The organism is Microbacterium sp. 69-7 (genome assembly GCF_001897985.1).
GTDB lineage: Bacteria > Actinomycetota > Actinomycetes > Actinomycetales > Microbacteriaceae > Microbacterium > Microbacterium laevaniformans.
Genome location: NZ_MKRU01000085.1, coordinates 78,070 through 119,034, shown reverse-complemented (window position 1 = coordinate 119,034; position 40,965 = coordinate 78,070). Strand labels below are relative to the sequence as shown.

37 protein-coding genes, 1 tRNA gene and 1 pseudogene are annotated in these 40,965 nt (G+C 70.2%); 14 read left to right on the top strand and 25 right to left on the bottom strand.

What is annotated here, in order from left to right; genetic code table 11:
• The first annotated feature begins 198 nt into the window (after positions 1–198).
• Entirely contained in the window at positions 199–909 is a 711-nt protein-coding gene (locus tag BGN98_RS09150) for a thioredoxin-like domain-containing protein (protein ID WP_288120985.1), read from the top strand.
• Positions 906–1,583, top strand: a complete 678-nt coding sequence (locus BGN98_RS09145; RefSeq protein ID WP_288120984.1) for a DUF305 domain-containing protein — start codon at positions 906–908, stop codon at positions 1,581–1,583. Before BGN98_RS09150 ends, BGN98_RS09145 begins: the two co-directional genes overlap by 4 nt.
• An 18-nt stretch (positions 1,584–1,601) precedes the next feature.
• On the opposite strand, the gene BGN98_RS09140 is transcribed toward BGN98_RS09145, so the two are convergent.
• From BGN98_RS09140 to BGN98_RS09115, 6 genes are all read right to left on the bottom strand, one after another.
• A complete protein-coding gene (locus tag BGN98_RS09140; protein WP_231860838.1) occupies positions 1,602–1,805 on the bottom strand; it encodes a hypothetical protein in 204 nt (67 codons plus the stop codon).
• Positions 1,806–1,856: 51 nt separating this feature from the next.
• Entirely contained in the window at positions 1,857–2,357 is a 501-nt protein-coding gene (locus tag BGN98_RS09135) for an amidohydrolase family protein (RefSeq protein ID WP_061682627.1), read from the bottom strand.
• A gap of 52 nt (positions 2,358–2,409) precedes the next feature.
• Entirely contained in the window at positions 2,410–5,277 is a 2,868-nt protein-coding gene (locus BGN98_RS09130; RefSeq protein WP_061682618.1) for an HAD-IC family P-type ATPase, read from the bottom strand.
• A gap of 75 nt (positions 5,278–5,352) precedes the next feature.
• On the bottom strand, positions 5,353–6,330 hold the full coding sequence (locus tag BGN98_RS09125; protein ID WP_036290167.1) for a carbohydrate ABC transporter permease: 978 nt from the start codon (positions 6,328–6,330) through the stop codon (positions 5,353–5,355).
• Positions 6,327–7,673, bottom strand: a complete 1,347-nt coding sequence (locus BGN98_RS09120; protein WP_061682616.1) for a carbohydrate ABC transporter permease — start codon at positions 7,671–7,673, stop codon at positions 6,327–6,329. The genes BGN98_RS09125 and BGN98_RS09120 overlap by 4 nt, the downstream gene beginning before the upstream one ends.
• A 117-nt stretch (positions 7,674–7,790) precedes the next feature.
• Positions 7,791–9,125, bottom strand: a complete 1,335-nt coding sequence (locus tag BGN98_RS09115) for an ABC transporter substrate-binding protein (RefSeq protein WP_061682614.1) — start codon at positions 9,123–9,125, stop codon at positions 7,791–7,793.
• Between the two features lie 227 nt (positions 9,126–9,352).
• Between BGN98_RS09115 and BGN98_RS09110 the strand changes: the two genes are divergently transcribed.
• Positions 9,353–10,372 carry a LacI family DNA-binding transcriptional regulator gene (locus BGN98_RS09110; RefSeq protein WP_061682612.1) on the top strand — a complete coding sequence of 340 codons (1,020 nt, stop codon included), beginning with the start codon at positions 9,353–9,355 and terminating at the stop codon, positions 10,370–10,372.
• Between the two features lie 69 nt (positions 10,373–10,441).
• Here the strand turns inward: BGN98_RS09110 and rplL are convergent, their stop codons facing one another.
• Both rplL and rplJ read right to left on the bottom strand, forming a co-directional pair.
• Positions 10,442–10,825 (bottom strand): 50S ribosomal protein L7/L12, encoded by a 384-nt coding sequence (gene rplL / locus BGN98_RS09105; RefSeq protein WP_005051460.1) that lies wholly within the window; start codon positions 10,823–10,825, stop codon positions 10,442–10,444.
• Between the two features lie 49 nt (positions 10,826–10,874).
• Positions 10,875–11,363 (bottom strand): 50S ribosomal protein L10, encoded by a 489-nt coding sequence (gene rplJ, locus BGN98_RS09100; RefSeq protein ID WP_005051470.1) that lies wholly within the window; start codon positions 11,361–11,363, stop codon positions 10,875–10,877.
• A gap of 318 nt (positions 11,364–11,681) precedes the next feature.
• Here rplJ and BGN98_RS09095 point away from each other — a divergent pair, with 318 nt between their 5' ends.
• From BGN98_RS09095 to BGN98_RS09080, 4 genes are all read left to right on the top strand, one after another.
• Positions 11,682–12,374: a YqaJ viral recombinase family protein gene (locus BGN98_RS09095; protein ID WP_288120979.1), complete on the top strand. Its 693-nt coding sequence runs from the start codon at positions 11,682–11,684 to the stop codon at positions 12,372–12,374.
• Positions 12,375–12,519: 145 nt separating this feature from the next.
• Positions 12,520–14,226 (top strand): MDR family MFS transporter, encoded by a 1,707-nt coding sequence (locus BGN98_RS09090; protein WP_288120977.1) that lies wholly within the window; start codon positions 12,520–12,522, stop codon positions 14,224–14,226.
• Positions 14,219–14,683 carry a MarR family winged helix-turn-helix transcriptional regulator gene (locus BGN98_RS09085; RefSeq protein WP_036290176.1) on the top strand — a complete coding sequence of 155 codons (465 nt, stop codon included), beginning with the start codon at positions 14,219–14,221 and terminating at the stop codon, positions 14,681–14,683. Before BGN98_RS09090 ends, BGN98_RS09085 begins: the two co-directional genes overlap by 8 nt.
• Positions 14,684–14,851: 168 nt before the next feature.
• Positions 14,852–15,904, top strand: a complete 1,053-nt coding sequence (locus BGN98_RS09080; protein ID WP_288120974.1) for an NADP-dependent oxidoreductase — start codon at positions 14,852–14,854, stop codon at positions 15,902–15,904.
• Here the strand turns inward: BGN98_RS09080 and BGN98_RS09075 are convergent.
• Positions 15,891–16,811 carry a LysR family transcriptional regulator ArgP gene (locus BGN98_RS09075; RefSeq protein ID WP_036290177.1) on the bottom strand — a complete coding sequence of 307 codons (921 nt, stop codon included), beginning with the start codon at positions 16,809–16,811 and terminating at the stop codon, positions 15,891–15,893. The two genes, BGN98_RS09080 and BGN98_RS09075, sit on opposite strands and share 14 nt — an antisense overlap.
• Positions 16,812–16,838: 27 nt before the next feature.
• Between BGN98_RS09075 and BGN98_RS09070 the strand changes: the two genes are divergently transcribed.
• On the top strand, positions 16,839–17,495 hold the full coding sequence (locus tag BGN98_RS09070; RefSeq protein WP_288120972.1) for a LysE/ArgO family amino acid transporter: 657 nt from the start codon (positions 16,839–16,841) through the stop codon (positions 17,493–17,495).
• A gap of 56 nt (positions 17,496–17,551) precedes the next feature.
• Complete coding sequence (locus BGN98_RS09065; protein WP_288120970.1) at positions 17,552–17,827, top strand: acylphosphatase; 276 nt, start codon at positions 17,552–17,554, stop codon at positions 17,825–17,827.
• A gap of 62 nt (positions 17,828–17,889) precedes the next feature.
• Here BGN98_RS09065 and rplA read toward each other — a convergent pair whose 3' ends face one another.
• The 6 genes from rplA to BGN98_RS09035 form a co-directional block, all read right to left on the bottom strand.
• Positions 17,890–18,579, bottom strand: a complete 690-nt coding sequence (gene rplA, locus BGN98_RS09060; RefSeq protein WP_288120968.1) for a 50S ribosomal protein L1 — start codon at positions 18,577–18,579, stop codon at positions 17,890–17,892.
• A 13-nt stretch (positions 18,580–18,592) separates the two neighbouring features.
• Positions 18,593–19,024, bottom strand: coding sequence for a 50S ribosomal protein L11 (rplK, locus tag BGN98_RS09055; protein WP_005050009.1), 432 nt, complete (start codon positions 19,022–19,024; stop codon positions 18,593–18,595).
• Between the two features lie 144 nt (positions 19,025–19,168).
• The gene (nusG, locus tag BGN98_RS09050; protein ID WP_288120955.1) at positions 19,169–20,167 is read right to left on the bottom strand and encodes a transcription termination/antitermination protein NusG; all 999 of its coding nucleotides are present in this window, start codon (positions 20,165–20,167) and stop codon (positions 19,169–19,171) included.
• A 53-nt stretch (positions 20,168–20,220) separates the two neighbouring features.
• Complete coding sequence (secE, locus tag BGN98_RS09045; RefSeq protein ID WP_167626531.1) at positions 20,221–20,484, bottom strand: preprotein translocase subunit SecE; 264 nt, start codon at positions 20,482–20,484, stop codon at positions 20,221–20,223.
• Positions 20,485–20,580: 96 nt separating this feature from the next.
• A tRNA-Trp gene (locus BGN98_RS09040) sits at positions 20,581–20,653 on the bottom strand.
• 130 nt (positions 20,654–20,783) lie between these two features.
• Positions 20,784–21,218, bottom strand: a complete 435-nt coding sequence (locus BGN98_RS09035; RefSeq protein WP_288120954.1) for a pyridoxamine 5'-phosphate oxidase family protein — start codon at positions 21,216–21,218, stop codon at positions 20,784–20,786.
• Between the two features lie 97 nt (positions 21,219–21,315).
• Between BGN98_RS09035 and BGN98_RS09030 the strand changes: the two genes are divergently transcribed.
• Positions 21,316–23,148 carry an HSP90 family protein gene (locus BGN98_RS09030; RefSeq protein WP_288120953.1) on the top strand — a complete coding sequence of 611 codons (1,833 nt, stop codon included), beginning with the start codon at positions 21,316–21,318 and terminating at the stop codon, positions 23,146–23,148.
• Entirely contained in the window at positions 23,145–25,946 is a 2,802-nt protein-coding gene (locus BGN98_RS09025; RefSeq protein ID WP_288120952.1) for a tetratricopeptide repeat protein, read from the top strand. Before BGN98_RS09030 ends, BGN98_RS09025 begins: the two co-directional genes overlap by 4 nt.
• 22 nt (positions 25,947–25,968) lie before the next feature.
• On the opposite strand, the gene BGN98_RS09020 is transcribed toward BGN98_RS09025, so the two are convergent.
• From BGN98_RS09020 to gabT, 6 genes and pseudogenes are all read right to left on the bottom strand, one after another.
• Positions 25,969–27,333: an NAD-dependent succinate-semialdehyde dehydrogenase gene (locus BGN98_RS09020; protein ID WP_288120950.1), complete on the bottom strand. Its 1,365-nt coding sequence runs from the start codon at positions 27,331–27,333 to the stop codon at positions 25,969–25,971.
• A gap of 52 nt (positions 27,334–27,385) precedes the next feature.
• On the bottom strand, positions 27,386–28,840 hold the full coding sequence (locus tag BGN98_RS09015; protein WP_288120948.1) for an NAD-dependent succinate-semialdehyde dehydrogenase: 1,455 nt from the start codon (positions 28,838–28,840) through the stop codon (positions 27,386–27,388).
• The gene (locus tag BGN98_RS09010) at positions 28,837–30,390 is read right to left on the bottom strand and encodes an APC family permease (RefSeq protein WP_061682596.1); all 1,554 of its coding nucleotides are present in this window, start codon (positions 30,388–30,390) and stop codon (positions 28,837–28,839) included. Before BGN98_RS09010 ends, BGN98_RS09015 begins: the two co-directional genes overlap by 4 nt.
• Positions 30,387–31,271: a universal stress protein gene (locus tag BGN98_RS09005; protein ID WP_005049986.1), complete on the bottom strand. Its 885-nt coding sequence runs from the start codon at positions 31,269–31,271 to the stop codon at positions 30,387–30,389. Before BGN98_RS09005 ends, BGN98_RS09010 begins: the two co-directional genes overlap by 4 nt.
• Positions 31,268–32,632, bottom strand: a pseudogene (locus tag BGN98_RS09000) (flavin monoamine oxidase family protein); the annotation flags it as partial. The pseudogene BGN98_RS09000 and the gene BGN98_RS09005, both read right to left, overlap by 4 nt.
• Before the next feature lie 31 nt (positions 32,633–32,663).
• A complete protein-coding gene (gene gabT, locus BGN98_RS08995) occupies positions 32,664–34,013 on the bottom strand; it encodes a 4-aminobutyrate--2-oxoglutarate transaminase (RefSeq protein WP_197461913.1) in 1,350 nt (449 codons plus the stop codon).
• Positions 34,014–34,167: 154 nt separating this feature from the next.
• On the opposite strand from gabT, the gene BGN98_RS08990 reads away from it, so the two are divergent.
• From BGN98_RS08990 to BGN98_RS08980, 3 genes are all read left to right on the top strand, one after another.
• Positions 34,168–35,703: a helix-turn-helix domain-containing protein gene (locus BGN98_RS08990; RefSeq protein WP_288120947.1), complete on the top strand. Its 1,536-nt coding sequence runs from the start codon at positions 34,168–34,170 to the stop codon at positions 35,701–35,703.
• Between the two features lie 64 nt (positions 35,704–35,767).
• The gene (locus tag BGN98_RS08985) at positions 35,768–36,442 is read left to right on the top strand and encodes a response regulator transcription factor (protein WP_036287313.1); all 675 of its coding nucleotides are present in this window, start codon (positions 35,768–35,770) and stop codon (positions 36,440–36,442) included.
• Entirely contained in the window at positions 36,439–37,425 is a 987-nt protein-coding gene (locus BGN98_RS08980; RefSeq protein ID WP_061682589.1) for a sensor histidine kinase, read from the top strand. The genes BGN98_RS08985 and BGN98_RS08980 overlap by 4 nt, the downstream gene beginning before the upstream one ends.
• A gap of 30 nt (positions 37,426–37,455) precedes the next feature.
• On the opposite strand, the gene BGN98_RS08975 is transcribed toward BGN98_RS08980, so the two are convergent.
• From BGN98_RS08975 to BGN98_RS08960, 4 genes are all read right to left on the bottom strand, one after another.
• Entirely contained in the window at positions 37,456–38,253 is a 798-nt protein-coding gene (locus BGN98_RS08975; RefSeq protein WP_061682587.1) for an FAD:protein FMN transferase, read from the bottom strand.
• Positions 38,250–38,786, bottom strand: coding sequence for an FMN-binding protein (locus tag BGN98_RS08970; protein ID WP_016464367.1), 537 nt, complete (start codon positions 38,784–38,786; stop codon positions 38,250–38,252). The genes BGN98_RS08975 and BGN98_RS08970 overlap by 4 nt, the downstream gene beginning before the upstream one ends.
• Before the next feature lie 19 nt (positions 38,787–38,805).
• Entirely contained in the window at positions 38,806–40,221 is a 1,416-nt protein-coding gene (locus BGN98_RS08965; protein WP_061682586.1) for a ferredoxin reductase family protein, read from the bottom strand.
• Between the two features lie 94 nt (positions 40,222–40,315).
• On the bottom strand, positions 40,316–40,965 hold a 650-nt coding region (locus BGN98_RS08960; RefSeq protein ID WP_288120940.1), incomplete at its 5' end, for a LacI family DNA-binding transcriptional regulator.

Genomic DNA, 40,965 nt, shown 5'->3' with positions numbered 1-40,965 from the left:
GGTCCAGACGAGTGTAAGCGGAGGGAGCGGTCGCCGAGAGCGGATCGGCGCGCGACCACAACGACAGGGAGGGCTCGAAACGATTCGAGCAGACTTCGATCCTAACCTTTTCCCCAGCCTCAGAGTCATGCAGCCGCATACGATCGACATGCTGCCCCTGCGGGAGCGGCCCCCGACCGCGAATCGAACCGAGGACCCATGACCCCCACTCCATCCGACAAGAAGCGCACGAGCGGCAACCCCGCCACGCGCGCGAACCTCGAGCTGACCGTCAAGCAGCAACGCGAGCTCCAGAAGCAGGAGAAGCTCGCCGAGTACCAGCGTCAGCTCGCGCGCCGGCGGCGCAGCCGTCTCACGTGGTGGATCGTCGGGGCCACGGCTGCCGTCGCCATCGTCGCGGTCGTCGCGGCATCCATCGCCTTCGCGCCGAAGCCGGTCACCTACCAGGCCGGTGGCACCGGTGCCGCCATCGACGGTGTCGAGACGTTCACGAACACGACGCAGCACGTCGCCGGCACCGTGGACTACCCGCAGAATCCCCCCGCGGGCGGCCCGCACAACCAGTACTGGCTGAACTGCGGCATCTACGACCAGCCCCAGCAGAACGAGTACGCCGTGCACTCGCTCGAGCACGGTGCCGTGTGGGTCACGTACGACAAGACGCGGGTCAGCGACGCCGATCTCGATGCGTTGACGGCGCAGCTGCCGTCGTCGTACGTGATCCTCTCGCCGTACGAGGGCCTTCCCACGCCGATCGTGCTCAGCGCGTGGAACGCGCAGCTGAAGCTCGACAGTGCGGCCGACCCCCGCATCCCGTCGTTCTTCGAGGAGTACTGGCGCAACCAGAACGTCCCCGAGCCGACCTCATCCTGCAGTGGTGCGGTCGACGGGCCGGGCAAGCAGTCGTGACCGCGCCCGAGCCGGCGAACGGGCGCGCCCTCCCCCCGTGGTGGGCGGTGCTCCTGGTCGCGCTCGCCGTCGCCGCGCTCGCGTTCGCGATCGGCCGCTTCTCCACCTTCGCCGCGGCCGGGGCTGCGGCGGCACCCACCTCCGACTCCCCCGAGGCCGGGTTCGCCCGCGACATGCAGCTGCACCACGGGCAGGCGGTCGAGATGGCGATGGACATCTACCGCACGACGCAGAACGACGGTGTGCGGGTCCTGGCCTACGACATCGCGACGACGCAGTCGGCACAGAAGGGCGAGTTCTACGACTGGCTCGTCAAGTGGGGCCTGCCGCAGAGCGGCGGTCCACTCATGGCGTGGATGGATGCCGCGGGCACCTCCCACCCGCACGGCGGCGGCGCGGCGCGTCCGACCGACGCGGAGCTGATGACGCAGATGGGAATGGCGAGCGCCGAGGAGCTCGCGGCGATGCGGGCGCAATCCGGCACCACCGCCGACTGCACGTTCCTCGGCCTCATGATCCGCCACCACCAGGGTGCGCTGCCGATGGCGCAGGCGTTGCTGCGGCTCGGACACGAGCCGCGTGCGCTCGCGGTGGCTCAGGGCGTCATCGCGACGCAGTCCGCCGAGATCGACCTGATGACCTCGCTGCGCGCCGGACTCGGCTGCACGGGCTGACGCGCGGAGGCCGTCCGTTCACGCGCAGGCGGGGCACGCCGCTGCCCGGCCGCGCTCTGCGCCCGTATGCGTGTGGGCGGCGATGACCTCGCCGGCGCACACCGTCCATGCGGTGCGCGCGAACCCGATCTCTTCGGGCGCGCCGACGAAGGGATCGCGATCGGCCACCGCGAGATCGGCGGCGGCACCGACACGGATCCGTCCGGCCGCGCCGTCGCCGATCAGCTCGTGCGAGCCACTCGTGTATGCGGCGAGCGCCGCGCTCGGCGGCGTTCAGCGCAGCGACCACGCTGCGGACGAGCTCATCGGGGAAATAGCGCAGGCCCGCGGAGCCGTCGGGATAGCCGTCCTGAAGTCGGGGATGCTGCCGAACGACGTCAGAGCGGCCTCCTGCCAGCCGGTGACGCCAAGGGAGATCAGGTGGTCGGCGGCGGCACGGATGCCGGGTGCCATCGCGGCGGCACTCGGCTCGGGCGCCACGCGTCCGACGAGGTCGACGGCGCCCTCGCGCAGCGTCCCCTGCGGTTCGCCGTCCGCACGGCGGACGATGCGCCCGTCCGGCGGGTCGGGGGTCGTGCGATCGATGCCGGCGACGGCCAGCGCGCGCGAGTTCGCCCAACCGCCGTGTCGGTCGCTGTCCAGCAGGAGCACCGGTCGGTCGGGCACGACGGCGCAGGCCGCCTCCGACCCGGCATCGTCGAGGCTGCAGTCCAGCGCCTCGAGCGCGACGAGCCCCAGGTGCACGTGGGCGTCGGCGAACGACGGCGCGATCACGCCGCCCGCCGCTCCCCGTCGATCACCGGTCCGCCGGTGACGATGAGCGCCGTCATGATCCGGCTCGCAGGACGGGGCGGAAGAAGCGATTCGCCGGTGGTGCCCACACTGCCACGAGCACCGCCGCGTAGACGACGATCTGGCCGATGGACCAGACGTCCCAGTCGTGGTCGACGGCGAGACTCCACAGCTGCAGGCCGACGATTGCGACCGCGAGCACGCTGATGAACAGACGCGACAGTCCGCTGCCGCGTCCGAGCCCGGCGGCCGCGGCCACCGACAGCAGCCCGAAGAGGATGATGCCGGCACCGATCAGCGAGACGCTCATCACCAGTGATCCGGGAACGTCGTAGCGGGTGAGCAGGAACAGGATCCCGAACATGGCGTTCGCCAGGCCGCCGACGTAGACGAGCGCCACGGCGATGGTCACCGGCACCGGTCGCGACACCTCCCGGGTGTGCGGGGTGGCGTGCGGCGCGGCATCCTGCAGCGCTCGGGCGACGTAGCGGCGCTGCACGGCCCGCACGATCTCGATCAGCACGATGGCGCCGATGCAGCCGGCCGTCACGACCAGCGCCGTCGTCTGGCCGGGATCGACCAGCAGGAAGAACTGGCGCGACAGGGCCACCGAGAAGATCACGACGAGGGCGATGAACATCGCGCCCACGACGGCTCCCTTGAACCGGTTGAGCGGGCGGCTGAGCACCGCGAGGATCCAGATGCCCACGACGGCGAGGATGATCGTCGCCCCCGTGCGCACCTCGTCGACCGGCGTCCCGGCGCCGCGCACGATGAGGGTGTACAGGGTGAGGGTGAGCGCGACGACCACGCCCGTCGGAATGGCGAAGCTCAGCGAACGGCGCAGGAACCCCGGGATGTAGCGCTGCGCGTTGGGCATGAGCGCGAGGAAGAAGGCGGGGATGCCGATGGTGAGCCCGTCGGTGATCGACAGCTGGCGGGGCAGGAACGGGAACTCCAGCACGAGCACGCCGAACAGGATCGCCAGCAGCGTCGCGTACGTCGTCTTGGTCAAGAACAGCATCGAGACGCGCTCGATGTTGGCGATGACCTGCCGCCCCTCGGCGACGACGTCGGGCAGGTGCGAGAACCGCCCGTCGAGCAGCACGAGCCGCGCGACCGCCTTCGTCGCCGCCGCGCCCGAGTTCATCGCGATGCCGATGTCGGCGGTCTTGATCGCCAGCGCGTCGTTCACGCCGTCGCCCGTCATCGCGACCGTGTGCCCGCGGGACTGAAGGGCCAGGACCATGCGCTTCTTCTGATCCGGCGTGACGCGGCCGAAGACGGTGTGCTCCTCGAGCACCGCGGCGAGCGCCTCGTCGTCGTCGGGGAGCGCGCGGGCGTCGTAGCCCTCCGCGGCGTCCATACCCACTTCCCGCGCGATCGCCGCCACCGTGCGCGGGTTGTCGCCGGAGATGATGCGGATGCCGACGCCCTGCGCGCGGAAGTACTCGAGCGTCTGCGCGGCGTCGGTGCGCACCTTCTCACGAAACGTCAGCACGGCGACGGCCACGAGCTCGTCGGGCAGGCTCTCCGCCTCGACATCGGCCGTCGTCAGCTGCCGCGGCGAGAAGGCGAGCACGAGGGTGCGGCGGCCGGTCGAGGCGCGCTCGATCACGGCCGCTCCGAGCGGGTCGGCGGCGTCGGTCGCGGCGGCGCCGAACACCATCTCGGGCGCGCCGAGCACCCACGTGCCCGCCGGATCGCCGTCGTCGTCGAACGCCACGGCGCTCCACTTGCGCGCGGACGAGAACCCGATGCTCTCCCGAGCGACACGCGGGCGCTGCGCCGCCTCGGCGGCGAACGGCTCCCGGAGCGTGCGTGCCGTCGCGTTCGCGTCCGGAGCGCTGCCGTACCAGCCGAGCGTCCGCCGCCAGCCGGCGACCTCGTCGAGCAGGTGGGCGTCGTCGTAGGCGATCTCGCCCTCGGTCAGGGTGCCGGTCTTGTCGAGGCAGATCACGTCGACCCGGGCGAGACCCTCCACGGCGGGCAGCTCGTTGACGAGCACCTGTCGCGCCGCCAGGCGCGCGGCTCCCACCGCGAAGGTGATCGAGGTCATCAGCACCAGCCCGAGCGGGATCATCGCCGTCAGCGATGCGATCGTATTGACGACGGCCTGCACCCAGCTGCCGCTCTCCCACGCGGCGCGCCATCCGCCGGCGACCTGCATCTGAGCGTTCAGCACCAGCAGACCGATCGGGCCGATCGCCCAGCCGACCCAGCTCAGCACGCGGTTGATCGAGTCGCGCAGCTCGGAGCCCACGAGAGAGAAGCGCTTCGCCTCGTCGGCGAACGCGTTCGCGTAGGCGTCGGCGCCCACGCGGACGACCTGCGCATCACCCTCCCCGCCGACGACGATCGACCCCGACAGCGCCTCGTCGCCGGGGTGCTTGTCGACGGCATCCGACTCGCCCGTCAGCATGGACTCATCGATCTGCAGGCCCCGCGAGCGCACGATGCGCGCGTCGGCCGGCACCTGGTCGCCGGCGCGCAGCACGAGGATGTCGGCGAGCACGACGGCCGACTGCGCGACGTCCTGCTCCACGGCGTCGCGTCGCACACGCGCCTGCGCGGCGTTCAGCAGCGCGAGCTTGTCGAGGGCGGCTTTGGCCCGGAACTCCTGCACCGAGCCGATGACCGCGTTGGCGACGGCGGCGAAGCCGAAGAGGGCGTCCTGCCAGCGTCCGAGGGCGAACAGGATGCCGAAGCACGCGAAGACGATGCCGTTGAACAGCGTGAAGACGTTCGCGCGGATGATGCTCAGCGCACTGCGACTGGTCTCGGCGCGGTAGGCGTTGGACCGACCGTCGGCCGTCCGGACGTCGACCTCCGCGGCGCGCAGTCCGACTGCGGGATCGACCTCCTCGATCGCTGCGGGCGCCGTGGCACCGGGGCTGCTCATGGCTTCACACTAAAGGAGCGGCGCGGCTCGCGTCCCCACGAATTCCGCGCCGCTCCCGAAGGACCCAGCCGAAAATCAGCCCTTCGTCGCCCCCGCCAGAAGCCCCCGCACGAAGAAGCGCTGCAGGGCGAAGAACACGACCAGCGGCACGATGATCGAGATGAACGTGCCCGCGGCCTGCAGGAACCACTGATCGCCCCACGTCCCGGACAGCGAGTTGAGCGACTGGGTGATCGGCAGCGATGACGACGGAGCGAAGATCGTCGCCACCAGCAGGTCATTCCACACCCAGATGAATTCCAGGACGGCGAACGACGCGAGCGCCGGCGCCGCCAACGGCAGGATCATCCGGAAGAAGATCTGGCCGTGGCCGGCCCCGTCCACCCGCGCCGCCTCGATCACCTCGCTGGGGATCTCCGCGATGAAGTTGTGCAGGAGGAACACCGCCAGCGGCAGCGCGAAGATCGTGTGCGCGATCCACACCGTCGCGAAGCTGTGCTCGAGTCCGCGCAGATCCAGCGCCGGGAAGACGGTGACGTCGCCGATCGTCATCCCTCGGGAGAACAGGCTCAGCAGGGGCACCAGCGCCATCTGCAGCGGCACGATCTGCAGGGCGAACACCGCGATGAACGCGAGGTTGCGCCCCTTGAAGTCGATCCAGGCGAAGGCGTAGGCGAGCAGCGAGGCCACCGCCAGCGCGAAGAACACGACCGGGATCGTGATCGCGAGCGAGTTGAGGAACGACTGGCCCAGAGTCAGCGCGGTGCCGCCCGAGGTCAGCGCCTTCTGGAAGTTCTCCAGCGTGAACGACGGGTCGGTGAACACCGTCCACCAACCGGTGCTCTGCACGTCCGAGCCGGGGCGCAGCGAGGTGACGAACAGGCCGAAGGTCGGGATGGTCCAGAAGATCGCGATGACCAGCGCCGCGATCGTCGCCCCCTTGGAGGTCAGGCGCTTACGCGCCATGGCCTCGTGCTTGCGCGTGTCGCGGGAGACCTGTCGAGCCGAGCGGGTGTCGGTGACGGGCTCGATGATGTCGACTCCGGTGCTCATCGGATCTCCCTCTGCTTGCGGATCTGGATGATGTTGAACACGATCAGCGGCGTCACGAAGATGAACAGCACGACGGCCAGCGCCGCCGCGTGCCCGTAGCTCTGGAAGCGCTGCTGCTGGTTGACCATCTCGAACGCGAGCACGGACGTGTTGGCGCGACCGCCGGTCATGACCGCGACGATGTCGTAGATCTTCAGCGACGCGATGGCGACCGTGGTCACCACGACGACGATCGACGAGCGGATGCCGGGGACGGTCACGTTCCTGAACCGCTCCCACGCGTTCGCGCCGTCCAGCTCCGCGGCCTCGACCTGCTCCGGCGGAACCGCCTTGATCGCGGCGGAGAGGATGACCATCGCAAGTCCTGTCTGGCTCCAGATGAAGACGACCATCAGCAGCAGGCTGTTCACGAGCGGCGTGACGCTGAGCCAGGCGACGGGGTCGCCCCCGAACGCCGTGATGATGGCGTTGAGCAGACCCAGCTGGTCGCCCTGACGGTAGTCGTACATGAACTTCCAGATGATGCCCGCGCCGACGAACGAGATCGCGAAGGGCATGAAGATCAGCACTTTCAAGAACCGCTCGCCCGCGGCGCGATCGATGAACACGGCGTACGCGAGACCCACGATGGTGGCGATCGTCGGGCAGATGAGCACCCAGATGACGGTGTTGATGACCGACCAGGTGCCCTCGGGCTGCGTGAAGACCCACACGTAGTTGTCGAAGCCCACGAACTCGGCACCCGTCTTGTCGAAGAACGACTGCACGAACGTCGCGAAGAACGGGTAGATGAGACCGATCAGCAGCAGCACCGCAGCCGGGGCGGCGAAGAGCACGAGCTGGAACAGATAGCCGGCTCCCTTGCGTGCCCGGTAGTCGAGCACGAACAGCGCGGCACCGGAGACGAGCGCGATGCCGAGCACGTAGATGAAGGCGTTCGCGTACGGGCGCAGCAGCAGCAGGGCAAGGACCGGGATCGCGAAGCAGGCGACGAGGCGGATCCAGAAGTAGACCCGCCCGGGACGGGGCGCGTACTCGATCAGCAGGAGCAGCACACCGACCACGGCGGCGAAGGCGACGAGGATGATGGGGATCTGCACGATCGGGCCCATCACGCCGAGCCACTGGAAGAACGCGGTGAGCGAGACTCCGGGGATGACGATCTTCGCCGGGTCCTCTACGGGAGTGCTCAGCAGGAGCAGCACCACCAGAGCCAGCAGGATGACGAGCGCACCGGTGGCGATACCGGCGGTGACGCGGGGTGAGAAGGCGCGGCGCGGACCGGAGTCAGGCGCCAGCCCGTCGGTCTTGACTCGCGCGGGCGCGGTGGTGGGTGCGGACATCGATGAGCCTCCGTGTGCTTCGGTGGACGCGGAATGGGAGCGAGACGGGGCGCGGGCGCCACGGGCGGGATGCCGAGGCTACGGCATCCCGCCCGCGGTGTCACGCGGCTGGTGTGACTAGTTGTTGTAGCCGGCCTGGATGTCGCTGAGGACCTTGGCCTGGTCCTTGCCGTCGATCCAGTCGACCATGCCCTTCCAGAACGAGCCGGAGCCGACCGTGGCGGGCATGAGGTCCGAGGCGTCGAAGCGGACCGTGGTGTTCGGGTCCTGCAGCAGCTTCATCGCCTCGGTCAGGAACTCGCTCGAGGCCTTGCTCGGGTCCGCCTTGAGGTTGGCCGAGATCGCGCCGCCCTCGCTGACTCGCGCGTTGGCGAAGTCGGCGCTCGACATGAACTCGAGCACCTTCTGCGTCGCCTCGTTGTCGGAGAAGCCCGCCACGAACTCGCCGCCGACCTCGATCGTGGCCGCGCCCTCCTTGTAGCCCGGGAGCACGAAGGCGTAGACATCGCCGTCGGGCGCGACCTTGGGCGCCTGACCCGACGCCGTCTTCACCGTCAGGAAGTTGGCCGTCAGGAACGACGCCTGGTGGGTCATCGGGCACGAACCGTCGGCGACCTTCGCCGCGACGTCACCGAATGCCGTGCTGTTGATGCTCTTGACATCACCGAAGCCGGCGTTGACGTACGACGGGTTCAGCAGGATGTCGCCCACCGCGGTGAAGGCGTCGGCGATCGGCTTGTCGGTGAACTTCACCGAGCCGTCGACCCACTGGTCGTAGACGTCGGGGCCGGACTGGCGCAGGACGAGGTCCTCGACCCAGTCGGTGCCCGGCCAGCCGGAGGCGCCGCCCGACTCGAAGCCGGCGCACCAGGGCGCAGCCCCCGTCTTCTCCTGGATCGTCTTGGTCAGCGTGAGCAGCTCGTCCCACGTCTTCGGAACCTCGACGCCCCATTCCTTGAACTTCGCCGGGGAGTACCAGACGTAGCCCTTGATGTTGGCGAGCATCGGCGCGGAGTAGAACGTGCCGTCGATCGTGCCGTACTTCTTCCAGTCCGGCGACCAGTTGGCGTTGACGTTGTCCTCCACCGCCTGCGGCGCCTTCTTGACGTCGCCCGTACCGACCAGGGTCTTCAGCAGACCCGGCTGCGGCACGATCGCGATGTCGGGCGCGTCGCCACCGGTGACCTTGGTGACGATGTTCGCCTCGAAGCTCTTGTCACCGGTGTACTGCACGGTGATCCCGCTCGTCTTGCTCCAGCCGTCGAAGACCTTCTGGAGGGCGTCGGCCTCGGAGCCGGTGATACCGCCCGAGATGCGAACCGTCCCCCCGGCCGCCCCCGTTCCGCTGGCGCTGCCGCCGCTACTGCCGCCCTCGGCGCAGCCCGCGAGTGCGAACGCCGCCACGCCCATGACAGCCAGAGGCGCAATCCAGCGCCGCCGTGACATCCCCATGTGATTCCTCCTCATTGAGTGCTCGGATGATTCCTGGTGCACACGGCCCCGTTCCGGAACCGATTCCAGGCCAAGCTATTGGACCCGCTCCCACGACGCAACCCGACGATTGTCACAACCCGATAACAACCACTACCGCGCGGCATCCCGCGACACGAAGATGAGAGCAACCGGTTCCATACTGAGCCGTGAGATAGTCAGCGAACAGCGCTCGAGGAGGAGCACCGATGGCCGGCATCGCCGAAGTCGCCGCCCACGCCGGCGTATCGAAAGCGACGGCCAGCCGCGCTCTCAGCGGCGCCGGATACGTGTCGGAAGCGACCAAGTCGCGCGTCCAGGCCGCCGCCGCAGAACTGGGGTACGTGCCGTCGGCCGGTGCGGTGGGCCTTGCGACCGGGCGCACCCAGAACATCGGTGTCGTCATGCCGTACGTCAACCGGTGGTTCTTCGCGGAGGTGCTCGAAGGCATCCAGCAGGCGCTGCTGGAACGAGGTCTCGATCTCACCCTCTACGACGCAAAGCCGGGCACCGAGGGCCGTGTCCGCATCTTCGACGATTTCCTCGCACGCAAGAGATTCGACGGCTTGATCGCCGTCGGTCTGGAACCGGTCGATCACGAGTTGGAGCGACTGACCCGCATCGACCGCCCCATCGTCAGCGTCGTCGGCTCCAGCGAGCTGACGAGCGTCGTCGCGGTCGACGACGACTACGCGGCACGGCGGGCGACCGAGCATCTGATCGCCCTCGGCCACCGCGACATCGCGTTCGTCGGCGGTGCACCGCAGAGCCACTGGGCCCACGTCGACCAGGAGCGGCTGTCGGGCTACCAGCACGCGATGACCGAAGCCGGGCTGGCGAGCTTCATCCGCCACGCGCACTCCGAAGTGACCCTGCCCGGCGGCTACGCCGCCGCCGCCGACCTGCTGAGCGATACGCGCAGGCGTCCCACCGCCATCGTCGGGGTGTGCGACGAAGTGGCGATCGGCGCCATCATCGCCGCACGCCGTCTCGGCATCCAGGTGCCGGCCGCGCTCAGTGTCGCGGGCATCGACGATCACGAGTTCGCCGAGATGTTCTCCCTCACCACCCTGCAGCAGGTGCCGCGGGAGCAGGGGCGGGCTGCGGTGAGCGTCTTGCTCGCCGAGATCGCGGAGCCCGGCCGCGCCCGCACCGAGCTGCGCATTCCGGCGCGCCTGATCGTCCGCAGCTCCACCGCAGGCATCGCTCCGGTCGAGAGCGGCGTCTGAACGCAGAGAACGCGGAAGGCCCCCGGGAGATCCCGGGGGCCTTCGCTGCAGTTCTTCGAGAAGAGCTGATTACTTCAGAGTCACCGTCGCGCCGGCCTCCTCGAGGGCAGCCTTCGCCTTCTCGGCGGTCTCCTTGTTCGCGCCCTCGAGCACGGCCTTGGGGGCACCGTCGACGACGGCCTTGGCCTCGCCGAGGCCCAGCGAGGTGAGCTCGCGGACCGTCTTGATGACCTGGATCTTCTTGTCGCCAGCGGCCTCGAGGATGACGTCGAAGGAGTCCTTCTCCTCGACCTCTTCCGCGCCACCCGCGCCACCCGCAGCGCCGGCAACGGCGACGGGGGCAGCAGCGGTGACGTCGAACTTCTCCTCGAACGCCTTCACGAACTCGCTGAGCTCGACGAGGGTCAGGCCGGCAAACTGCTCGAGCAGCTCCTCAGTGGTGAGCTTCGCCATGATGTATCTCCTAGATAGGTGGGGTGTGGGGAAAGAGCTCGCCGGTCGCTTACGCGGCTTCGGCGGTCTCCAGCTTTTCGCGAAGCGCGTCGATGGTGGCCGCAGCCTTGCCCATCGTCGCCTTCATCATGCCCGCCGCCTTCGCCAGCAGAACCTCGCGGCTCTCCAGGGAGGCGTACTTGTTGATCTCGTCGGCACTCAGGGCGTTGCCCTCGAAGATGCCGCCCTTGATCACCAGAAGCGGGTTGGCCTTGGCGAAGTCACGCAGAGCCTTGGCGGTGGCGACGAAGTCACCGTGCACGAACGCGACGGCCGAGGGACCCTTCAGGTCCTCGTCCAGCGCCGTGATCCCCGCGTTGTTCGCGGCGATCTTGGTCAGCGTGTTCTTCACCACGGCGTAGCTCGCGTCCTGACGGATGCTGTTGCGCAGCTGCTTGAGCTGGGCGACCGTCAGACCGCGGTACTCGGTCAGCAGTACGGCAGTCGAGTCCTCGAAGTTCTTCGTGAGCTCGGCGACCGATGCATCCTTCTGCGCCATGGTCACTCCTTGATGTGAATGTGACACTCCGCGGTGGCGGAGCATCGGCCGTGATCGCCGCTCTCGCGAGCGACGCCCACAACGCGAAAAAGCTCCGGCGCAAGCGCACGGAGCTTCGAATCGGTTTCCCGGAGACTGTCTGTGACACCTGCGCGGGCCCCTGCGATGCAGAGCTTCGTCGGCGTCCGCCGTTGCGGACAACGAGACCAGCGGTCTTTGGCTTCGTCCAGCATACGTGAGCCCACCGGACGCGCCAAATCGGCGGCGGCTCGGGTGTCGCGTCCGTCCACGTCGACGGCGCGGGTTAGCCTCGATGACATGACTCCGGAAGCTCTCGCGCGCGTCGCGCCGGAGCTGGCAGAGCGGATCGTCGCCGACTCCCGCGACCGCGTCGGCTGGATGCGGGCACGCTCGCGCGGCATCACCGCCACGGACGTCGCACAGCTGACGAGCCCCGCCGCCATCGCCCGCGCTGCCGATGCCAAGCTCGGAGCAGGCCGCGGCTTCTCCGGCAACGCCTACACCGACCACGGGCGCCGCCGCGAACCGGAGATCGCGGCGTGGGTCGCGGCGACCCACGGCATCCACCCGTCTTCCGCGCTCTTCCACGCCGTCGTGGAGAAGCGCCATCTCGCCACCCCCGACGGCATCACCGTCGACGCGGACGGGCGTGTGATCCTCGCCGAGATCAAGACCACCAACAAGACGTGGAAGTCGATCCCGCGCACCTACCTTCGACAGGTCTGGTGGCAGCAGCACGTGCTGGGCGCGGAGCGCACGCTCGTCGTCTGGGAGGAGCACGACGGATTCGTGCCCGTCGGCGACGAGCCCCGGTGCGCCTGGGTCGATCGCGACGAGCGCGAGATCGGCAACCTCGTGCGCTTGGCGACCGAGCTGATCGACGAGCTCTACCGCCGCACGATGCGGCGCCGGACGGGCGTGGAGACGGCGGTGGATGCCGTCGCATCCCGCCCGCGCGAGCCGTACCGCGCTCTGGCTCTGAGCGACTGATCCGGGCGACATCCCCCACCTGGGAATAGTTGACGTAGGTCAACGTTGACCATATAGTTGACCAAGCTCAACCGTTGACTAACGTCAACCACTTCGCCGCTCTCGGCGTCACCTCCGCAACGCAGCACCTTTAGGAAATCCCTCTATGTCAGAAACGCTCGCCGCCGGCACCGCGCCGCGCATGAACCATCGGCAGGTCCTCGAAGCCCTGTCGGGGCTGCTGCTGGGCATGTTCGTGTCCATGCTCGCCTCCACGGTCGTCTCCAGCTCCCTGCCCGTCATCATCCACGACCTCGACGGCAACCAGGCCGCCTTCACGTGGGTCGTCACCGCGACTCTGCTCACGACCGCGATCTCCACCCCCGTCTGGGGCAAGCTCGCCGACCTGACGAATCGCAAGGTGCTCTACCAGCTCGCGATCGTGATCTTCGTCCTCGCGACGGCCGCGGCCGGCTTCTCGCAGTCGCCGGAGATGCTGATCGCCTTCCGCGCCGTGCAGGGAATCGGCGCCGGCGGCCTCGCGGCCCTCAGCCAGGTGCTCATGGCCGACATCATCAGCCCCCGCGAGCGCGGTCGGTACATGGGCCTGTTCGGCGCGGTCATGGCGCTCGCGACGATCGGCGGCCCGCTGCTGGGCGGTGTCATCACCGACGCGTGGGGCTGGCGCTGGAACTTCTTCGTGTCGCTTCCCGTCGCCGTCGTGGCGCTGGTCCTGGTGCAGGCGACTCTGCACGTGCCCGCACGACGCCGTAAGAAGACGACCATCGACTACCTCGGGATCGTGCTGCTGTCGGCGGCCGTCTCGCTGCTGCTGATCTGGGTGACCAACGCCGGCACGACCACGACCGGCGACTGGTGGGATCTCGGCAACAACGACTGGTGGAGCCTGACCACCGTGCTGATGGTCGGCGGAGCGATCCTCGCGGCCCTGCTGTTCGTGATCGTCGAACTGCGCTCGCGCGAGCCGCTCGTCCCGCTGACGCTGTTCCGCAACCGCACCTTCACCCTGTCGGTCATCGCCTCGATCGCCACCGGCATCGCGATGTTCGGCGCATCGGTCTTCCTCAGCCAGTACATGCAGCTGGCCCGCGGCGCGACGCCCACCGAGGCGGGCCTCATGACCATCCCGATGATCGCCGGCCTGCTGGTCGCCTCCGTCGGCGTGGGAACCCTCGTCACCCGCTACGGCAGGTGGAAGCCCTACCTCATCGTCGGCGCGGTGCTGCTGATCGCCGGCTCGTACCTGCTGTCGACGATCCACTACGACACGAACTTCGCGATCGTCTCGGTGTACATGTTCCTGCTCGGCGCCGGCGTCGGCATGACGATGCAGAACCTCGTTCTCGTCGTGCAGAACACCACCCGTCCCGAGGAGATCGGCGTGGCGAGCTCCGGCGTCACCTTCTTCCGCAGCCTCGGCGGCACGATCGGCGTCTCGGTGATGGGCGCCGCTCTCGCGGCGCGTGTGGTCGATCTCGTCGCCCAGCGCAAGGAGGACATCACCGCCGCGATCATGGGGCTCGGCGACCAGGCGCAGTACTGGGCGCAGCAGCTGCAGACAGGCTCGCTGCCGAAGGTGTCGGCCATGCCCGATACGCTTCGAGTCGTGTTCGAGGACATCTACGCCAACGGCATCTCCCACTCGTTCTTGATCGCCGTGCCCTTCGCGGTGCTCTCGCTCGTCGCCATCGTGTTCCTGCCCAACAAGCCGCTCACGACGATGACCACCGTCGAGCGCATGCAGGCCAGCGAGGCCGACCTCGCGACGGTCTCGGTGCCGGAGGCGATGGAGACGCTCACCGCCACCGGCGCCGTGCGCACCGTGCCTGCCGGATCCCGAAACGATGGCTGAGACGGCCGAAGACTCCGGTTCCCGCACCGCCGCGGTGCGGGAACTGGAGTCCGAGTTCGGTGAGCTGATCACCCGCTTCCAGCGGGTGATCAGCGAGATCGCGAACCGGGTGAGCCCCGGCCTTCTCCCCGGCGCCTACAAGGTGTTCACGACGATCGCGCGCCGCGACGGCGTGACGCTGTCGTCCCTGTCCGATCTGCTGATGATGGACAAGGGCCAGCTGAGCCGGACCATCCGCGAACTCGAGTCGCTCGGCCTCATCTCCCGTTCCCCCGACCCGGCCGATGGCCGCTCGAGCCTCCTCGCCCCGACGCCGGAGGGTCTTGCCCGTCTCGAGGCGGCCCGCGCGCCCCAGCAGGGACTGCTGCTCGACGCGATCGTGGACTGGCCGCTGGACGACATCAACGCCCTCACCCGGCTGCTGCGGGCGCTCGGCGACAGCGTGACCCGGCGCTGACGGCGATGCCGCTCGGCGCCGAGGAGATGAGCCGAGGAGATTCGTCGCCCGGTAGCACTCGCGTAACACGGTCGAGACATCTCCGGGGTTGACTATATTCACGGGGGCACCGCGCCGCCGCGGCAGCACGTGCAGCCAACGCCGACACGCACGGGAAGGAGCGACCAGATGGTCTCTCACCGTCTCACCAGATTCCGGCCGCTGCGATCGGCATCCACGAAGGATGCCGCCGGACAGGCCTCCGTTCCCGAACCCCCGGCGCAGATGCGCGCGATCGTCTTCGACGAGCCCGGCGCGGCCGACGTGCTGCGCGAAGACACCGTCCCGGTGCCGACACCGGTGCTGAGCGAACTGCTGGTGCGCGTGATCGCGGCCGGCGTGAATCCGATCGACGCCAAGACCCGCTCCGGCGCCGGCGTGTACGGCGCCCTCTCCGATCACCCTCACAGTCTCGGCTTCGATTTCAGCGGCGTCGTCGTGTCGACCCCGTACGAGTCGCACCCGCTGCCTCCCGGAACGGAGGTGTTCGGCATGACGGCCTTCCCGCGCTCACCCGGCTCGTACGCCGACTACGCCGTCGTTCCCACCCTCGCCGTCGCCCGCAAGCCCGCCGCCCTCTCTCACGTCGAGGCGGCCGCCGTTCCCTTGGCGGCTCTGACGGCATGGGGGCTGGTGGTCGAGACCGCGCACGCCCACGAGGGGCAGCGGGTGCTCATCCACGCCGGTGGCGGCGGGGTGGGCCACTTCGCCGTGCAGCTGGCCTCGTACTTCGGCGCGCAGGTGATCGCGACCGGATCGGCCGCCAATCTGCCCTGGCTGCGCGAGCTCGGCGCCTCGGTCGTCATCGATTACGCCTCGACCCGCTTCGAAGACGTCGTCGGAACGGTCGACGTGGTGATCGACCTCATCGGCAACGTCCACGATGACACCGGAACCCGATCGCTGTCGGTGCTGCGCCCCGGCGGGCTGTACGTCCTGGTGCCGACCGGCGCGTGGCCCGGCTACGCGGATGCCGCGGAGGCGGCCGGCGTGCGGGCCACGTCGTACAAGGTCGTGCCCGACGGCAGCGTGCTGGCGACCCTGGCCCGACTGCTCGATTCGGGGGCGATCCGGGTCTTCGTGGATCGCGTCTACGACCTCGCCGAGGCCGAGGCCGCCCATCGCGAGATCGAGCGCGGCCACACGAGGGGAAAGATCGTGCTCTCCGTCAGCGATTGCTGATCCGACCGGAGGGATCCGCCGGGGCGAGAACCCGACGACCCTCCGCGACGAGCTCCTCCGCCACGGCATCCAACATCTCGGAGCGCAGATTCCACTGCTGCCAGTACAGCGGCACGCGAACCGGCTCGCCCTCCAGCGCGACGAGCGTGCCGTCATCCAGCGCCTGCTGCGACTGCAGCCGCGGCAGCAGCGCCCATCCGAGACCCAGCTGCACCGCCGTGGCGAAGTCGTGCGAGGCCGGCACGCGGTGCCGCGGTGGCGCCGCCGGATCGATGCCGCGTGCGCGCAGCCACCTCGTCTGCAGGTCATCGCGTCGATCGAAGTCGATGAGCGGCGCGTCACGCAGGCGCGCGGCAGCATCGGATGCCGCCGTGTCGAGCCACCGATCGCGGAAGGCGGGAGTGGCGACGGCCTCGTAGACCAGCTCGCCGAGGGGAACGACGCGGCATCCGGCGACGGGGTGCGCACGCGAGGTCACCGCGCCCGTCACCGTACCGGACTCGAGGAGCGCCGCGGTGAAGTCCTGATCGTCGCGGTGCAGGTCGAAGACGACCGGATGCCGCTCGGCGAGCCGGGCCAGCGGTGGCAGGAACCACGTGGAAAGCGAGTCGGCGTTGACGGCGAGCGGCATCCGAACCGGCTCGGCGTCGTCGCCCAGCGCCCGCGCCGCATCGGCTTCCAGCAGCGCGAGCTGACGCGCGTACCGCACGACGGGGTGCGCGGCCTCGGTCGCCTGCACCGGCTTGGTGCGCACGAGCAGGACGCGTCCGAGGATCTCCTCCAGCGCTTTGATGCGCTGGCTGATCGCAGACGGGGTCACGTGCAGGCGACGCGCGGCGCCGTCCAGAGTGCCCTCGTCGAGCACCGTCACGAGCGTGTGGGCGAGCTCGGCCGGAATCCGAATCATCAGCTCAGCTTATGGCGCTTCAGAATCATGAACTGGGCTTTCGCCGTGTGCCGGTCTACGCTCGCGTGCGTGCTCCCCTCTGCGCTGGCCGGCCTCGGCCTCGGACTGTCCCTCATCGTCGCCATCGGCGCTCAGAACCTCTTCGTGCTGCGCCAGGGGATCCGCCGCCAGCACGTCACCGCGGTGGTGGTCGTCTGCACGCTCTCCGATGCGCTGCTGATCGTGCTGGGCGTCTCCGGCGTCGGTGCGCTCCTGCAGACGCTGCCGGGCGTCATCGACGTCGTTCGCTGGGCCGGTGCGCTCTTCCTCGCGGGCTACGCCCTCCTGGCAGCGCGTCGAGCTCTGCGCGGATCACCGACCGGCCTGACGGGCGAGAGCGCGCCATCCGAGGTCTCCCGCCGCGCGGCGGTCGTGCTGACCTGTCTGGCCCTCACCTGGCTCAACCCGCACGTCTATCTCGATACGGTGTTCCTCCTCGGCACGGTCGCCAACACCCACGGGTCGATGCGGTGGGCCTTCGCCGCCGGCGCCGTCACGGCCTCGGTCGCCTGGTTCAGCGCGCTCGGCTTCGGAGCGCGCCACCTGGGCCGACGCCTGTCGACACCGCGCGCCTGGCGGGTGCTGGACGGCGCGATCGCCGTCGTCATGCTGGCGCTGGCGGTCAGCCTCGTCCTGCCCCATTGACAGCGGCTGCAGTCGCGCGAACCGGCCGTGCGCCGGGGCACGGGCAGAATGGACCGATGACACGGGTTCATCTGATCGCCTCGGGCGGCGTGCAGGGTGTCGGCTACCGTTTCACCCTGCAGGCGGTGGCGACCCGGGCGGGCGCGACGGGATGGGTGCGCAACCGCGCCGACGGCACGGTCGAGGCCGAAGTCGAGGGCCCGCCCGAGGCGGTCGCCGCCGTCGTGGCGTGGGCGCGAACGGGACCGCGCGGAGGGTGGGTCGATCAGCTGCGCGTCACGGAGAGAGCCGAGGAGGGCTCGAGCGTCTTCGAGATCCGCCGCGACGGGTGATCGCACGACGACGATGGGGCCCCACCCGAAGGTGGAGCCCCATCGTGACGTCGATCCGAGGATCAGACGAGGGAGTTGACGTCCAGCGGGATGCCGGGACCGAAGGTGGTCGACACGGCGCCCTTCTGGATGTAGCGGCCCTTCGAGCTCGAGGGCTTCAGACGCACGATCTCCTCGACCGCAGCGGTGAAGTTCTCCTCCAGCTGCTCGGCCGTGAACGAGGCCTTGCCGACGACGAAGTGCACGTTGGCGTGCTTGTCGACGCGGAACTCGATCTTGCCGCCCTTGATCTCCTCCACGGCCTTGGCCGGGTTAGGGGTCACGGTGCCGGTCTTGGGGTTCGGCATCAGGCCGCGGGGACCGAGGACCTTACCGAGTCGACCGACCTGGCCCATGAGCTCGGGCGTGGAGACGGCCGCGTCGAACGCGGTCCAGCCGCCGGCGACCTTCTCGATGAGCTCGGCGCCGCCGACCTCGTCCGCGCCCGCGGCGATGGCGGCCTCGGCGGCCGGGCCCGTCGCGAACACGATGACGCGGGCGGTCTTGCCCGTGCCGTGCGGGAGGATGACCGTGCCACGGACCATCTGGTCCGCCTTGCGCGGGTCGACCGCGAGCTTGAGGGCGACCTCGACGGTCGAGTCGAACTTCTTCGACCCCGTCTCCTTCGCCAGCTTCACGGCCTCGCTGGACGTGTAGAACTTGTCGCGGTCGATCTTCGCCGCGGCTGCTTCGTAAACCTTGGACTTAGCCATTGTGCGTTCCCCCTCAGTCCTCGACCGTGATGCCCATGGAGCGGGCGGTGCCGGCGATGATCAGCGAGGCGGCCTCGATGTCGTTCGCGTTCAGGTCGGGCATCTTCGTCTCGGCGATCTGACGGACCTGGTCCTTGGTGAGCTTCGCGACCTTGACGGTATGCGGGGTCTTGGAGCCCTTCTGCACGCCGGCGGCCTTCTTGATGAGCTCCGCGGCGGGCGGGGTCTTCAGGATGAACGTGAAGCTGCGGTCCTCGTAGACAGTGATCTCCACGGGGATGACGTTGCCGCGCTGCGACTCCGTCGCGGCGTTGTACGCCTTGCAGAACTCCATGATGTTGACGCCATGCTGACCGAGCGCGGGGCCGATCGGCGGCGCCGGGTTGGCGGCACCGGCGTTGATCTGAAGCTTGATCAGGCCGGTCACCTTCTTCTTCGGTGCCATTCTCTTTCCTTCTGTCGAGCGCACGTCGGCCGGAGCCTCGGGGCGCGCTTCCACACGATCGGCGGACCCGAAAGGTGGTGGGGATGTCGCGCGACGCGCGCGCAACCTGATGATTCTACCGGATGCCGCGGCATCCGGTATGGATCACTGCTTGGTGACCTGGTCGAACGACAGCTCGACCGGCGTCTCGCGCTCGAAGAGGGAGACGAGCACGGTGAGCTTGCCGCTCTCGGGCTTGATCTCGCTGATCGAACCCGGCAGGCCCGCGAACGAGCCTTCCTTGATCGTGATGGTCTCGCCGATCTCGAAGTCGACCTCGGTGATGACGCTGCGCGCGGGAGCCGACGCCCCCTTGCCGGCGCCGCCCTTGACGGGGGCCGTCTCGGTGACCTGCACGAGCGACTTCAGCATGTTGAAGGCTTCTTCGAACCGCAGCGGCGTCGGGTTGTGCGCGTTGCCGACGAAGCCGGTGACGCCGGGCGTGTGACGCACGACCGACCAGGTGTCTTCGTTCAGCTCCATCCGCACGAGGACGTAGCCCGGGATGCGCACCCGGTTGACCATCTTGCGCTGGCCGTTCTTGATCTCGACGACGTCCTCCATCGGGACCTCGACCTGATAGATGTCCTCTTCGACCTCGAGCGAGTTCTTGCGCTGCTCGATGTTCGCCTTCACCTTGCGCTCGAAGCCCGCGTAGGAGTGGATCACGTACCACTTGCCCGGCAGCGAACGCAGTTCGGCGCGGAAGGCCTCGTAGGGGTCTTCCGGAGCCGCGTCGGGCTCGCCGTTCACGTCGGGACCGTCGTACGGCGCGATCTCCTCGGCGGCGTGGGCGGCGGCCTCGGCCTCCTCCTCGGCGAGCGCGTCGGTGAGCACCTCTGCGGCGGCCTCGGCCTCGGCGGCCTCGTCGATCTCGAGTGCGTCGTTCACGATGGCGTCTGCCTCCGGGTCGTCGATGTCGATGTCTTCGTCTTCGCCCTCGGCGTCGTCTTCATCGTCGACGACGTGCACGGCGAGGTGCTCTGCAGGCTCCGAGGACAGCTCCTCGGCGGCGAGGATGTTGCCTTCCTGCGCCTCGTCGTCCTCGCTGGACTGCTCGGCGGCAGTGGCCCAGTCGACGTCGTCGGTGTACTTCTCAGACACGTATGTCCTCTTCCCTCGGGGGTCGTGCGGTGACAGCTCGGGCGTCGGCTGGATCAGCTCGGCACGCCGAAGACGACCTGCACCACCCAGGTGAAGAGCAAGTCGAGGCTATACACCACGGCCATCATCACGACGACGAAGCCGAGAACGACACCGGTGAACTTCAGCAGCTCCTGGCGGGTCGGCGTGACCACCTTGCGGAGTTCGCCGAAGACCTGGCGGATGAAGAGCGCGATCCGCTGGAAGAAGTTCAGCTTCTTCTCACGGGGCGTGCCGCCTGCTGCGACGACCTCGCCGTGCGCCTCTTCCTGGACCATGTACCCACCCATGTGACGTGCTCGGACGTGCTCGGACTTGCTTTCCACACCGGCGCGAACCGGCGCGACCTGCGGTGTCAGCTGATCGCTGACGCGCAGGGCGGACAGGAATCGAACCTGCAACCTGCGGTTTTGGAGACCGCTGCTCTGCCAATTGAGCTACCGCCCTAGAGATCATGAGATCCCGGGTGAAGACCACATCTCCGCCCGAACGTCACGCGGAGCGCGGGCACGGCGAAAGAATGCAGACTTCAACTGCACTGTCCAGTGTACGTCATGCCATCTGGACGCGCGAACCGTCAGTACTGCTGCACACCGTAGCGGTCGGGTTCGGGTCCCCTGCGGAAGTCTCGGCCCGACACGGATGCCGCGCGTACCCGGACGTAGTTGTACTTCACCGTGGGGATCCAGGGCCGAAGTCCCAGCTCGTCGGCGGCGCGGACCTCGTCGGCGGTCGTGAGCCGCTGCGCGTGCCCGCGGATCACGACGCTCCACGCGTCGGCGTCGCTGTACTCGTCGACCTCGAACAGGACGTCGTCGTTGATCGTCAGCTCGGTCAGCTTGCTGCCCTCCGCCGTGCGAAACACCACACTGTCGCCGTCGACGATGTAGTTCACGGGGAAGATGTCCAGCACGGCGCCGACGTGGGTCACCAGGCGCCCGAGCTCCTGTTCCGCGAGGCGCTGCCAGCACTGCCGGTCATCGAGGAAGCTGACCGCATCCGAGGTGTCCATGGCCACATCATTCTCCGCTCGCGGCCGGATCGCCAGCCTGCGCGCCGGGCAAATCCTCGAATAGCCTGGACAGGTCCCCGACGCTCCACACCGAAGTATGACGCTGAACGAGAACGCCGCCGCCCATCAGTTCCAGGTCGACCTGCGCGGGGTCATCGACCTGCTCAGCCGCCACATCTACTCCGGCCCCCGGGTGTACCTGCGGGAGCTGCTGCAGAACGCTGTCGACGCGATCAGTGCCCGTCGAGGCGTCGACGGAGGGGGCGGGCGTGTGCGGATCACGCCCGTCAGCGCAGCATCCGACGAGTTCGTCCTCCGCGACGACGGCGTGGGCCTGACGGCCGCCGAGGTCGCCGACCTGCTCGCCACCGTCGGCCGCAGCTCCAAGCGCGACATCTTCGATCTGCCGCGCGGGGACTACCTCGGGCAGTTCGGCATCGGGATGCTGTCGTGCTTCATGGTCTGCGACACCATCGTCATCCGCTCCCGCAGCGCGGTCACCGGCGAAGCCGTGGAGTGGGTGGGTCACTCCGACGGCACCTTCCGCGTCGGTCCGTGCACGCAGGACATTCCCGTCGGCACGAGCGTGCACCTGTCCCCCCGCGCGGAGACACGGACGCTGGTCGAGACCGCCACGGTGCGCGAGCTGGCCGAGACGTTCGCGGCCTATCTGCCGGTGACGATCGTGGTGGACCTGCCCGCCGGCGGCGAGATGACGATCACGACCGAGCCGCCGTTCCTCGCCGACGACCGCGACGCCCGTCTCGCCTACGGCCGTGACCTCATCGGCGCCGAACCTCTGGACGCCATCGCGCTGTCGGTGCCGGCCACCCTGACCCGCGGGGTCGCCTACGTGCTGCCCTATGCCCCTCCCCCGACGGCCCGGCAGAGCACGCGGGTATACCTGCACCGGATGCTGCTGACCGAGCGGGCCGACGACATCCTCCCCGACTGGGCGTTCTTCGCTCGGGCCGTGATCGATTCGGAGGGCCTGCACCCCACCGCCAGCCGGGAATCGCTCGTCGATGACGATGCCCTCGAGCAGACGCGGCGAGAGCTCGGCGACGGCATCCGCCGGTGGATCCTCGAACTGGCGCTGCACGACCCGGCACGCCTGGCGCAGTTCGTGGCGATCCACGAGGTGGCGCTGAAGTCGCTCGTGCGCCACGACGACGAGCTCGCCCGCTTCATCGTGCGATGGCTGTCGGTGGAGACCACGCAGGGACGGCAGCGCATCGAAGAGTTGGTGCGGCGCTATCCGCACGTGCGCTACACGGAGACGGTCGATGAGTTCCGTCAGGTCGCGAGCGTCGCCGACACGAGCGGTGTGCTGGTGGACGGCGGCTATGTCTACGACGCCGATCTCGTGCGCCTGCTGCCGAGGCTGTTCCCCGAGATCACCGTCGAGCGTGTCGACGTCGTCGATGAGATCGACCGTCTCGATCTTCCCCCGCTCGACCATCGCGACGCGGCGGTCGCCCTCGAACGGCGCGCGGCGGCGACGCTGGCCGACGTCGAGGTCATCGTGCGCGTGTTCGAGCGCACCGAGCTGCCGGGGCTGTTCGTCTCGGACCCGGCCGTGCTGCGCGCCCTCGACCGCGGGCGCGCCCGCAGCGCCGGCGGTGCCCTGTGGGCAGGCGTGCTCGACCGTGCCGCCACGGTCGCCGGAGTCGGCGATCGCGCGGCGGCCCCCGCGTCGCGGCTGTGCCTGAACTGGAACAACGACCTCGTGCGGCGGCTGGCCGCAACGCCCGCCGACGCGGGCGACCGGGTCTTCGCCCTGAGCGTGCGACTGCTCTACGTGCAGTCGCTGCTGGCCGGACACCACCCCCTCGGCGCGGCGGACCGCGCGCTCATGACCGCATCGCTGTCGGAGCTGCTCGGTCACGCCCTGCGCGCGGGCAACGACGAAGAACAAGGAGAATCATGACGAGCTACGCCACCCGCATCCGCGCCCTCTTCGACGACATCGACCGCACACCCTGGGGCCCCGAGGAGCCGGCTCTGGTCGCCGAGGCGGTCGCGTTGGCGCAGGAGAGCGGTGACGAGCGCCTCGAGTACGAAGCGCGGCTGCGCCAGACTTCGAGCGCGAACATGGCGGGCGACACCGACCTCATGCTGACCTCGTTCGCGTGGTGCCTGGCTCACCACGACGGCGACCCCGAGCGCTTTCCCGCGGTGCTGGAGCCCGCCGGTGATCTGCTCTGGCAGTACAAGTGGATGGCGGGCGCGTTGTCCAACTCCCCCGAGTTCGCCCCTGCGCAGATCGCCGCAGTGCTCGACGACATGCACGAGCACTATCGCCGCGCGGGGGTCGGAGAATCGGGCGTGCTGATGGCGCGCTTCGAAGACGCCTGGTCGGCAGGACGCGTCGAGGAGGCGACCGCGCTGCAGCGCACGCTGGAGGCGACGCCGCGTGACGACTACAGCCACTGCGACGCGTGCGTGCGCAGCCAGTTCGCCGGCTTCTTCGCCGAGACGGGACGCGAGGACGACGCCATCCGTCTGGTGCAGGAGATGATCGACGGCGGGTTCTCGTGCGGCGAGGAGCCCGAGCACGCCCTCGCCCGCATCCTTCTGCCCTCCCTGCGCGCCGGCATGCTCGACCAGGCGCGCGCCGCGCATCTGCGCAGCTACCGGCTCGCCAAGGACAACGCCGCCAACCTCGCGATCATCGCCGACAACGTCGTCTTCTGCGCGGTGACGGGCAACGAGGCCCGCGCCCTGGCTCTGGTGGAGAAGCACCTCCCCTGGCTCGTCGACGACGGGTTGGATGCCGCGGCGCACGAGACCGCTCTCGCATCGTTCGCCGTGGGCCTGGACGCGGTGGCCGCCGCGGGCCATCCCGACACCCCGGTGCGCGGCTCCGACGCCGACGAGCTCAGCACGCTGTTCGGCGCGCACGACGGAGCGTGGACGGCGGCCGCGCTCTCCTCCCGCGCGTGGGAACTCGCCGACGCGATCGCCGACGCGTTCGACGCGCGCAACGGCACCGACGCGCACCGGCTCGCCCTCACCCGCCTGCGGGACGCCGCGAGCGAGCGCTACGACGTGCCGATCCATTCGCACGAGTTCTCCGCGCTCGCCGTCTCCCCGACACCCTCGCCGCAGACGCCCGAGGAGCGCGTGACGCACGCCCTCGTGCTGACCGGAGCCGGATCGAGCGCAGCGATCGACGCGATCCGTGCGGCACTCCCCGATGCCGTCGGTGAGGACCGCATCGCTCTGAGCTCGCACCTGCTGTCGGCCCTGTGCTCCTACGGCCGTACGGATGAGGCGGCGGCGGAGCTGCCGGCACGCCTCGCGGCGCTGCGGGAAGAGGGCCGCGATGTGCAGGCAGGGCTCGAGGAACGCCTCGGTCTCGTGCTCTTCGGCGTCGACCTCGTCGAGTCGCTGCCGCGGCTTCAGGGCGAGCTCGACGCGCTCGGCGACGATCATCCCCTCGAACGCGCCGATCTGCTGTCGACGCTCGCGATCGGCCGGATGTGGGCGGGCGCCCACGCCGACGCGGTGGAGCCCGCCCGCGCCGCCGCAGCCCTGTTCGCCCAGTCCGGCGACGCCCGCCGAGCCCACGGCATGCGGCTGCTGGAGGCCGACGCCGTCGCTGCCGACGGCGACACGGCTGGCAGCGCCGGCCTGCTGGACGCGCTGCTGCACGACGAGGAGCTCGAGGACGGCCGTCGCGTGCGCGTGCTCGCGACGCGGGCCCGGCTCCACGGCGTCGCCGAGGCGTTCGCCGAGGGCGCGGCGGCGGCCGATGAGGCGGCGCGGGTCGCGGTGTCGATCGGTGTGGACGATGCGATGGTCTCGGAGATGTTCCTGCTGGCGGCCATGCTGCACGAGGACGACGGACAGCCGGCCGCCGCGGTGAGCCGCTACCGGGTCGCGGCGGAGCGGCGCGACGCGGTGGGTCTGCCCAGCGTCGACGTGCGCTTCCGCCAGGGCCGCGCGATGCTGGCGGCCGGTTACGCCGCCGAAGCGGTGGACACGCTCAACGAGGTGCTGCGCGAAGAGAGCGAGAACGGCGTGGAGCCGGGATCGCGGGCTCTGACCGCGGTGCTGCTCGCTCAGGCGCTGCATGCCGCCGAGGAGTACGGAAACGCGGTCGGGGCCTGGGCCTACGCGGCCGACCTCCGAGAAGAGGCCGAGGACGCCGTCGGACGCGCGTACGCGCTCGTGCAGCAGGGTCGCCTGCTCGGTCGCTTCGGGGCCACGGACGACGCCATCGAGGTTCTCACCGAGGCCGTCGATCTCGTCCGCGGCAACGAGGACGAAGTGGGGCTGCTCGCCGACGGCCTGCACGTGCTCGCGCAGGCGCATCAGCAGCGCGGCGACGAGGAGGCGGTGACGCTCATCGACGAAGCGCTGGAGCTCGGCCGTCGGCACGAGGCGACGTGGTTCGTGGCCGACGTCCTCGACACGCGCGCCCGGCTGCTCGTCGGTCAGGGACGGACGGATGCCGCCGTGGCGACTGCGCTGCAGGCCGCGGACACGTTCGCGGATGCCGGCGACCCGGCATCCGCGGGAGGGTCCGAGCTGCTGGCGGCACGGGTGCTGCGCGAAGCCGAGCGCGCCGACGACGCCGTCGCGCTCTACCGCGCGGCGTTCGAGCACGCGAGCGACGCGGAGCCGCTGCGGCAGGCCGTCGCGCTCGAGCTCGGCGACCTGCTCGAGGCCCTCGGGCGCCACGGCGAGGCCGCCGACGTCCGCGCGGTGCTGCCGGCCTGAGCCGGCCGGCAGCACCGGCGCGTCAGCCGGCGATGCGGATGAGCTTCTTGTTGACGAATTCCTCGGCGGCCAGCAGCCCCATCTCCCGTCCGGTGCCGCTGCGCTTGATGCCGCCGAAGGGCAGCTCGGGCGAGTCGGCGAGGACGATGTTGACGTAGACCATGCCGGCGTCGATGCGATCGGCGATGCGTGCCGCCTGCTCCTCGTCGGTGGTGAAGACGTAGGAGCCCAGACCGAACTCGGTGCCGTTGGCGATCTCGATCGCCTCGTCCTCGCCGCTGACCCGATAGACGACACCGACGGGTCCGAAGAACTCCTCGCGATACGCGTCCATGTCCGCCGTCACACCCGTGATCACCGTGCCGGGGAAGAACGCCCCGTCGCGCGAGCCCCCCGTGACGACGGTCGCGCCCTGCGCGACGGCGCGGTCGACCTGGTCCTGAAGCCGCTCGGCGGCGGCGAGCGAGGAGAGCGGCCCCAGGACCGTGTCCTCGGCGAAGGGATCGCCGACCTTGGCCCCCTCCAGCGCGGCCGCGAACTTCTCGACGAAAGCGTCGTGGAGCTCGTCGGCGACGAGGAAGCGCTTGGCGCCGTTGCAGGACTGTCCGTTGTTGTCCAGGCGCGCATCGACGGCGGCCTGCACCGCCGCGTCGAGGTCGTCGGTCGACAGCAGGATGAACGGGTCGGAGCCGCCCAGCTCCAGAACGACCTTCTTGAGGTTGCGCCCCGCGATCTCGGCGACGGCGGCTCCCGCGCGCTCGCTGCCGGTCACCGAGACGCCGTGCACACGCCGATCGGCGATGACCTCGGCGGCCTGATCGTTGGTCAGACGGACATCGACGTACGCGCCGACGGGGAAGCCCGCATCGGCGTAGATCTGGGCGATCGCGGCGGCCGACTGGGGGCACTGCGGCGCATGCTTGAGCAGGATGGTGTTGCCGATCGCCAGGTTCGGCGCCGCGAAGCGCGCGACCTGGTAGTACGGGAAGTTCCACGGCATGATGCCCAGAAGCACGCCCAGAGGCGAGCGGCGGATCACCGCGGTGCCCTCCCCGAGGATGTCGATGGGCCGGTCGCCGGTGATCTCGTCGATGTGATCGGCGTAGAACTCCGTGATGTCGGCGGCGAAGTCGACCTCACCCTCGGCCGCAGCGAGCGGTTTGCCCATCTCCCGCACGATGATCGCGGCCAGCTCGTCGCGGCGCTCGCGATGCAGTTCGGCGACGCGGCGCAGCAGCGCCGCACGATCCGCCGGCGTCGAGGTGCGCCCCCACGTCTGGGCCGCCTCGTGCGCGGCCGCGACGGCGGCCTCGACCTCGGCGGCCGTGAAGTCGGGGTAGGTGGCGAGCGTCTCGCCGGTGGCGGGGTTCACAACCGCATACGTCATCGTCGTTCTCCGTTCGTGTCGACCGAGGGTCGGGTGGCGTCAGGGGCAGGGATCAGGCGGGGATCAGCGTGTACTTGGTCGAGAGGAACTCGTGGATGCCTTCGAGGCCCCCCTCACGGCCCACTCCGGACTGCTTGACACCGCCGAACGGCGCCGCCGCGTTGGAGACGACGCCCGCGTTCAGGCCCATCATGCCGGTTTCCAGACGGTCGATCATCCGCATGCCGCGCGCGAGATCCTCGGTGAAGACGTAGGACACCAGACCGTACTCCGTGTCGTTGGCGAGGCGCACGGCCTCCTCCTCGTCGCTGAACGTGGCGATCGCCAGCACCGGGCCGAAGATCTCCTCGCGGAGGATGTCGCTGCCGCCGGCCACGTCCGTGATCACGGTGGGCTCGAAGAACGTCCCCGGGCCATCGATGGCCGATCCGCCGGCGAGCAGGCGTGCACCGCGCGCGACGGCATCCGAGACGAGCGCCTCGGCGCCCTCGACGGCCTTGCGGTCGATGAGCGGACCGATCTGCACGCCCTCCTCGGTTCCCCGTCCCACGCGCATCGCGTTCACGCGTTCGGTCACCCGGCGCGCGAACTCGTCGGCGACCGAAGTGTGCACGATGAAGCGGTTGGCGGCGGTGCAGGCCTGGCCGATGTTGCGGAACTTCGCGAGCATCGCGCCGTCGACGGCCTTGTCGAGGTCGGCGTCGTCGAACACGACGAACGGCGCATTGCCGCCGAGTTCCATGGACACGCGCAGGACGCCTTCGGCCGCCTGGGCGATGAGCTTCTTGCCCACCGGCGTCGAGCCCGTGAACGAGAGCTTGCGCAGGCGCGGGTCGGCGATGATCGGCGCCGACAGGGCGCCGGAGTGCGTCGTGGTCACGACGTTGACGACTCCGGCGGGCAGCCCCGCCTCGACGAGCAGTCCGACGAAGGCGAGCGTCGTCAGCGGGGTGAGCTCGGCCGGCTTGATGACCACCGTGCAGCCGGCGGCGAGCGCCGGGGCGATCTTGCGGGTGGCCATCGCGAGCGGGAAGTTCCACGGGGTGATGAAGAAGCACGGTCCGACGGGGCGCTGGCTGACGATCATGCGTCCCGTGCCCTCGGGGTTCGAGCCGAACCGGCCCGAGATGCGCACCGCCTCCTCGCTGAACCAGCGCAGGAACTCGCCGCCGTAGGTGATCTCGCCGCGCGCCTCCGCGAGCGGCTTGCCCATCTCGAGGGTCATCAGCAGCGCGATCTCGTCGGCGCGCTCCATCAGCAGGTCGAATGCCCGGCGGAGGATGTCGCTGCGGCGCCGCGGCGCGGTCGCCGCCCACTCCTCCTGAGCCGCGACCGCCGCGTCCAGGGCGCGGATGCCGTCTTCGGGCGACGCGTCGGCGATCTCGACCAGGGTCTCACCGGTCGCGGGATCGACGACGGGGAAGGTCCCGGCCGAGCCGGCGACCCACTCGCCGCCGATGAACAGTCCGCGGGGAACCTTCTCGAGCAGTGCGCTTTGCGTGATCAACGTGCGGCCTCCTTCAGGCGACGGGTGCTGGCAGGGGCGTCCGTGGCGAGGGTCTCGCCGCGGAAGAACGCGGGACGTGTCACCGACTGCCAGATCATGAGGGCGATACCCACCACGATGATGAGCATGCCGAGGATGAAGACGATCCCGACGCCGCCGACGTTGGCGCCGGAGCCGTAGTCGGGATCCATGGAGTCGATGAGCGTCGTGAAGAACAGGATGCCGAGGATCACGCCGCCCACGAGCGGGAACAGGAACGTGAAGAAGACGTTGCGCACCGAGTCGAACCACTGCTTGCGGAAGTACCAGACGCACGCGAAGGCCGTGATGCCGTAGTAGAAGCAGATCATCATGCCGAGCGTGAGGATCGTGTCCCAGAGGGTGTTCTCACTCACGACGCGCATGACCGCGTAGAACGCGGAGGCGACCACTGCCGACACGATCGTGGCGAAGCCGGGCGTGAAGAAGCGCGGGCTGACCCGCGCGAACGCCGGCGGGAGGGCGCCGTAGTGTCCCATCGACAGGAGCGTGCGCGCCGGTCCCACGAACGTCGACTGCAGCGACGATGCCGACGAGGTGAGCACCGCGAGCGACACGAGGAAGGCGAGTGGCCCGAGGATCGGTCCGGACAGGTGGAAGAACACGTTGCCCTGGATGTCCTCGTTGCCCAGACCCAGCTCCCCCGTGCCGACCCCGGCGTACATGATCATCGCGACGGCCAGCAGGAGGTAGATCGAGACGATCGTCAGCACCGTGATGGTCGCTGCACGACCCGGCGTCCTCTCGGGGTCCTTCGTCTCCTCGTTCATGGTGAGGGTGACGTCCCACCCCCAGAAGATGAAGATCGACAGCGACAGGCCCGCGGCGAACGCGCTGAACGAGCTGACGGCGAACGGGTTGAACCAGCCGATGTCGAACGGCTGGACGTCGAAGCCCTTGCCGCTGACGGCCTCGACGATGGCGGCGATCGCGAAGAACAGCAGCACGGCGACCTGGAAGGTCACGAGCACGTACTGCAGCTTCTGGGTGGTCTGCATGTCGCGGTAGGAGATGAAGGTGGCCGCGAGCATGAACAGAAGACACACGCCCACGTTGATCCACGTGTTCGACGCGAGGTCGGCGATCTCGGCGTTGCCCGTCACCTGCGACAGCAGCAAGAAGAGGAAGTCCACGGCGACGCCGGCCAGGTTCGACAGCACGAGGATCGTGGCGACCACGAGTCCCCACCCGGCCATCCAGCCGACCCACGGTCCGAAGGCGCGCGCCGCCCAGGTGAAGCTGGTCCCGGCATCCGGCATGCGGTTGTTGAGCTCGCGGTAGCCGAAGGCGACCAGGAGCATCGGGATGAATCCCACGAGGATGATCGCCGGGATCTGCGCGCCCACCGCGGATGCCGTGGGGCCGACGGCCGCCGTGAACGTGTACGCCGGGGCGATGCAGGAGATCCCGATGACGACGGCGCCGATCAGGCCGATCGTGCCGGCGCTGAGTCCCTTGCTGGAGAGAGCCCCGGTCGTGGAGGCGGCGTCGGTCGTGGAGGGTGTGCTCATCGTCGAGACTCCTCGGAGTGGGTTCGGGGGACGACGATCACCGGCACGGTGATCTCGTGCAGCATCTTCGCCGCGGTCGAGCCGAGGAACAGGCGGCGCGGCTGCGCGAGGCGGCTCGAGCCGACGAGCACGAGTTCACCCGGCTGCCAGTCGAGGTAGGACACGGCCTCCTCGATGCTGTCGCCGGCGGCGACCGCGACGTCGGTGTGCAGGCCGCCAGGAAGCTCCGCCCGAGCCGCCGCGAGCACCTCGTCGGCCTTCGTCGTGCCGGCGAGGCGGATGGCGCCCGTGTCGGCGGACGGCGGAAGATCGACCGGCAGCAGGGAGAGCAGTCGGACGGGCACGCCGAGGGTCTCCGCGAGCGCTGCGGTCTCGGCGATGAGGGCGTCGGCCCCGGGCCGCATGCCGATCGCGACCGTCAGCCGGGTGATGCCGGTCTCGGGCGCGATCTTGCGTGCCCCCCGCGGGACGAGGACGACCGGCACATCCGACGAGTGCAGCAGCTCGCTCGTCGTCGAGCCGAGGCGGTGCCGGCCGCGCGAGGCGCCGTCGGCGGCGCCGACCACGATGTACGAGGCACCCAGTTCGTCGGCGATCTCGATGAGGCCCTCGGCGAACGACTCGGCCGGGCGCACATGGGCGTGCGCGACGACGTCGGCGGGGATCCGATCGATCGCCTGGGCGATCCAGGTCTGCGCCTGCGCGTGTAGGTGCCGTTCGTACCCGGCATCCGGGGGCGTGATGACGCTGCGGTCGGAGCTGGGCAGGATGATCGCGACGTCGAGCACGGCGTCGAGGGCCGCCGCGAGCCGCGCGGCGAACGCGACGGCGTCGCGTCCGGGCTTGGTCGCGGTGTATCCGACGACGACGTGCCCGCTCACGTGTGGACCTCGTCCAGGATCTGCTGCGCCGCGAGGCGCCCCATGCGGATGGCTCCGTCGACGTGCTGATAGCCGGCGCCGGCCATGTCGCTGCAGGCGAAGTGGATCGGTCCGACGGGGGTGCGCAGGTCGGCCCCGTAACGGTGCAGGCCGCCGAGGTCGAACGATGCCGCGTACGCGCCGCGCGTCCACTCCTCGCTGCCCCAGTCGCTCTCGTAGTAGACGACCGGATCCTTCGCCTCGGGGCCGTAGTAGTGGCTGAGCGACTCGAGGATGCGCTCCTTGCGCTCCTCGGCGCTGAGGCGGAACAGGTCGTCGGCCGTGCGGTCGGAGACGAAGCCCACGAGGGTTCCGCGCTCATCGCCGTGGTTCGTGTTGTCGTAGGCCTCGTGCGAGAGCTCGTAGGGGCTGAACGCCGTGCCCGACAGGCCCTTCTCTCGCCAGAAGGGCGTCTCGTAGACGGCGTGCACCTTGATGACGAAGCCCATCGAGATGTGCTGGTGCATCTGATGCTGCAGACGCGGCAGCGGCGGCACGAACGAGATGCGGTTGTACAGCACCGGCGCGAGCGCCAGGATCGCGTGGCGGGCGCGAACGGTGACACCGTCGGCGACGGCCACGACGCCCTCTCCCTCGGAGTACTCCAGGGTACGCACCGGCTGGCCCAGGAAGACGTCGTCGCCCAGGCGCTCGGCCAACAGCAGCGGCACCTGCTGCAGTCCGCCGACGACGCGCTTGTCGAGGATGAAGTCGGCGTCGACGAGGTTCGTGTAGCTTCCGGCGGATGCCGCCATCAGCAGCGACTGCAGCAGTGAGAAGGAATGGGTCGGCTTCGTGAGCATCGCCGATCCGGTGGGGAAGGCGAGGTTGCGGATGGCCTCGTCGTCATCGGTCTGCTCGCGCAGCCACGCATCCCAGGAGACGGTGTCCCACTGCGCCGCCTGCGGATGGGCCCAGGGGCGGTCGGGGTCGATCTCGGCGACCATCGCGTCGAGGCGTGCGGTGACCTCGGCGATGGTCTTCTCGGTCTCGGCGCTCACGGGGAACATCTCGCCGGTGTAGCGGTGGGCGATGCCATCGGGTCCGATGTACACGCTGTCGCCGTCGCGGTAGCGGTCGAAGGTCTCCAGCCCCAGCTCCGCGATGGTCTCCTTGAGCGCATCCTGGTCGGGCGAGACCCACTGGCCGCCGATCTCGAGCATCGCACCCTCGATCGTGTCGGTCCACAGACGCCCGCCGACGCGGTCGCGGGCTTCGAGCACGGCGACCGACAGCCCCGCCTTCTTGAGCTGGTTGGCGGCGGTCAGTCCCGCCGCTCCGGCGCCGATGACGACGACGTCGCGCGTGATCTCGGTCATTGTGTCTCCTCTGTAGGCGCGGGGCCGGGGCGGGTCAGTGGGCGGCGAGGGCGGCGGCGACGACGTCGACGCCCTCGGTGAGCAGCTCGTCGGAGATCGACAGAGGCGGCAGGAAGCGGATGACGTTGCCGTAGGTGCCGCAGGTGAGGACGATGACGCCCTCCGCGATCGCCGCCTTCGCGACGGCGGAGGTCAGGGCGGCATCCGGGGCCTTCGTCTCGGGGTCGACGAACTCGACCGCGATCATCGCGCCGGCTCCGCGCACCTCGCCGATGCGCGCGTCGGACTGCTGCAGGGACTCGAAGCGGGCGCGGAGGATCCCCCCGATCTCGCGCGCCCGCTCGAGCATCCCGTCGTTCTCGAAGGCGTCGATCGCGGCGATCGCCGCCGCGCAGGCGACCGGGTTGCCGCCGTAGGTGCCGCCGAGGCCTCCGCCGTGGGTGGCATCCATGATCTCGGCGCGACCGGTGACCGCCGCCAGCGGCATGCCGCCCGCGATGCCCTTGGCCGTCGTGATGAGGTCGGGAACGATGCCGAACAGCTCGCTTGCGAACATCGCGCCGGTGCGGGCGAAGCCGGTCTGCACCTCGTCGGCGATGAAGACGACGCCGTTCGCACGGCACCAGTCCACGACCGCCGGCAGGAATCCCTCCGCGGGGACGATGAAGCCGCCCTCGCCCTGGATCGGCTCGATGATCACGGCCGCCAGGTTGTCGGCGCCGATCTGCTTCTCGATGAGCGAGATGGCCTTCGCCGCGGCATCCGCGCCGCTCAGGCCGTCGCGGAACGGGTAGGAGGCCGGCACGCGGTAGACCTCGGAGGCGAACGGACCGAATCCGCTCTTGTACGGCATCGACTTCGCGGTGAGGGCCATCGTGAGGTTGGTGCGGCCGTGGTAGGCGTGGTCGAACGCGACGACGGCCGGGCGGCCGGTGGCCTTGCGGGCGATCTTGATCGCGTTCTCGACGGCTTCGGCGCCGGAGTTGAACAGCGCCGACTTCTTCGCGTGGTCGCCGGGGGTGAGGCGGTTGAGCTTCTCGGCGACGGCGACGTACGACTCGTACGGCGAGATCATGAAGCACGTGTGCGTCATCTGCGCGACGGCGGCCTGCACCGCCGCCACGACGCCCGGGTGGGCATTTCCGACACTGGTGACGGCGATGCCGCTGCCGAGGTCGATGAGCGAGTTGCCGTCGGCGTCGACCACGACGCCACCGCCGGCCGCGACGGCTTCGATGGGCACCGTGTGAGCGACACCCGATGCGACGGCGGCGCTCTTGCGCGCCAGCAGTTCCTGCGAGCGGGGGCCGGGGATCGCGGTGACGAGGCGGCGCTCCTGCGCCAGGGACGGACCGCCGATGACGGCGCTGTCGATGATGCTCATGCCGGGAGCGTATGAGCCGCGGATGCCGAGCCACACCCTCCGCCGTGTACATTCTGTGATCAGGCGCATACGCGGCGTACAGCCACGTCGTGCCCGTCGTCGGGCACCCGCCCCGGATCGACCGAGGACCGCGCCGAGGAGGAGGCCGCCGCCCATGACCGAGACGCAGCCGACTCTGCGCGCGCTTCTCGCGCGCCGCGACCTCGAGCTGCGGCTCGCCTCGAGCGCCGACGATCTCGACGACGGCGCGCTGGACGCTCCGCTGCGCTGGGTGCACAGCTCCGACCTCATCGACCCCACGCCCTTCTTGGCCGATGACCTGCTGCTGCTGACGACGGGCACGCAGTTCGTCGGGCCGGCCGGCGACGGCGAGTCGGGCGAGGACGCCGCCGCCGCCTACGTGTCGCGCCTGCGCGCCCGCGGCGTGCGCGGGCTGGGGTTCGGCACCGAAGTGGTGCGCGACGGCATCCCGCCGACCCTCGTCCTCGCCTGCGCCGCGCAGCGGATGCCGCTGTTCGAGGTTCCCTATCGCACCCCGTTCATCGCGCTGGCACGGGCCAACGCCGAAGCCATCGCCGCTCAGGCCTACGCCCGGCGTACCTGGGCGCTGTCGGCGCAGCGGGCGATCTCTCTGGCCGCACTGCGTCCGGACGGGCTGGCGGCGACCGTCGCCGAACTCGCCGCTCAGCTCGGTGCGTGGGTCGGGCTGTTCGACGCCGCCGGCACCCTGACCCAGAGCGCCCCCGCCGACGCCCTCGACGACGGAGCCGTCGCCGCCGTCACGACAGAAGCCGGTGCCGTGCTGCGCCGCGGGGCGCGTGCGGCGTCGACACTCGAGATCGATGATCGACGCGTCACGATGCAGACCCTCGGCCGTGGAGGGCACCTCCGCGGACTCATCGCGATCGTCGGCGCCGACCTCGACCTGGAGGGACGCAGTGTCGTGACGTCGGTCATCGCGATGGCCGGCCTCGCCCTCGAGCAGAACGTGGGACTCGGCCGCGCCCGTGCGGCGCTGCGAGCCGGACTGCTGCAGACGCTCCTCGACGACGACCCGCACCTGGCGCGGCGCGTCTCGCGCGAACTGTGGGGCCCGTTGCCGGCGAGCCCCGTCGTGGTCGGGGTCGCCGCCGTCGCCGCCAACCGCACCGACGCCGCCGTCGACTGGCTCGAGCTGCAGGCCGCCGAACGCGGCGGCTTGTTCTACGCGCGCAGCGGCGACGGCATCGTCGTGGTCGTCTCCGCCGCCGACGAGGGCGCGCCCACCGCGCTCGCGGGTCTGCTGGATGCCGCGGTGGGGCTTTCGGAGCCCACCGACTACAGCGGATTCTCCCGCGCCCACGCGCAGGCCCTCACCGCGCTGCGCACCGCCGTGAGCGGCACCGTTACGCGCTTCGCGGATGCCGCCGGCGTGCTGTCGAGCCTCGACTCCCCTGCCGCCCGCGCCCTCGCCGACGCGCGGCTGCGTCCGCTGCGGGCGCACGACCAGGCCCAGGGCACTGCGCTCGTGGAGACCGTGCGCACCTGGCTCACCCACGACGCGCGCATCGACGAGGCCGCGCGCGCTCTCGGCATCCATCGCCATACGGTGCGCGCCAGGGTGGCGCAGGCGCAGCAGCTGCTGGGTGTGGATCTGTCGAGCTTTCCGGCGCGTGCGGAGCTGTGGGCCGCGCTCGTTGCCGCCGGGTGATGCGGTCTTGGCGGATTCTTGGCGCGGATGTGGGTGAATGGTGGCGGCGAGGATCGGAGGAGCGATGACCCGCGACGGTGCACGGCCACGCCTGCTCTACGTCGAAGACGACCCGACGATCGCGGGGATGACGGTCGAGGTGCTCTCCGAGGTCTATGACGTCACGCACCTGACCGATGGCCTCGCCGCACGGGAGCGCGTGCTCGCCGAGCGCTTCGACGTGCTGGTCGTCGACCGGCGCCTGCCCGGGCTGGACGGCGTGGAGATCGTTCAGGCGATGCGCACCGCACGCCTCACGACGCCCGTGCTGCTGCTGACGGCTCTCGGTGCCGTCGCCGACCGGGTCGACGGCCTCGACAGCGGCGCAAACGACTACCTCGTCAAGCCGTTCGACTTCGAGGAGCTGCTCGCGCGGCTGCGCGCCCTCGTGCGCGGTCACCACGCCGAGGGACGTCGGCGCCACCTCGGCGACTGGACCTTCGTCGCCGAGTCGCGCACCCTCTACGGCGACGGCGGCGAACGCGTCACGCTGACGGCGACCGAGGCGCGCCTGGTGGCGCTGCTGAGCGAGAGCCCCGAGCACGTCTTCTCCCGCGACGAGATCCTCCGTGCCGTCTTCTCCTCCGATGATGCACTGAGCTCGGTCGACACCTACGTGCACTACATCCGCCGCAAGGCGTCGCCCGAGATCATCGAGACCGTTCGCGGTCGCGGCTACCGTGCGGGGAGCCCCTCGTGAGCGACGAGGCCGACCGCCGGCGCGTTCGTCGCGCCGCGGTCCACGTCGGTCTGCTCGTCGGTGCCGCATCGGCCGTCGTGGTGACGGCGGGAGTCGCGCTTCTCGTGGCCGTCCTGCTGCTGTCGGCCCGACCCGAACTGCACCACAACGGCGAGGGCGGCGGCCGCAGCGGTCCGCCGGACGGCGACCGCATCGTCGTCGACGTCGACCGCATCCTCCCCTGGGTCGTCGCGCTCGGTCTCGCCGGGGTGGCGCTGCTCGCCCTCGTCGCCTGGTTCGCCGCCCGCCGCGCGGTGGCCCCGTTGGCCGGTGCCCTGCGGCTGCAGCGCCGCTTCGTCGCCGACGCGAGCCACGAGATCCGCACGCCGCTGACGGCTCTCACGAGCCGGACGCAGATCCTGGAGCGCCGCTACCGACGCGGCGAAGACCTCACCGACACGCTCGCGGCGCTGCGCGCCGACGCGTCGGTCATGGACGCCGTGCTCACCGACATGCTGCTGACGGCGGAGGGAACGGCGACGGATGCCGAGCCCGCCGTCGTCGACGCGGCGCTGACGGCCGCGGCGGCCACGGTGGCGCCGCTGGCCGAGGAGGCGGGCGTGCGCGTCCGCGTCGGTCAGGGCGACGGCGCGGGCCTGCGGGTGCGCCTTCCCCGCGTCACCCTCGACCGGCTCTGCGTCGCGCTCCTGGACAACGCAGTGCAGCACACCCCGGGCGGCGGCGAGGTCGCACTGTCGGCGCGATCCGACGGACGGGGGGTCGCGATCCGGGTGCGCGACGGCGGCAGCGGCATCGCCGATGCCGATCGCGAGCGCATCTTCGAGCGCTTCGCCCGCGGCCCGGAGTCGGGGCGGCGGCGCGGCTTCGGCCTGGGTCTCGCGCTCGTGCGCGAGGCGGCCGAGGCGGCCGGGGGCCGGATCGAGATCGAGCGGACGTCGGCGGCCGGTACCACCATGCTGCTCTGGCTGCCGCAGGCTGCGTAGCGGCCTCAGGCCGCGGGCGCCGTAGCGGCCTCAGTCCGCGGTCGCCGCGACGGTCTCGACGCCGACGCCCGCGACCCATCGACGGACACCGGCGTCGGTGACCGTCATCGCCGACCGCAGCGGCGCGTCCCACAGCCACCCGGTGTCCTCGCCGGCAGCGACGGCGAGGGCGGTCGCCCACACGTCGGCGGTGGTGAGGTCGTCCGCAACGACCGTCGCGCTCACCGCAGCCGACACCGCGATGCCGGATCGAGGGTCGACGAGGTGCGCTCCCCGCTCGGCGGTTCCGGAGGTGGCGACGGCGCCGTTGCGCACCCGCAGCGTCGCCAGGGCCGCCCCCGGCCGCACCGGGTCGGCGATGCCGACGGTCCACGACCAGGGCGCACCGGGCGCGGTCCACACCCTCAGGTCGCCGCCGACGTTGATGCCGACGGCGCTCACCCCGGGCATCGCGAGCAGCGGCTGGAGGTGCGCCGTCGCGGCGACATCCGTCGCCCAGCCCTTCACGTAGCCGGTGGGATCGAAGCCTTCCCGCCAGAAGGCGCTGAACCGCCCGCCGGTCGCCTCCTCGACTCGTCGGCAGGCATCGGCGACATCCGTCAGCCGCGGATCGGCGTCGGCGAAGCTCAGCTCGCCGCGGCGCAGCCGCGAGATCTCCGAGTCCGCACGGTACGTCGAGAAGATCGCCTCCAGCTCGCGGAGCGCCGCGACGGTGGAAGCCGCGGCATCCGTCGCCGCCGCGCACGCGTCAGGAGTGCCGATGACGTGGATGCTGGCGGTCGTGCCCATGAGCTCCGCCGTCCAGGCGCGGCGGCTGGGTTCGCTCATGCCGAGGCCTGGTCGATCGCCGACTGGAGCGAGTCGAGGTACCCGGTGCTCGTGTACGTCGCCCCCGACACCATGTCGATCTGCGCGCTCTGGGCCGAGAGCGTCTCGGAGATCAGCTGCGGCAGGGCGTCCTGGTTGATCTGACGGTCGCGGCTGCTGTAATCGGGGTAGGCCGGCGTCTGCACGTCGGTGATCACGCCGCCCGAGACGGTGATCTGCACCTGCAGCGCCCCGTAGCGCGTGTTGACCGCGGAGCCCGTGAACGTGCCGTCGGCGAGCCCGCTCTTCGACGTGGTCGTCGTCGAAGAGGTCGCCCCCGACGACGAGCTCGAACTCGACCCGCCGGGGGTCGTCGTGGTCGACGAGGTCCCGGCCGACGGCGACGCCGGAGCCGGGGTGACGCGGGTGGCGTCCGTGCGATTCGCGTTCAGCGGTGCGGCGACGGCCGCGTCCTCGGGAAGGGAGGTGCGATAGCTGAACAGCAGCACGAGGCCGCTGACGGTCGCGAGCAGGGCGTAGACGATTCTCTTCATGGTGGTGTCCTCTCTGAACTCAGACGCCGAAGGCTTCGCTGTGGATTTGAGCGGCCGGCACCCCGGCAGCCCGCAGGTCGCGACGCACCGAGGCCATCCACGGCTCGGGGCCGCAGAGGTAGACGTCGTGATCGTGGATGCCGGGCACCATCCGCCGCAGCATCTCCGCACCACGCCCATCGGCGAACGTCACCGGCAGCCACGTCGATCCGGCGCGGCGGCGCGGACCGTGCAGAGCCACGTGGTGCAGGCCCCGGCGCGCGACCAGGCGCTCGATCTCGCGCACGCGCATCGACTCGGCCGCCGCATGGTCGCGAGTGATCAGGATCGCCTCGCCGGGCGCATACGGCTCGGCCTCGAGAAGCGAGACGAGGGGTGCGACGCCGGCGCCGGCACCCATCATGACGATCCCCCGCCGCGTCCGCGCCTCGCCCGTGAACTCGCCGTAGGGCCCTTCGATCAACACGCGCGTGCCCCGGCGGAGAGTCGCCAACCGGCGCGTCCCGTCGCCGACCATGCGGGCCGCGACGACGAGTTCGCCGCGGCGGGGGTCGGCCGCCAGCGACAGCGGGACTCCGCGCGTCCAGCCGGGTGCGCCCAGAAACCGCCAGACGAAGAACTGACCGGCGCGGGCGCCGAGGCGCTCCAAGCCGCGTCCGCGCATGCGGACCACGACGCCCACCGGCCCGTCTGCCTCGACGGCGACGACGCGGATGTCGTGACGCGCGGAGCGCCACAGCGGCAGCGCCACGCGGAAGACGATGACCGCGGCGGCGGTCGCCGCCCACAGTCCCCACCAGTACACCTCGGCGAGCGGATGCGCGGCGAAATCGGCGCCGGTCCACAGCATGTGCGGAATCGCCAGCCCGACACCGAGGTACCCGTACAGGTGCAGCAGGTGCCACGACTCGTAGCGCATGGCACGCCGCGCTCGGCGGATGCTGGTCACCACGACGAGCACCAGCAGGCCCGTTCCCGCCGTCGCGAGCATCATCCCGGGGTAGTTCCAGACGAAGTCCCACAGCTGGGCGATCACGTTGACACCGGCCTGGGCGGCGTAGCCGACCACCAGCAGGGCGATGTGGGCCAGCAGCAGCCAGAACGACCAGAAGCCGACCCAGCGGTGCATCCGCGTGATCGCATCGCGCCCGAAGGCTCGCTCGAACAGCGGCACGCGCGCCATCAGCAGCACCTGGTACAGCAGCAGATTCGCCGAGACGAGACCAGTGATCCGCCCCAGCGTGTTCAAGGTGTCGGCATCCATCGCCCGCAGGTCCTGCACGGCGCCACCGGCGATCCACAGCGCGACGACGAACAGGCTCGTCGCCCAGATGACGCCGATCGCGAGCAGCCGCCAGAGGGGGCGGCGCGAGCGGATGCCGACGCGCGGCACGGCGGCGATGAATGTGGATCGCGTGGCGGCCTGTGTGGTCATGCGTCGAGCGTCGCCGACCGGCTCTGAGACAAGGCCAAGAATCAGCGGCTCACGCGGCATCCATAGGAATCTGATAGCCCGCCGACACGGACGATCAACATCCGCAGCTGCGCCGCAGCACGACCCGCGGCGCGAACACCGCGTCGAAGCGGGCGTGCCCGTCGGGCAGCGCACCGGCGGTGCCGGCGAGGATGCGGGCGGCGGCGCGCCCCATCGCCTCCATCGGCTGGCGCACGGAGGTGAGTGTCGGCGTGCTGAGCCGACCGGCCAGGATGCCGTCGAACCCGGTGACGGCCACCTCGTCGGGCACGCGCACGCCGAGGCCGGCGAGCGCATCCAGCGCCATGAGGGCGTGCTGGTCGCTCGCGCAGACGAGAACACGCGGCAGCGCACCGCGGACGTGGAGCGCGCCGAGCTGCTCGAGCATCCGATGCGGACCGCGCACGGTGCCGTCGATCGGCTCGTCACGGGGACGCAGACCCCACCGCATCAGCGACGCCCGGTACTCCCGAAAGCGTTCGGAGTTGTCGAAGCCCTCCTGGCGCCCGACGAAGGCGACGTCGTCGTACTGGTGGTCGCCGACGAGGTGGTCGATCAGCGCACTCATCCCTCCGGCGTTGTCCACGCGAACGCGGTGATGGGGATCGTCGCCGGGAGCGACACTGAACAGCACGGTCGGGATCGTCGCGGGCATCCGCAGCAGGGCCGCCGGCAGCACCGGCGACGGGAAGATGGCCAGTCCGT

Coding starts and splice junctions, on each gene's coding strand:
- BGN98_RS09150 (WP_288120985.1), top strand. CDS start 199: ATGACCCCCACTCCATCCGACAAGAAGCGCACGAGCGGCAACCCCGCC.
- BGN98_RS09130 (WP_061682618.1), bottom strand. CDS start 5,277: ATGAGCAGCCCCGGTGCCACGGCGCCCGCAGCGATCGAGGAGGTCGAT.
- BGN98_RS09125 (WP_036290167.1), bottom strand. CDS start 6,330: ATGAGCACCGGAGTCGACATCATCGAGCCCGTCACCGACACCCGCTCG.
- BGN98_RS09120 (WP_061682616.1), bottom strand. CDS start 7,673: ATGTCCGCACCCACCACCGCGCCCGCGCGAGTCAAGACCGACGGGCTG.
- BGN98_RS09115 (WP_061682614.1), bottom strand. CDS start 9,125: ATGGGGATGTCACGGCGGCGCTGGATTGCGCCTCTGGCTGTCATGGGC.
- BGN98_RS09110 (WP_061682612.1), top strand. CDS start 9,353: ATGGCCGGCATCGCCGAAGTCGCCGCCCACGCCGGCGTATCGAAAGCG.
- rplL (WP_005051460.1), bottom strand. CDS start 10,825: ATGGCGAAGCTCACCACTGAGGAGCTGCTCGAGCAGTTTGCCGGCCTG.
- rplJ (WP_005051470.1), bottom strand. CDS start 11,363: ATGGCGCAGAAGGATGCATCGGTCGCCGAGCTCACGAAGAACTTCGAG.
- BGN98_RS09095 (WP_288120979.1), top strand. CDS start 11,682: ATGACTCCGGAAGCTCTCGCGCGCGTCGCGCCGGAGCTGGCAGAGCGG.
- BGN98_RS09090 (WP_288120977.1), top strand. CDS start 12,520: ATGTCAGAAACGCTCGCCGCCGGCACCGCGCCGCGCATGAACCATCGG.
- BGN98_RS09085 (WP_036290176.1), top strand. CDS start 14,219: ATGGCTGAGACGGCCGAAGACTCCGGTTCCCGCACCGCCGCGGTGCGG.
- BGN98_RS09080 (WP_288120974.1), top strand. CDS start 14,852: ATGGTCTCTCACCGTCTCACCAGATTCCGGCCGCTGCGATCGGCATCC.
- BGN98_RS09075 (WP_036290177.1), bottom strand. CDS start 16,811: ATGATTCGGATTCCGGCCGAGCTCGCCCACACGCTCGTGACGGTGCTC.
- BGN98_RS09070 (WP_288120972.1), top strand. CDS start 16,839: ATGAACTGGGCTTTCGCCGTGTGCCGGTCTACGCTCGCGTGCGTGCTC.
- BGN98_RS09065 (WP_288120970.1), top strand. CDS start 17,552: ATGACACGGGTTCATCTGATCGCCTCGGGCGGCGTGCAGGGTGTCGGC.
- rplA (WP_288120968.1), bottom strand. CDS start 18,579: ATGGCTAAGTCCAAGGTTTACGAAGCAGCCGCGGCGAAGATCGACCGC.
- rplK (WP_005050009.1), bottom strand. CDS start 19,024: ATGGCACCGAAGAAGAAGGTGACCGGCCTGATCAAGCTTCAGATCAAC.
- secE (WP_167626531.1), bottom strand. CDS start 20,484: ATGGTCCAGGAAGAGGCGCACGGCGAGGTCGTCGCAGCAGGCGGCACG.
- BGN98_RS09035 (WP_288120954.1), bottom strand. CDS start 21,218: ATGGACACCTCGGATGCGGTCAGCTTCCTCGATGACCGGCAGTGCTGG.
- BGN98_RS09030 (WP_288120953.1), top strand. CDS start 21,316: ATGACGCTGAACGAGAACGCCGCCGCCCATCAGTTCCAGGTCGACCTG.
- BGN98_RS09025 (WP_288120952.1), top strand. CDS start 23,145: ATGACGAGCTACGCCACCCGCATCCGCGCCCTCTTCGACGACATCGAC.
- BGN98_RS09020 (WP_288120950.1), bottom strand. CDS start 27,333: ATGACGTATGCGGTTGTGAACCCCGCCACCGGCGAGACGCTCGCCACC.
- BGN98_RS09010 (WP_061682596.1), bottom strand. CDS start 30,390: ATGAGCACACCCTCCACGACCGACGCCGCCTCCACGACCGGGGCTCTC.
- gabT (WP_197461913.1), bottom strand. CDS start 34,013: ATGAGCATCATCGACAGCGCCGTCATCGGCGGTCCGTCCCTGGCGCAG.
- BGN98_RS08990 (WP_288120947.1), top strand. CDS start 34,168: ATGACCGAGACGCAGCCGACTCTGCGCGCGCTTCTCGCGCGCCGCGAC.
- BGN98_RS08985 (WP_036287313.1), top strand. CDS start 35,768: ATGACCCGCGACGGTGCACGGCCACGCCTGCTCTACGTCGAAGACGAC.
- BGN98_RS08975 (WP_061682587.1), bottom strand. CDS start 38,253: ATGAGCGAACCCAGCCGCCGCGCCTGGACGGCGGAGCTCATGGGCACG.
- BGN98_RS08970 (WP_016464367.1), bottom strand. CDS start 38,786: ATGAAGAGAATCGTCTACGCCCTGCTCGCGACCGTCAGCGGCCTCGTG.
- BGN98_RS08965 (WP_061682586.1), bottom strand. CDS start 40,221: ATGACCACACAGGCCGCCACGCGATCCACATTCATCGCCGCCGTGCCG.